The organism is Bacillus sp. 3103sda1 (assembly GCF_024159135.1).
Lineage (GTDB): Bacteria > Bacillota > Bacilli > Bacillales > Bacillaceae_G > Bacillus_A > Bacillus_A rhizoplanae.
The window spans coordinates 507,501-565,171 of sequence record NZ_JAMYWS010000001.1 but is presented as its reverse complement, the minus strand read 5'-3'; the positions used below and the strand labels follow the sequence as shown (position 1 = coordinate 565,171).

51 protein-coding genes, 16 tRNA genes and 2 rRNA genes (2 of these 69 cut by a window edge) are annotated in these 57,671 nt (G+C 36.9%); 12 read left to right on the top strand and 57 right to left on the bottom strand.

Annotation, left to right across the window (positions count from 1 at the left end; all coding sequences use genetic code 11):
* The 5 genes from NKR74_RS02880 to NKR74_RS02860 all read right to left on the bottom strand — a co-directional run.
* Positions 1-139, bottom strand: the 5' end (the start) of a protein-coding gene (locus tag NKR74_RS02880; RefSeq protein ID WP_098309102.1) for a 3-hydroxyanthranilate 3,4-dioxygenase. It extends 401 nt beyond the left edge of the window; 139 of the gene's 540 nt are visible here — the first part of the coding sequence; it begins with the start codon at positions 137-139; its stop codon lies off the left edge, out of view.
* A gap of 96 nt (positions 140-235) precedes the next feature.
* Positions 236-427, bottom strand: a complete 192-nt coding sequence (locus NKR74_RS02875; protein ID WP_098308999.1) for a tautomerase family protein — start codon at positions 425-427, stop codon at positions 236-238.
* Positions 428-476: 49 nt separating this feature from the next.
* On the bottom strand, positions 477-1,031 hold the full coding sequence (locus tag NKR74_RS02870; RefSeq protein WP_098308998.1) for an NADPH-dependent FMN reductase: 555 nt from the start codon (positions 1,029-1,031) through the stop codon (positions 477-479).
* A 136-nt stretch (positions 1,032-1,167) separates the two neighbouring features.
* Complete coding sequence (locus NKR74_RS02865) at positions 1,168-1,704, bottom strand: FAD synthetase (protein WP_253628565.1); 537 nt, start codon at positions 1,702-1,704, stop codon at positions 1,168-1,170.
* Positions 1,705-1,789: 85 nt separating this feature from the next.
* Positions 1,790-3,268 (bottom strand): 4-hydroxyphenylacetate 3-hydroxylase family protein, encoded by a 1,479-nt coding sequence (locus NKR74_RS02860; protein ID WP_098308996.1) that lies wholly within the window; start codon positions 3,266-3,268, stop codon positions 1,790-1,792.
* A gap of 609 nt (positions 3,269-3,877) precedes the next feature.
* On the opposite strand from NKR74_RS02860, the gene NKR74_RS02855 reads away from it, so the two are divergent.
* Both NKR74_RS02855 and NKR74_RS02850 read left to right on the top strand, forming a co-directional pair.
* Positions 3,878-4,507, top strand: a complete 630-nt coding sequence (locus NKR74_RS02855; RefSeq protein WP_253628564.1) for a Crp/Fnr family transcriptional regulator — start codon at positions 3,878-3,880, stop codon at positions 4,505-4,507.
* Between the two features lie 188 nt (positions 4,508-4,695).
* A complete protein-coding gene (locus NKR74_RS02850; RefSeq protein ID WP_098309101.1) occupies positions 4,696-5,361 on the top strand; it encodes a Crp/Fnr family transcriptional regulator in 666 nt (221 codons plus the stop codon).
* A 158-nt stretch (positions 5,362-5,519) separates the two neighbouring features.
* On the opposite strand, the gene NKR74_RS02845 is transcribed toward NKR74_RS02850, so the two are convergent.
* The 8 genes from NKR74_RS02845 to fdhF form a co-directional block, all read right to left on the bottom strand.
* Positions 5,520-5,585, bottom strand: coding sequence for an FbpB family small basic protein (locus tag NKR74_RS02845; RefSeq protein ID WP_253631069.1), 66 nt, complete (start codon positions 5,583-5,585; stop codon positions 5,520-5,522).
* A gap of 3 nt (positions 5,586-5,588) precedes the next feature.
* Complete coding sequence (locus NKR74_RS02840) at positions 5,589-6,179, bottom strand: nucleotidyltransferase family protein (protein WP_253628563.1); 591 nt, start codon at positions 6,177-6,179, stop codon at positions 5,589-5,591.
* A 1-nt stretch (position 6,180) separates the two neighbouring features.
* Entirely contained in the window at positions 6,181-7,137 is a 957-nt protein-coding gene (locus tag NKR74_RS02835; protein WP_253628562.1) for an XdhC family protein, read from the bottom strand.
* Entirely contained in the window at positions 7,137-7,604 is a 468-nt protein-coding gene (locus NKR74_RS02830; RefSeq protein WP_098308992.1) for a (2Fe-2S)-binding protein, read from the bottom strand. The genes NKR74_RS02835 and NKR74_RS02830 overlap by 1 nt, the downstream gene beginning before the upstream one ends.
* Positions 7,601-8,443, bottom strand: a complete 843-nt coding sequence (locus NKR74_RS02825; RefSeq protein ID WP_253628561.1) for an FAD binding domain-containing protein — start codon at positions 8,441-8,443, stop codon at positions 7,601-7,603. The genes NKR74_RS02830 and NKR74_RS02825 overlap by 4 nt, the downstream gene beginning before the upstream one ends.
* A complete protein-coding gene (locus tag NKR74_RS02820; protein WP_253628560.1) occupies positions 8,430-10,781 on the bottom strand; it encodes a xanthine dehydrogenase family protein molybdopterin-binding subunit in 2,352 nt (783 codons plus the stop codon). Before NKR74_RS02820 ends, NKR74_RS02825 begins: the two co-directional genes overlap by 14 nt.
* Positions 10,782-10,899: 118 nt before the next feature.
* Positions 10,900-11,385, bottom strand: a complete 486-nt coding sequence (locus NKR74_RS02815; protein WP_253628559.1) for a helical membrane plugin domain-containing protein — start codon at positions 11,383-11,385, stop codon at positions 10,900-10,902.
* A gap of 11 nt (positions 11,386-11,396) precedes the next feature.
* Positions 11,397-14,339: a formate dehydrogenase subunit alpha gene (fdhF, locus tag NKR74_RS02810; protein WP_253628558.1), complete on the bottom strand. Its 2,943-nt coding sequence runs from the start codon at positions 14,337-14,339 to the stop codon at positions 11,397-11,399.
* Positions 14,340-14,627: 288 nt separating this feature from the next.
* On the opposite strand from fdhF, the gene fdhD reads away from it, so the two are divergent.
* The 5 genes from fdhD (at position 14,628) to NKR74_RS02785 (ending at position 19,982) form a co-directional block, all read left to right on the top strand.
* Positions 14,628-15,428 carry a formate dehydrogenase accessory sulfurtransferase FdhD gene (fdhD, locus tag NKR74_RS02805; RefSeq protein ID WP_098308987.1) on the top strand — a complete coding sequence of 267 codons (801 nt, stop codon included), beginning with the start codon at positions 14,628-14,630 and terminating at the stop codon, positions 15,426-15,428.
* Positions 15,429-15,690: 262 nt separating this feature from the next.
* Positions 15,691-16,197 (top strand): GNAT family N-acetyltransferase, encoded by a 507-nt coding sequence (locus tag NKR74_RS02800; RefSeq protein WP_098308986.1) that lies wholly within the window; start codon positions 15,691-15,693, stop codon positions 16,195-16,197.
* Between the two features lie 706 nt (positions 16,198-16,903).
* Positions 16,904-17,575 (top strand): response regulator transcription factor, encoded by a 672-nt coding sequence (locus NKR74_RS02795; protein ID WP_230575111.1) that lies wholly within the window; start codon positions 16,904-16,906, stop codon positions 17,573-17,575.
* Positions 17,576-17,959: 384 nt separating this feature from the next.
* A complete protein-coding gene (locus NKR74_RS02790; protein ID WP_253628557.1) occupies positions 17,960-19,336 on the top strand; it encodes a HAMP domain-containing sensor histidine kinase in 1,377 nt (458 codons plus the stop codon).
* A gap of 130 nt (positions 19,337-19,466) precedes the next feature.
* A complete protein-coding gene (locus NKR74_RS02785) occupies positions 19,467-19,982 on the top strand; it encodes a GNAT family N-acetyltransferase (protein WP_098308983.1) in 516 nt (171 codons plus the stop codon).
* 82 nt (positions 19,983-20,064) lie between these two features.
* Here NKR74_RS02785 and pdxR read toward each other — a convergent pair whose 3' ends face one another.
* Complete coding sequence (gene pdxR / locus NKR74_RS02780; protein ID WP_253628556.1) at positions 20,065-21,462, bottom strand: MocR-like pyridoxine biosynthesis transcription factor PdxR; 1,398 nt, start codon at positions 21,460-21,462, stop codon at positions 20,065-20,067.
* Positions 21,463-21,580: 118 nt separating this feature from the next.
* On the opposite strand from pdxR, the gene NKR74_RS02775 reads away from it, so the two are divergent.
* Positions 21,581-22,519 carry a DMT family transporter gene (locus NKR74_RS02775; protein ID WP_253628555.1) on the top strand — a complete coding sequence of 313 codons (939 nt, stop codon included), beginning with the start codon at positions 21,581-21,583 and terminating at the stop codon, positions 22,517-22,519.
* 81 nt (positions 22,520-22,600) lie between these two features.
* Positions 22,601-23,134: a DUF4871 domain-containing protein gene (locus NKR74_RS02770; RefSeq protein ID WP_253628554.1), complete on the top strand. Its 534-nt coding sequence runs from the start codon at positions 22,601-22,603 to the stop codon at positions 23,132-23,134.
* A 332-nt stretch (positions 23,135-23,466) separates the two neighbouring features.
* Here NKR74_RS02770 and NKR74_RS02765 read toward each other — a convergent pair whose 3' ends face one another.
* From NKR74_RS02765 to NKR74_RS02700, 14 genes are all read right to left on the bottom strand, one after another.
* On the bottom strand, positions 23,467-24,297 hold the full coding sequence (locus NKR74_RS02765; RefSeq protein WP_253631068.1) for a transporter: 831 nt from the start codon (positions 24,295-24,297) through the stop codon (positions 23,467-23,469).
* Positions 24,298-24,332: 35 nt separating this feature from the next.
* Positions 24,333-24,770: a PepSY domain-containing protein gene (locus NKR74_RS02760; protein WP_253628553.1), complete on the bottom strand. Its 438-nt coding sequence runs from the start codon at positions 24,768-24,770 to the stop codon at positions 24,333-24,335.
* Positions 24,771-24,897: 127 nt separating this feature from the next.
* A complete protein-coding gene (locus tag NKR74_RS02755; RefSeq protein ID WP_098308978.1) occupies positions 24,898-26,193 on the bottom strand; it encodes a sensor histidine kinase in 1,296 nt (431 codons plus the stop codon).
* The gene (locus tag NKR74_RS02750; RefSeq protein ID WP_253628552.1) at positions 26,190-26,861 is read right to left on the bottom strand and encodes a response regulator transcription factor; all 672 of its coding nucleotides are present in this window, start codon (positions 26,859-26,861) and stop codon (positions 26,190-26,192) included. Before NKR74_RS02750 ends, NKR74_RS02755 begins: the two co-directional genes overlap by 4 nt.
* A gap of 291 nt (positions 26,862-27,152) precedes the next feature.
* Positions 27,153-28,322 carry an ABC transporter permease gene (locus NKR74_RS02745; RefSeq protein WP_253628551.1) on the bottom strand — a complete coding sequence of 390 codons (1,170 nt, stop codon included), beginning with the start codon at positions 28,320-28,322 and terminating at the stop codon, positions 27,153-27,155.
* Complete coding sequence (locus NKR74_RS02740; protein WP_301287640.1) at positions 28,273-29,007, bottom strand: ABC transporter ATP-binding protein; 735 nt, start codon at positions 29,005-29,007, stop codon at positions 28,273-28,275. The genes NKR74_RS02745 and NKR74_RS02740 overlap by 50 nt, the downstream gene beginning before the upstream one ends.
* 2 nt (positions 29,008-29,009) lie before the next feature.
* Entirely contained in the window at positions 29,010-29,969 is a 960-nt protein-coding gene (locus tag NKR74_RS02735) for an efflux RND transporter periplasmic adaptor subunit (protein ID WP_253628550.1), read from the bottom strand.
* Positions 29,970-30,138: 169 nt separating this feature from the next.
* Positions 30,139-30,843, bottom strand: coding sequence for a metallophosphoesterase family protein (locus tag NKR74_RS02730; protein ID WP_253628549.1), 705 nt, complete (start codon positions 30,841-30,843; stop codon positions 30,139-30,141).
* A 245-nt stretch (positions 30,844-31,088) separates the two neighbouring features.
* A complete protein-coding gene (locus tag NKR74_RS02725) occupies positions 31,089-31,382 on the bottom strand; it encodes a DUF2653 family protein (RefSeq protein WP_098308972.1) in 294 nt (97 codons plus the stop codon).
* A gap of 15 nt (positions 31,383-31,397) precedes the next feature.
* Positions 31,398-31,859, bottom strand: a complete 462-nt coding sequence (locus NKR74_RS02720) for a hypothetical protein (RefSeq protein WP_253628548.1) — start codon at positions 31,857-31,859, stop codon at positions 31,398-31,400.
* Positions 31,860-32,317: 458 nt separating this feature from the next.
* The gene (locus tag NKR74_RS02715; protein ID WP_253628547.1) at positions 32,318-33,043 is read right to left on the bottom strand and encodes an ankyrin repeat domain-containing protein; all 726 of its coding nucleotides are present in this window, start codon (positions 33,041-33,043) and stop codon (positions 32,318-32,320) included.
* 11 nt (positions 33,044-33,054) lie between these two features.
* Positions 33,055-33,999 carry an alpha/beta hydrolase family protein gene (locus tag NKR74_RS02710; protein ID WP_253628546.1) on the bottom strand — a complete coding sequence of 315 codons (945 nt, stop codon included), beginning with the start codon at positions 33,997-33,999 and terminating at the stop codon, positions 33,055-33,057.
* Between the two features lie 5 nt (positions 34,000-34,004).
* The gene (locus tag NKR74_RS02705) at positions 34,005-34,535 is read right to left on the bottom strand and encodes a helix-turn-helix domain-containing protein (protein ID WP_253628545.1); all 531 of its coding nucleotides are present in this window, start codon (positions 34,533-34,535) and stop codon (positions 34,005-34,007) included.
* A gap of 365 nt (positions 34,536-34,900) precedes the next feature.
* Positions 34,901-35,155: a hypothetical protein gene (locus NKR74_RS02700; protein WP_098308968.1), complete on the bottom strand. Its 255-nt coding sequence runs from the start codon at positions 35,153-35,155 to the stop codon at positions 34,901-34,903.
* Between the two features lie 400 nt (positions 35,156-35,555).
* Between NKR74_RS02700 and NKR74_RS02695 the strand changes: the two genes are divergently transcribed.
* Positions 35,556-36,863 (top strand): CitMHS family transporter, encoded by a 1,308-nt coding sequence (locus NKR74_RS02695; RefSeq protein WP_098308967.1) that lies wholly within the window; start codon positions 35,556-35,558, stop codon positions 36,861-36,863.
* Between the two features lie 194 nt (positions 36,864-37,057).
* On the opposite strand, the gene NKR74_RS02690 is transcribed toward NKR74_RS02695, so the two are convergent.
* The 4 genes from NKR74_RS02690 to NKR74_RS02675 form a co-directional block, all read right to left on the bottom strand.
* Positions 37,058-37,753 (bottom strand): response regulator, encoded by a 696-nt coding sequence (locus NKR74_RS02690; protein WP_253628544.1) that lies wholly within the window; start codon positions 37,751-37,753, stop codon positions 37,058-37,060.
* A gap of 1 nt (position 37,754) precedes the next feature.
* Entirely contained in the window at positions 37,755-39,356 is a 1,602-nt protein-coding gene (locus NKR74_RS02685; RefSeq protein WP_253628543.1) for an ATP-binding protein, read from the bottom strand.
* A gap of 252 nt (positions 39,357-39,608) precedes the next feature.
* Positions 39,609-41,135 carry a flotillin lipid rafts scaffold protein FloT gene (locus tag NKR74_RS02680; RefSeq protein WP_098308965.1) on the bottom strand — a complete coding sequence of 509 codons (1,527 nt, stop codon included), beginning with the start codon at positions 41,133-41,135 and terminating at the stop codon, positions 39,609-39,611.
* Between the two features lie 12 nt (positions 41,136-41,147).
* Positions 41,148-41,690, bottom strand: coding sequence for an NfeD family membrane protein (locus NKR74_RS02675; RefSeq protein WP_253631066.1), 543 nt, complete (start codon positions 41,688-41,690; stop codon positions 41,148-41,150).
* 692 nt (positions 41,691-42,382) lie between these two features.
* Here NKR74_RS02675 and opuD point away from each other — a divergent pair.
* A complete protein-coding gene (gene opuD / locus NKR74_RS02670) occupies positions 42,383-43,933 on the top strand; it encodes a glycine betaine transporter OpuD (RefSeq protein ID WP_253628542.1) in 1,551 nt (516 codons plus the stop codon).
* A 233-nt stretch (positions 43,934-44,166) separates the two neighbouring features.
* Positions 44,167-45,429 carry an S-adenosylmethionine decarboxylase related protein gene (locus NKR74_RS02665; RefSeq protein WP_253628541.1) on the top strand — a complete coding sequence of 421 codons (1,263 nt, stop codon included), beginning with the start codon at positions 44,167-44,169 and terminating at the stop codon, positions 45,427-45,429.
* 59 nt (positions 45,430-45,488) lie between these two features.
* Here NKR74_RS02665 and yhbH read toward each other — a convergent pair whose 3' ends face one another.
* The 25 genes from yhbH to NKR74_RS02535 all read right to left on the bottom strand — a co-directional run.
* Positions 45,489-46,664 (bottom strand): sporulation protein YhbH, encoded by a 1,176-nt coding sequence (yhbH, locus tag NKR74_RS02660; RefSeq protein WP_098308961.1) that lies wholly within the window; start codon positions 46,662-46,664, stop codon positions 45,489-45,491.
* Positions 46,665-47,031: 367 nt separating this feature from the next.
* A complete protein-coding gene (locus NKR74_RS02655) occupies positions 47,032-48,927 on the bottom strand; it encodes a PrkA family serine protein kinase (RefSeq protein WP_098308960.1) in 1,896 nt (631 codons plus the stop codon).
* 500 nt (positions 48,928-49,427) lie between these two features.
* A complete protein-coding gene (gene trmL / locus NKR74_RS02645) occupies positions 49,428-49,916 on the bottom strand; it encodes a tRNA (uridine(34)/cytosine(34)/5-carboxymethylaminomethyluridine(34)-2'-O)-methyltransferase TrmL (protein ID WP_098308958.1) in 489 nt (162 codons plus the stop codon).
* A gap of 55 nt (positions 49,917-49,971) precedes the next feature.
* On the bottom strand, positions 49,972-50,868 hold the full coding sequence (locus NKR74_RS02640; RefSeq protein ID WP_253628539.1) for an amidase domain-containing protein: 897 nt from the start codon (positions 50,866-50,868) through the stop codon (positions 49,972-49,974).
* A 49-nt stretch (positions 50,869-50,917) separates the two neighbouring features.
* Complete coding sequence (gene queG, locus NKR74_RS02635; RefSeq protein WP_098309097.1) at positions 50,918-52,057, bottom strand: tRNA epoxyqueuosine(34) reductase QueG; 1,140 nt, start codon at positions 52,055-52,057, stop codon at positions 50,918-50,920.
* A gap of 634 nt (positions 52,058-52,691) precedes the next feature.
* Positions 52,692-52,765: transfer RNA gene (locus tag NKR74_RS02630), tRNA-Gly, on the bottom strand.
* Between the two features lie 113 nt (positions 52,766-52,878).
* Positions 52,879-53,529, bottom strand: a complete 651-nt coding sequence (locus NKR74_RS02625) for a DsbA family protein (RefSeq protein WP_253628538.1) — start codon at positions 53,527-53,529, stop codon at positions 52,879-52,881.
* Between the two features lie 343 nt (positions 53,530-53,872).
* Positions 53,873-54,640 carry a transglycosylase domain-containing protein gene (locus NKR74_RS02620; protein ID WP_253628537.1) on the bottom strand — a complete coding sequence of 256 codons (768 nt, stop codon included), beginning with the start codon at positions 54,638-54,640 and terminating at the stop codon, positions 53,873-53,875.
* A 228-nt stretch (positions 54,641-54,868) separates the two neighbouring features.
* Positions 54,869-54,950, bottom strand: a tRNA-Leu gene (locus NKR74_RS02615).
* A gap of 6 nt (positions 54,951-54,956) precedes the next feature.
* Positions 54,957-55,030, bottom strand: a tRNA-Cys gene (locus NKR74_RS02610).
* A gap of 10 nt (positions 55,031-55,040) precedes the next feature.
* A tRNA-Gly gene (locus NKR74_RS02605) sits at positions 55,041-55,115 on the bottom strand.
* Positions 55,116-55,120: 5 nt separating this feature from the next.
* Positions 55,121-55,195 (bottom strand) — tRNA-Gln (locus NKR74_RS02600).
* A gap of 114 nt (positions 55,196-55,309) precedes the next feature.
* Positions 55,310-55,385: transfer RNA gene (locus NKR74_RS02595), tRNA-His, on the bottom strand.
* A gap of 10 nt (positions 55,386-55,395) precedes the next feature.
* Positions 55,396-55,469: transfer RNA gene (locus NKR74_RS02590), tRNA-Trp, on the bottom strand.
* Positions 55,470-55,483: 14 nt separating this feature from the next.
* Positions 55,484-55,567, bottom strand: a tRNA-Tyr gene (locus NKR74_RS02585).
* Between the two features lie 8 nt (positions 55,568-55,575).
* Positions 55,576-55,651: transfer RNA gene (locus tag NKR74_RS02580), tRNA-Thr, on the bottom strand.
* 13 nt (positions 55,652-55,664) lie between these two features.
* Positions 55,665-55,740, bottom strand: a tRNA-Phe gene (locus NKR74_RS02575).
* An 8-nt stretch (positions 55,741-55,748) separates the two neighbouring features.
* A tRNA-Asp gene (locus NKR74_RS02570) sits at positions 55,749-55,824 on the bottom strand.
* A 2-nt stretch (positions 55,825-55,826) separates the two neighbouring features.
* Positions 55,827-55,903 (bottom strand) — tRNA-Met (locus NKR74_RS02565).
* 20 nt (positions 55,904-55,923) lie between these two features.
* A tRNA-Val gene (locus NKR74_RS02560) sits at positions 55,924-55,999 on the bottom strand.
* A 4-nt stretch (positions 56,000-56,003) separates the two neighbouring features.
* Positions 56,004-56,078 (bottom strand) — tRNA-Glu (locus NKR74_RS02555).
* 9 nt (positions 56,079-56,087) lie between these two features.
* Positions 56,088-56,179, bottom strand: a tRNA-Ser gene (locus tag NKR74_RS02550).
* A gap of 3 nt (positions 56,180-56,182) precedes the next feature.
* A tRNA-Asn gene (locus NKR74_RS02545) sits at positions 56,183-56,257 on the bottom strand.
* 9 nt (positions 56,258-56,266) lie between these two features.
* Positions 56,267-56,382, bottom strand: a 5S ribosomal RNA gene (gene rrf, locus NKR74_RS02540).
* A 106-nt stretch (positions 56,383-56,488) separates the two neighbouring features.
* Positions 56,489-57,671 (bottom strand): 23S ribosomal RNA (locus NKR74_RS02535) (it continues 1,740 nt past the right edge of the window).

Here is a 57,671-nt window from a genome sequence, read left to right as displayed (position 1 = left end):
GTTTATTCGGGCCTCCAAGTACCATAAACATTAACTCTGAATCTTTCCAAATCACTTTATTATTTACTGGTGGTTTTAGCTGATCTTTATTTTCCTCGATAAACTTCCACAAATTAATCGGTTTGAATGCGCTCGTCATTTTCATCGTTTTATACACTCCTCATATCATTTAATATTGGCTGTATTTCTTGACACTTTATTTTGAAGCGAAAACAAAGATGAATGTTTTCTATTTTCAGCCTCTTCTTTTTTCCACCGTTGTTCCACCAATTGCCCAGTGTGTCGATGGAATATCGTAAATTAATACCCTAACCCTTTCAGGAGAAACCGCTAACGTTTCGGATACCGTTTGTGTTACATTCTCAATCAAACGTTCTTTTACTTCTTGATCTCGACCCTCGATAATTTTCAGTTCAACAATAGGCATTGGAATCCCCCGTTTACAAAATTAAAAACCAAATTACCATTCAGACGCATTACAACGGAGCTAATGCATTATTCTTTAATCCTTTTTGCATCAATACTACTTCTTTAGCCAAATCCGCAATTCTGCTTAATACTTCCTCATCCACTATTTCATTCTGCTTATTAAAATGATCGGTATGAGCGTAAACAGAGCCCGGTGCCACATAGGCACGGAAGTAACCAGCGATTGGTTTTAATTGATTTTCAATCACCAGGTAATGTTGATAAGTCCCCCCTGTAGCAATAAATCCCATCACTTTATGGCGAAGAGCTTGTGGATGGATCAAGTCAAATAGGTTTTTTAGAGCTCCTGTGAGAGATCCCTGAAAAATCGGAGTACCAATAATATAAAAATCAGCCGAAGAAACCATATCTATAACCTTTTTCGTATCCTCATTGTAAGTGGATGGATCTCGGCCATCACAAAACTGGACATTATAATCCTTCAAATCTAACAATTCCACTTCAATTTCAGGATGCAGACGCTTCGCTTCCTCTAATACTTTTTCCACGACAATACGCGGTTTCGCACCAATAATCGTTCCGGATATACCCAATAATTTCATCCTAATCTATCCTCCTAAAAACTCTTCATTACCCTACTCTATCGAATAAAACTCTTAATATATCGATTTATCCAGGTTAACCTCCAAATTTCCCCTTCATCATAACGACGATGGACAATATTAATTCTTTCAAACCCTAGCTTCCAAGCGGCCATCCTAATAAAGAATAAGATTGTTTGATGTCTCCTTTGGAAATCAATTGACGTATTCTAGTAGACGAAATCAGGATTCCATCTGAACAACAAACAGGTTGAGCAATTTGAACACAAAAATGCTGTGCCAGAAGATTTATATCCCCTCCCCTGTTTTTTCCAAAGCGGAAATCTTCTCCCACCATGATTTCTAAAGGATTCAGATTCATTAAATTTTTAATAAAATCAAGAGGGTGGCGACTAGCATATAATTCATCGAACCTTGCAATGATTACATGATCTATTCCCAACTGTTCCAATCGAACCAATTTTTTTGGAACTGGTGTCAAAATACGTGCACCTTGGAAACAATGTCGAGGAGGCGGATCAAAAGTATATACCACACTTGGTACCCCTAGAATCCTAGCTTTTTTCACCGCTTCTCTAATCACAGCTTGGTGTCCTTGATGAACTCCATCAAAAGCGCCAATTGCTATCACCGATCCCGGTAACCTTAAAATTTCATTTACATGCGTTTCCATATCCCCCGCCTCCTCTTGGGATTAAAAGCTGTTTCAAGTTGAATCGTGAACACAAATTTCATGTATTTACAGATAAACTCTATATCTATTTATTTGTTACTATTTCTTTCAACTTACTTACTTGTAATGCGTCATCAACCATATCAAATGTACGCTGACGTTTAATTGAATTGTAAAATATAGCTTTTTTCCGGATTGGGTCACCTGTATAATAACGTTCATATTGAAGTAATCGTTGACCGAAAGCTTCGCCGCACAAATCCCAAGCTAATTTGAATACGCTTACACGTTCTGTTGCAGATACGCCCGCTCTTCCAACATAATAACGATCCATATCTTCTCTCAATTCCGGACTTTCAAAATCAGCACCAGTTGGAGACAACAATAATCCGCCAGCTCCTATAGTTTGCATCAGTTCAATGGCACGCGGATACATCTTTGGCAATAAACCACGAATCGTTTCAAGAGGCTCCCAATTTGGCATAGCCTCACCCTTAGGATTAGTCTCATACTCATACTCTGCAACACGCAATAATGCCCTTATGGATTCCACAGCTTGGAGTAACTCCCCAAGGCTTTCTTGAACATGTAAAAATCCATCTACTCCAATTGAATCAGCTAACCTGCATGTTACTTCTGTAGCAAATTGAAGTTTTAAGAGCCCTCTCACTGCAGACTGATGCGCTGGCTGCTGTGCGATTCCTGTTTTTGGATAAAGAAGGTTTGCGGCTTCCACATTGTTATAAATAAATACTCGATCCCAAGGAACTAAAACATCCTTAAAGACTAACAGCGCATCCATTTCTTCAAAGCGTGATGCTAATGGATGATCGAACAACGGACGGGTTCCATCCTGCATCGGTTCACGGCAAATGATTCGAAGACCTGGCGTATCAATTGGCAGCGCAAATGATAGCGCATAACGTTCATCACCAGGTTTGTATCCTGGGAAGGTATAGATAATAACTTCGTCTGTGACAGGAGCAAGTGTAGCTAAAAATTTAGCACCTCTCACGACAAGTCCTTCAGACGTCTCTTCAACGACTCCTAAATGAGTGAACATATCCTGTTGCTCATGAGAAGATTTGCTTCGGTCATTTTGAGGATTGATAATGGCATGTGTTAAAAACAAATCATTATCGCGAACATGGCGATAATATTTGCGTATATTTTCAGCCCATTGCTTATTGTATCCTTCAAAAAAGTCAGAATTACTATACATTGAGGTAATTACTATGTTTAAAAAGTCCGGAGATCTTCCCATTAAACCAAAAGTAGCCTTTGCATAAGCTTCAAATGCCGCCCTGCGTTTCGTTAAATCTTCATAGTTTTTTGGAACCAAAAACGCATTGTTCACTCTTTCTCCAGTTTCTTCACAGATGTGGGTAATCTTATCTTGATATTCCGGATTATGTTGCATATCATATAGCTTTGCGATTTCTAGCACCGTCTGTTTTAATACTGGCTCATCAAACACGTTTTCAACTTTTTTTCCTGCGAGCCATACCTCTGGTTTTCGAGACTTTACAGCATTAATATATTGATCACCTGTACGGATTCCCATAACAATCCTCCTAGTTTTATAATTTTATAGTTTTTTATCTTTTCATCTCTTTGATTTCAAATAATATTCTCTTTAAACAAGATTAACTTAAATCATCGCTCGATAATTCCACTGAAGACTCAGTAAATTATCGATAAGCTGCTTTTAATGTCCTTTCATTTGCCACTTCCTTCAAAATTTTTTACAGATCTCAATTGATATTGCTTACCTAAGGCATATTATAGTGATGAATCATTTGGACAACTGTAATCTAGTTAACATTTTATTGATTTTTCAGATAATAATCTGTGTTATATTGATTTTAAATACATTTAAATTTAAACTAGTGTAAAGTATTTAACATTTTTAATTTTTTTCGGCGCAGGTATGATAGAAATGATTTAAAGAGTCTTATCCTATAAAAGGTAATCAAATCCCTTAAAAAGAAAGCGCTACCAATTATATGTGCAGTAGATTCCCCATCAAAGAATATTCATTGAAAACCAATTTAATATAGCTAAATATTATGGTACCAATTACTTTTATTTCCTTATAAAGCGGGGGCAGTTCTGATAGATCCAGAATAAATATTCTTAATTTTCAAAAATAAATATTCTAGGAGTGAATACTATGATTATGTTCTTTAATAATCACATTATTTGGAATGAGTATTTAAAATTTGGAACTAGGCAATTTTTCAAGGAAAAAACAGTGGTATATGAACAGGGTACAATCGGAGATGGCTTTTACTATGTTCATAAGGGCTTAGTTAAAGTGATTACCTCTACAACAAAGGAAAGTGACCGTATGTTAAATATCGTAGTCCCTGGCCAATTATTAGGTGTCCAAACAATGGATCGACAGGTTCACTTTACAACGGCTATAACAGCAAAAGACTCCATACTCTATTATTTTTCTTATGAAAGGTTCCAGGAACTCATAAACTTACATCCAACGTTATTAAACCTTTTTGCAAAAACGGTAATCCAAAAAATGCGCATTCTTACTGAGCAAATTCATTTAAACACGCATTCTGCAGAGAAACAAATTGCCTCAATCCTTCTAAATATTTGTTATGAATTTAAAAATTACGAAGTTCTTCTAACACAACAAGATCTCGTGAAGTGTACAGGCTTAACACGAATAACTGTATACAAAATATTAAAACAATGGCAGAAAGAAAATATAATAGACATTCAAAAGCGAAAATTTATAATTACAAATCCAGATTTGTTAAGAAACTATGTTATCAATTCATAGACACTTGTGCTTAACGCATATAGTACAAACTTTTTCCTCTAACATTCATTTAGTGTATATTCCTTAATTATCCACTTCGGTAGAGATAACAAGAGGGGAATTATTTGAAATATAAAATTTCTGTTGTATTACCTAAAGTAAGCATAGCCTTAAGAAAAAACACATTATTTATCAGAAAAGGGGTTCGAATGTTAAATCTTCGCTACGCATGGAGTCCATTTTTAAAATATGGAAAATTTATGGAGATGAAAGAAAATACAGTTATTTACCACCAAGGAAGCGGCGGAAAAGGATTTTATTACTTAAGCAGAGGAGAAATAAAAATTACAATTCTATCCGATAAAGGAGAAGAGCGTACCGTTAACTATGTTCCAGAAGGTATGCTGTTTGGGGAGAATGGAATTAATAAAGAATCCTATTTAACTACTGCAATCACAACATCCCCTTCAGTTTTGTATCATTTCTCTGATGAAGCATTAACAAAAATATGTAAAAAACACCCCAATGCAACAACCATATTTACAAATTCCTTAATTTATAAATTCAGATTATTGGCAGAAATTATTGCTTTTCTTGATAGCCCTGTTGAGCAACAAATGGCACACTATTTACTAAAGCTTGTTAACGAAAATGGTAAGTTTACCATTAATCAAACATCATTTGCCCGTTACATTGGCACATCTCGTATTACCGTAAATAAAATTATCCAAAAATGGAATAAGGATGGAATAATTAAACTTTCTGATCGAACAATCCATATTATTGATACAAATAAAATGAAAGAAATTCAAGGCTCTGGTATGAGAAATTTGCCAAACTTGGATATGCTAATATTATCATCCTCTCAAGAATGAATGTAGTGGGGAACATCTAAGAAATATATGTGGAAGAAAAATAAGTGCCAAGAAGAATGACTTCCAATAATTAGATTTTATGCCAACTAGTGCATGAATAAAAAACTAGCCATTACTAGGCTAGTTTTTTTGTTATATAACGTTGTTCGATTCGTTGCTCAATTTTTTTCTAAGGCTTTTTTATCATTGAGTATTTTTTGCTTATTTTCTTGTACCAAATACATTCATCACTTTATTATTTTCGTATAATCACTCCAACTATTCACATCATAAAAAAAGGCCGCTTCTTCATATGATATCGTTATGCCCTTTACAAATGACTCTTGAAAAATAGTACGAGCTCCTTGGTCACCTTTTAACGTTTGCAAGAAAGGCAATGTTTTCTTTGCAAACAAAACAGGCGGTCTTGCAATTCCACGATACTTTGCTGCTACATAATAGGCCGTTTCATTTTGTTTATAACAATCTATTAATTCATTAATTAGCTCTGTTTTAATAAAGGGTTGATCAGCAAGTAAGACAACAATTCCATCCGCTTTCATATGCATTGCTTTCTTAACACCGCAGCGAAGTGAATATGATTGTCCTTGACTAGAGTGGGAACAAGAAAGAATGTGCACGTTCTCATATCGTAATGATTGTGAAACCCAATTCGCATCATTTGTGACAATAATAATATCGGAGAGATTTGAGGATAAAGCAGTTTTGAGGGCTGCATTACCTAGTGGTTCATTATGTAAAGGAAGAGAAAGTTTATGTATTCCCGGTCCCATTCGTCTACTATTTCCAGCCGCCAAGTATACACCAATGATCTTCATCTCACTTCCCCCGCAACTGCCCGATGATTTCAGCCATGATACTAATGGAAATTTCACTTGGACCTTGTGCACCAATTGAAATTCCAACAGGAAAATGGAGTTGATGAGGGATTGGTTTACCTTCTAATAAGCGCTCTGTACGATGACGTGGTCCTAAAACACCTATATAACGAACATTTTTTTCTAATAAGAGAGATAGTAATTGTCGATCTTTTTCAAAGTGATGCGTCATAATTACAAGAAAATCACTTGGATGTAATGAAAGTTTTTGTATCATTTCTACTGGAAAGCCAACCACACATGCATCAGCATTTGGAAAGTGATTGGTATTACATAAGGCCTCCCGCCAATCGCAAACTGTTACAAAGAAGCTCGTTTCCTTCGCAAAACGAACGAGTGGCTTTGCATCTTCTCCTGCGCCAAAAATAAAAAGGCGGGGCTTTGGTATAAAATGTTGACTATAATGTGTATCTTGTAAACCATTTTTCAAGTAAGTCGTCGATGGAATAGGTCCTTCCCAATTACCACGCGTATTACCATTATTATATATAAGTAAAGTTTGCTCTAAGGAAAGGTTTTTCACCATCCAAGCGGAGGAACCATTTGCAAGGCGAATATATAAATCTTGTAAAATCGCTTTATAGTTATCATCTATATGTTCTACTAATACATGAATGATACCATTACATCCTACTCCCCAAGACAAATCATCTTCTGCTTTCGTATTAAATGTATGAATAGTCCAAGTGTTATGCTCCATAACATCTGCAGCATAGTAGGAAAGTTCTTCTTCTATGCAACCTGCACTTAGCATTCCTACTTTTGTACCATCTTCTCGGAAAAGCATCATCGTTCCTTCTTTTCTATATGCCGATCCTTCAACATGAATAATCGTCGCTAATGCACAGCGTTTCTCACAACATAATAACGCTTCTAATACATCATATGTGGAAGCCATTATGAATCCCCTCGCTGCTTTTGTAAGACAGACTTTACAGCTTCTTCAATTTCTTGATAACTCGTGCATCGGCAAATATTAGAACTTAACCATTCTTCAATGGTTCGATCATCTGCATCAGGCCTTTGTGTAACAAGTCCATGGCAATTCATAATAAATCCTGGTGTACAGTACCCGCATTGGAAAGCCCATTTCTCTTCAAAGGCTTGTTGGATAGGTGCTCCTTGTAATCCTTCAATCGTTGTAATTTGCTTTCCAACAGCTTCAACGGCTAACATAATACAAGACTTAATGGGTGTCCCATCAACAAGAACTGTGCAAGCTCCACAATCACCATTTTCACAGCCAGGCTTCGCTCCTGTTAAATCAAGTTCATGACGTAATACATATAGTAACGTATCAGCCATTCTGGCAACTGCTTCTCGCCTTTCTCCATTTACATGCAAAATAAGCTGGACATTCCTCATGATTCTTCCACTCCTTCAAGCTTAATCAGCATATCATGAAGTACATACTGAAATACAAATGTACGATAAGCACGTGAGCCTCTTATATCATCTAACACAGGAGCAGGAATATAAGTTAAAGCGCGTTCAATCCTTTTCTCTAATGAAATATGCTTATTATTTAAAGCAGCTTCCATAATAAGTGAACGAAACGGAAAAGCACATAAGCCGCTGCATGCCATCCGAATTTCGTCTCCATATTTTATCGCTGCAACCGTCACAAGTGGATAATCAATTTTTTCTAGTTGACGTTTTTTCACACTATAATACGGCGCTGTCACATACCGCCGATCTGTAATGATTTGTACAAGAAACTCGCCCTTTTGTAATTGTAATTTTTCCACAAAGGCTTGGTGAGCAGGTACATATTTCATACCCTCTGTTCCTGCAATGACAAATGTACTATCAGCTAGTAAAAAAGGCAGAACCGCCTCCTTATATCTAATCCTTCCCGCGACATTTCCACCAATCGTAATTTTATTTCTTGCTGTGCGATCTGCAGCTCGGCCAGCAGTTTCACCAAGGAGCGGAAAAACCTGCGCTTCTTGAACATTCGTTATCGTCAATGTTGCACCAAGGAAAAGTTTGTCATCCTTCCATTCACAAACATTACATTCCGGAATATCTTTTATATCAATAACAGCTTTTGTTCGAATCCGCTGCGAACGCCCCAGCGTAATAATTTCTGTGCCGCCTCCATAGTAGAGCGGCTTCTTTCCCTCTTTATCTAGCTGCTGAAATAACCGAATAGCTTCTTGAATAGAATCCGGACGATAATACTCAAAATCAAATGGTATCATACAATCCCTTCTCCTTTTTTTGCTTTTCTTTCCAAATTAATTCCGGAATAAGCGGTAAATTTCGCAGTGAAATATCGGCCGCAATTGATAGACTATTCGCTAAAGCTGCCGGCATGCCAATAATTCCATGTTCCCCAAGTCCTCTAGAACCAAATGCAGCTTGCTCATGCGGTACCTCTACAAAATCCACTATATACTTCGGCTGTTGTCCGTAATGGATTACTTTATAAGAACGAAACTGATGATTCAAGTTCCTTTCTTTTGCATCATAGTGAAAGGTTTCTCGCGTTGCAAAACTTAGCCCCATACTCATGGCTCCCATAATTTGCGTCTCTGCTCCCTTTCTATTTAAAACTGTTCCCGCATCTGCAACTGTTACAGCATTCAATAGTCGATATGTATAGTCTTTAGGATTAAACTCCACTTCTACTGCTTGCGCTCCTACTCCCCATTCAGGTCCTTGTCTGCCTTTCCCTGTCTCATAATCAATGTCTGTAAGTCCCTCAAGTACGTAACTCCCTTTCCCTACTACTTCTGTTCCTTTTACATTTCCATTCGAATCTACATACCCAAACACAATTTTAGAAAAAGGTACATATATATTTGGATTCGTTTTAACATATACTTGTTTTCCTGCAATCTCTAATTCTTCCACTGGGTATCCAAGTAAATTTGAAGCCGTTTGTCGCAACTGTCTCATTGCATCTTCTGCAGCCATTACAACCGCATTTCCGACAAGGAGTGTCGTTCGACTTGCTGCTGTTTTCCAATGTTTTGGAGAAACTTGTGTATTGACTTCCATCATAATATGCACATCATCAACATTCATGTTCATTTTCTCTGCAACCATTTGTGTGAGCACCGTTTTTGTTTCTTGCCCAATTTCAACAGCACCGCAATTGATATTTACACTACCATCACCGTTAAAGGTTAACACAGCACCTGCTCCGGCATCACTTGGTGTAGTCGAATTTTTCCAGAAGCAGCTAATCCCTTTTGTACGTACCATGCCATTAGATAGAACAACTTTATTTCCCTCTTCCCAATTTATAAGCGATTTTAATTTTTGTAAACACGCTGTTACATCTCCCGTATTACTTGATGTGACAGGTATTTGTGTCGGTGTTGTATCTCCTGGTCTAATCGCATTTTTCAGGCGAAACTTAAGCGGACACATCCCTAACTTCTGAGCAAGTATATCAATCGTTCGTTCCATTACAAACGTATACTCCGAATGTCCAAAACCTCTAAACGACGTTGCATATGTATGATTTGTATACATAGCAAGAGAATCACACCAAACATTCTCGATAGCATATGGGCCTGTGCAGTCCAGTCCAGCTGCCTGGCTCATTTTTACTGCCCGATCAGCATAAGCACCGCCGTCAAATAAATACAAAATTTCGGCTCCTTGCAGCTTTCCATCTTTTGTGCATCCAAGCTTTACTTTTGCTTGTAAACCGATATGAACAGGAGACGTTATAAAATCTTCTTCCCTACTATTTCGAAGAGTAACTCGTCTTCCCCCTACTGCTTTTGAAGCAAGATATGCTAAATATTCAAGTTGTACCGCTGTTTTTCCGCCATATGCGCCTCCGACTAACGGTACATATACAATGACTTTCCCTTCATCAATTTGAAACGCTTTACTTAACAGCCTCTTGATTTCAAAAGGAGCCTGTGAGGTAGAATGAACAATAACGTCTCCATTAGGCTTAATTTCTACCCTAGCACACCGTGTTTCCATCGCTGCATGATCAGATTGCCGAAAAGAAAATGTTTCCTCGACAATCGCATCACTGTTAGCAAATCCTTTTTGAATATCCCCTTTACGAATTTTCGTCCGATTTGCAATATTTGTATTTGGTTTTGGGTATACTCTATCTTCTAATTTGTATTGTTCCACATGTTCATGGACTAATATGTTTGATTCGTTATAGGCTTGCAAGGGCGAACGAATAGCTGGAAGCTCTTCATATATCACACGGATTCGTGTCGTTGCCTCTCTTGCAATCGCTTCATTATCCGCTACAACAAGCGCAACAGGTTCACCAAAATACCGCACTTTCTCAAAGGCCAACGGAGGACAATCAACGATACTTGAACCAACAAGAATAGGATAATCTGCTCCTGTCATCACAGCATGTACGCCCTGTACTTTCTTCGCTTCACGAATATCTATACTCTTAATGTAAGCATGTGCATATGTACTAGTAAGAAGTTTCGCATATAGCGTACCAACCTCTATTTCATCATTAATATACTTCGCTCTTCCCGTTACCTTATCAGCACTCTCTTTTCGCTTAACACTTTTCCCAATGATACGATACCGTTCCATTCCGAGCCTCCTTTGTTGTACTCTTCTACCATCCTATTTATACTGACAACAATTTAGTACAGATCTCTTTATACAAAAAATAAGCTACTAGTATTTAGCTAGCAGCCTATTTTTCACATCATTTCTTCTTTTCTAGTCCTTGACCAAATGCTTTCAAAAAGTTAAATCCAAATGTAATTGCTCGATTTATATCTGGATCTCGTAATACTTTAAAGAAATCCATCACACTTGTTTTCTGGCCTTTTTTTAATTCATCTGTTGCATATTGTAAACCTGTAACTAAACTAGATGTTACTTGCTTGGTCACTTCTGGGTCTACTGAAGATAACGCTTCTCCTGCACCCATTATATTATTTAATGCATTTTTCACTGGTTCACGGTTTAGTTGTTCAATTGCAATTTTCGAAACATCTTCTTTCGCTTCCAGCAAGCTCACTGCAGCATCTAACAATCCCGCTTTTTGAAGCTGCGCTAACAATTGAATTGTTTCTTCAATTGCCTCTTGATTCTCTTCTACTTGTTGTAATAACTCTTTAGATAGTTGTTGCTTTGTTTGTTCCTCTGTTAAAACCGTTTTTTGAATCATCGTAATTTCTTTTGCCACAGTGCTCCCCCCTAGTTTTCATCCACAAGTGATACATATTGTTTTCGTTGCCATTTCTTCTCTATTTCTACACCATTTTGTGGATGACGTTTTTTATTTCGCGGGTTGGAAGCTGGAAGCGGACGATTTCCTGTTTCACGCAGCACACGCATTTTCACACGCGTTTGTTTATACGCCGGTGTACATGTATAAAGATCTGTCGCCGTTCCTGTTAAAATATTAATTGCTTCTTCATTTACTGTTGCATGCATCGGTAAATATAATTCGTTTCCAGTTACACGATCTGTGATAAGTGCTGGAACTTTTATTTTTCCAAACGGTGATGCAAGTTCTACGAGACTACCATCTTTCACATTTCGCTCCATCGCTAGCTCTGGAGAAATCTCAACAAATACCTCTGACATTTTCGATAAAATACCTGCCGATTTTTTTGTCATATTCCCCTCATGGAAATGTTCGAGCATTCGGCCATTATTTAATAATAAATCATATTCTTCCGGCGCCTCGACTGGCGGTATCCATTCATTAAGTGATAGACGTGCCTTTTTATCAGGAAAATTAAATCCATCTACATATAATAATGGTGTATCACTTCCATCATGGCTACCCCAGCACAAGCTATTCCATCCTTCTAAACGGTCATATGTTGCCTGTGAATATAACGGAGCAAGCGATGCAATTTCATCCATAATTTCGCTTGGATGTTCATAATTCCAATTTGCCCCTAGCGTACGAGCTACCTTTTGAAGAATCCACCAATCTGGTTTCGAATCACCAAGCGGCGGCATTACTTCGTATAAACGTTGAATGCGGCGTTCTGTATTCGTAAATGTTCCTTCTTTTTCTAAACTTGGTGCTGCCGGTAAAATAACATCTGCAAAACGAGCTGTTTTTGTTAAGAACATATCTTGTACAATAAGAAAATCAAGATTCTCTAAAATGTGCTGCACATGATTCGCGTTAGAATCAACTAATGCCATTTCTTCTCCCATGACATACATACCACGTAATTCCCCTGCTTCTGCAGCAATCAGCATCGCAATATTATTTAACCCTGGCTCTTTCGGAATAGAAACGCCGTATGCTCTTTCAAATTTCGCGCGCAGTGCATCATCGGATATCGCTTGATAACCAGGCAACCAGTTTGGTAATGTTGCCATATCACAAGCACCTTGTACGTTATTATGTCCACGCAGTGGGTATGCTCCTGCACCAGGACGACGGTAGTTACCTGTTACAAGCAGCAAGTTTGAGATAGCAGCAGATGTTGTACTTCCACCTGTATTTTGGGTAACACCCATGCCCCAAAGTACACACGTTCCATCTGCATCACGAATCATTTTTGCCATTTCTTTTAATGTATCTTTAGAAATCCCCGTTATACTTTCTGTATAATCAAGCGTATACTTCTCTAACATCGTTTTATACTCATCAAAGTTCTTTACGTTTTCGGTCAAAAATGCTTTATCATGCCAATCTTGATCGATCATATATTTCGTTACACCTGCAAGCCAAACATAATCTGTACCTTGACGCGGGTGAACAAATAAATCGGCACGCTCTGCCATTTCATGTTTACGTAAATCAGCCACGATCAATTTTTGATCATGTAGTTTATGTGCACGTTTCACACGCGTTGCAAGAACTGGATGACCTTCTGTTGGGTTTGCCCCAACAATAATAACAAGTCCAGCCTCTGCGATATCTTTAATTGTCCCTGCGTCACCGCCCATGCCTACAGTTTTAAATAGACCATCTGTTGCTGGTGATTGACAGTAACGGGAACAGTTATCCACGTTATTTGTTCCATATACTTGGCGCGCAAGCTTTTGCATTAAATAGTTCTCTTCATTTGTTACTTTAGAAGAAGAAATAAAACCAAAAGCATCGCTGCCGTATTGATTTTTAATATGACTCATATTTGCTGCAACAACTTCCATCGCTTCTTCCCAGGTTGCTTCAACAAACATGTCTCCTTGACGGATAAGCGGCTTTGTAATACGCTCTTCACTATTTACAAAATCCCAGCCAAACTTTCCTTTTACACACGTTGAAATCCCGTTTACTGGTGCATCTGATACAGGCTGTACTTTTAAAATTTGACGATCTTTCGTCCATACTTCAAATGAACATCCTACACCGCAAAACGTACAAACGGTTTTCGTTTTATTTATTTTCGTTTTACGCATTGCCGCCTCAACTTCCGAAACAGCTAAAATACTGCTATAACCCGGTTCTACATCCTTAACAAAATCAATCATTGGATTTAATACATCTTGTTTTAGCCCTGTCATAAAGCCAGCTTCTCCAAGCATAGACTTTTCCATTAAGGCATTACATGGACAAACAGTTACACATTGACCACAACTTACACAAGACGAATCATTAATCGATACACCATTATCCCAAATTACACGCGGACGATCTAAATTCCAATCAATTGATAATGTTTCGTTTACTTGTAAGTTTTGACATACTTCTACACATTGCCCGCATGCAATACATTGATTTGGATCGTAACGATAAAACGGATGAGACATATCCACTTCTGAAGCGCTAACTTTTGGTTCATATGGATATTTCTGTTCTTCAATTCCCATCATATGCACTGTATTATGCACCTTACAATTTCCGTTATTATTATCACAAACAGTACAGTACAATAAATGATTTTCCAGTAACCGATCCATCGCTTCTGTTTGGGCCTCAACCGCCCGCTTTGATTTTCTTTCAATATGCATACCGTCTTCAAGGTTTGTTGAGCAAGCACGCATTAATTTCCCATTTACTTCAACAATACACGTATCACATGTCTGAATCGGATCTACTTCTGGCACGTGACAAATTTGCGGGTGTTCAAGTTCTCTTTCGTTTAATAACTGAAGTATCGTTTTCTTACCAGATGAAATATACTCTGTACCATCAACAGTTACACGAATTGTGTGTTCTGACATCTTTCCCCTCTCCTTACAACCAACCGTACAACACGTTTTAACCACATTTTGAATGCGTTTTCAAAATAATGTTGCTATACGCTCTTTTTCAAAACAGAAAACAGTTCTTAGAGTTAGATTCTTGATGTATAAAATAAGCTTACAATTGATGTATATTACTACTATTCTATTATATCGTAGAACACAAATAATCACCAAGGAATGTAATAAAAATGCAAAACGAATGCTTTTCTTTTTCTATTGTTTTATGATAAAAATGGGAGAATAATCGATAAAGGGGAATTTTATATGGAGTCTGTTCAAGATACATATCCAATGATTCAGTACCGAAATGGTACATTTCATCAAAAAGATGACGAAATTGTAACAGAATATCCACTTACAATTAAACTAAATGGTGAAGAATATGTAACGATTGTCTGTACACCTGATCATATTGAAGATATGGTTGTTGGCTTCTTAATATCAGAAGGTATTATTCCTTCCTATAAACATATTGAACAATTATGGATCCAAAAAGAAAAAGGATTTGCTCATGTAACAACATCGCAGACAAATCCACTATATCAAACTTGCTATAACAAACGGTATGTTACATCTTGCTGCGGAAAAAGCAGACAAGGCTTTGTATTTGTCAATGATGCTGCAAAAGCAAAAACGATGCACGATATTCATATTACCCTCAAGCCCGAAGATTGCTTTCGTTTAATGAAAGATCTACAGCAATCCTCTACTACTTTTAAAGAAACAGGCGGTGTACATAACACTGCATTATGTGATGCAACACAGATTATTATTTCACGAATGGATATTGGACGCCATAACGCTTTAGATAAAATTTACGGTTATTGCTTACGTAATAACATTTCAATACATGGAAAAGTAATTGCCTTTAGCGGCCGCATATCATCTGAAATTTTACTCAAGGTGGCAAAAATCGGCTGTGAAATTGTCCTATCAAAATCAGCCCCAACAAAATTAGCTCTAGAACTTGCCCATGATTTAGGTATTACTGTCGTTGGCTTTATTCGTGGTGATTCTTGCAATATTTACACACATCCAGAACGAATTGAAGGATTTATAAAGTGAAACTTCCTTTTGGAGCGCTCTTCTCCAAAAGGTTAGTTGAACCAATCGGGTTCTTACAGACGGTTTGTCATTACTTCGTAGCTAAGCATCTTACCGACTGTTAGAGCGGGGTAAAGTGAAACTTCCAATAAAAAGCTAAAAAGGCCTCTCACATGAGAAACCTTTTTAGTTATAAAAATGTAACATATATAACTGTTGAATAGTTAATAAAGTTAATATATAATTTCATTACATAAAACCATTACATTAGGAGGTTGCTTGTATGAACATTCGTGTCTTAACAAAAGAAGATGCAAGTATATATTTACAGCTTGGCGTAGAAGGGTTAACTCAGAATCCAGAAGCATTTAGTTCCTCTTATGAAGATGTTATGAAACAAGAAAATCCTGTTGCTGCGATGGCAAAACGATTAGATAATCCTGAAAAATTTACAATAGGCGCTTTTAAAGACGATGAATTAATTGGCATTGCCACACTTGAAATTAAACCTTTTATTAAACAAGAGCATAAAGCAAAAATTGGCTCTGTGTATGTTTCTCCGAAGGCACGTGGTCTTGGTGCTGGAAGAGCATTAATTGAAACAATCATTGAAAATGCACCAAGATTAGATATAGAACAAATCATGCTTGATGTTGTTGTCGGAAACGAACCGGCAAAGAAACTATACGAATCACTTGGTTTCCAAACATACGGCGTACAAGAACGTGGTTTAAAATATAACGGACAATATTGGGATGAAGAGCATATGGTTTTATTTTTAAATGCTTAGTCTTCTTTTACACATAAAAGACCGCTAAAAAAAGCCCCGCACACATTGTGCGAGGCTTCTTATTTTTATCCCGCTCTAACAGGCGGGTGTTTAATACGAAATCATCTATAAGAGCCCAATTGGCTCAGTTCATTATCAGTAAGGAAACCCTTCATTGATAAAAATTTTACTTTATAATAATCAAAAAAACTTCCTAGCATAAACAACGATAGTCATCATCATTAATGCAATGCACACTATAGTTGCATTGTGTTCCTACTTTTCAAGGAATTGTTCTTTTTATTCACTATTTAAATCCTTTTTATTAACAAAAAAAAGGTGAGATAGAAATTTTCCTTATCCGATGCGAGGTGAATACGAAAAATGTTCTCTATCTCACTTACACAATAGAATGGAATTTGTCATTTTGAAAAACAAAATGACATGACGTTATGTCGCAACATAGGGTATTTTTGTGCTGCTACATTCTCATTATAAAAGAAAGATTTGCAAAAGTAGTGCATTTTTTATGGCAATTGTCCTTTTCTTCATAATATGAACAATGTTTTTTGTAAAAGTTCATGTAAAATATATAAGGGAAACTTCTAGCAGTGAGGATTTGGCTTCGCCTATCTTCTTCACTTTTCTCTAAATCTTAAGGTAGGGTCTTACTGCCCGCGAATAGCGGGATAAACATAAATACTGGAAACTTGAGGTGTACATCATTATGGCAAAACTATTATTAGTAGATGATGAAGAACGCATGCTGCGCTTATTAGATTTATTTTTAAGTCCGCGCGGGCATTTCTGCATAAAGGCAACTTCAGGACAAGAAGCACTTGAACTCGTTCAACAAAAAGAGTTTGATCTTATCTTATTAGACGTGATGATGCCAAAAATGGACGGCTGGGAGACTTGCTTTCAAATTCGGCAAATAAGTAGCGTACCCATAATTATGCTAACAGCACGTAATCAAAATTATGACATGGTAAAAGGTCTCACCTTAGGCGCTGACGACTATATTACAAAACCGTTTGATGAGCAAGTATTAATTGCTCGTATTGAAGCTGTATTGCGTCGTACGAAGAAAGAAGGATTCATAAGCTTTAACGGAATTGACTGGGATAAAACGCGACATACGGTGACTGTCTACGATGAAAAACTCTCTCTTACGCCAATTGAATTTTCATTACTTGGACTCTTTTTACAAAATATAAACCGTGCTTATAGCCGTGATGAACTTATCGAAAAAATATGGGGATTTCAAACAGATATTGAATATCGTACCGTTGATTCTCACATTCGTAATATACGCGAAAAGCTTCGAAAAGCAGGATTCCCTATCGAAGATTACCTGGAAACCGTTTATAAAATCGGCTACAAATGGAAAGGTAACTAATCGTAAAGATAAAGTGAAACTTCCTTTTGGAGCGCTCTTCTCCAAAAGGTTAGTTGAACCAATCGGGTTCTTACAGACGGTTTGTTATTACTTCGTAGCTAAGCATCTTACCAACTGTTAGAGCGGGATAAAGTGAAACTTCCATCAGTGGGGGTTTTCTTCATCCCCCACCTAGCTTCTTCGATTTTCTCTCAATCTTGAGGTGGGGGTCTTACTGCCCGCGAATAGCGGGATAAAATGAAACTTCCACTAGTGAAGAACCTTTATTGGAACCACTCAGGCATATGCCGGCAGTTTTTCTTCTACTGAATTTCATTATTTCTTCAGAAATTTATGGCGGGAGTCTTACTGCCTGTTAGTACAGGAAAAAGGTTGTGAATCACAATGAATAAACTTTCTATAAAACTTGGTACATACTTTTTATTATTATCTCTTTGCATTGAATCGGTATTATTTGTATCCTTTCATACAACACTGGCGCAAATGCGTGTAAATGAAGAAACTACGTCCTTATTGGCAAAAGGAAATTGGTATCGTGACATTATTGAAAAACGCTATAGCGAACGAGCCGTTGAACATGTCGCGGCGATGGAATCTAACGCCCCTTCTCATACGAAACTCGTCATAACAAATGCAGAAGGTAATATTTTATCTTCTTCCGATCCCATTACAGAAGGCATGCACAAACAACTTGAACAAAAGATTGAGTATATTCCTAGAGACGGAATGATAACAGAAGATCGCTGGAAAGAATCAAAATATATTTCAACAGTCAGTCCTATTACAAAATATGGGGTAGTGGTTGGCTATGTTCATATGTTTTTAGAAACTACTTCTATAAAAGAAATGATTTTCCGCCTAACAAAACAGTTCGTTTCCGTTGGTGCTTTGACAGTAGCTCTCACAACAATTTTAGTATTTTTATTTTCAAGAGTTATTACAAATCCACTTATCAAAATGAAGCGAGCAACCGAAAAAATGATGAAGCAAAATGAACCGATTACATTAGGTATTAAGAGTAAGGATGAATTAGGAAGTTTAGCAAAAACAATTGAACAGCTTTCTAGTGAGCTAACCTATATGAAAAAGGAACGAAATGAGTTTCTCGCAAGTGTTGCACATGAATTATTAACCCCGCTCACATATGTAAAAGGATATACAAAAGTTGCAAAAAGAACGTCTTTATCTAAAGAAGAACGGGAAGAATATTTACAAATTATTGAAGAAGAAACAGAAAATATTACCGAACTCGTACAAGATTTATTTGAACTTGCACAACTTGAACAACACCAATTTGCTATAAAAAAGCAACCTGTTTCACTGCTACCATTTGTAGAGCGTATGGTTGAAAAAATAAAGCCATCTCTTCAAAAAAAGAAAATAGGCATCTCTTTATATTGCCCAGAAGATTTATATGTCTGCATAGACGAACGCCGCATGGAGCAAGTCATGCTGAATTTGTTACATAATGCACACCAACATTCTCACGAAGATTCTCAAATTACAGTACGAGTATTAAAAAAGGCGCATACTTTTCTTGTACAAGTGCAAGATGAAGGAGAGGGAATTCCAAGTGAAGACTTACCACATATTTTTGAACGCTTCTACCGGGTCGATAAATCCCGAACGCGAGCAACTGGTGGAAAAGGTATTGGCTTAGCTGTTGCAAAAGAGATCATAGAATTACATGGTGGTTCTATACATGTAACAAGTGAAGTTGGAATTGGAACTATATTTACGATAGAATTACCAATTCAATAGACATTTTTATTATTTTAGTAAATAATTTTCAACTAATAACATTAACCATAAATACTATATTTTTGAAATTATTATTACTTTAATATAAGATGTATATGTACAACTACCAAAGATTTAGAAGGTGATATGATTGGAAATTCGTGTATTGACAAAAAAGGATGCAGAAATTTATTTAGCACTTCGCGTTGAAGGATTAAAGCAAAATCCAGAAGCGTTCAGTTCCTCTTATGAAGATATCATTAACAAGGAAGACCCTGTTGAATATAAAGCAGAAATATTATCTCAAAATGAAAATTACACACTTGGTGCTTTTAAAGATGGTGAATTAATCGGTGTTGCAACTCTGGAAACGAAATCATTTTTAAAGCAAGAGCACAAAGCAAAAATCGGTGCTGTTTATGTCTCTCCAAAAGCGCGTGGCCTTGGTGCTGGTAAAGCACTTATGCAGGCAGCAATTGAAAAAGCAAAAGAATTAGAAGTAGAACAACTTATGCTTGATGTTGTCGTTGGCAATGAAGGCGCGAAAAAACTCTATGAATCATTAGGCTTTAAAACATTTGGCGTACAAGAACGTTCGTTAAAATATAACGATCAATATTGGGACGAAGAACACATGGTATTGTTTTTACATGAAGAAAACGAATAAAGAAAAGGGACTTGTTTAAAGGTCCCTTTTCTTTATAACCTATGTTAATGAAGTAAAATTGCTTGCTCCTTGTAATATCCCTTCAATCAAACCATGCTTTTGCCAGCAATTGAACCGCTTTATCAATTTCTTCCTCAGATAAAATTGCAAAACCAAGCAAAACGGTTTTATTATCAACCTTCACATCATCATAGTACATGGAAACAGGATGTACCTTTATACTATATGCTGCCGCTCGTTCAATAAGCTCTCGTTCTGCCATACCATTATTTGTGCGCAATGATATATGCAGCCCTGAATCTTGTCCAATTATTTCAACATATTTCGGAAAATATGTTGAAATTGCTGAAACCAGTGTATCTCTCTTCTTTCGATACACAACTCTCATTTTATGAATATGCTTTTCCCAATGTCCACCCTCGAGAAAACGTTTCACAATTTCTTGATCAATTCGCGATACAGTCTGCGTATAAAAGAAATAGTCTTGTTGATATACTTCAATTAGCGCTTTTGGGAGCACCATATAACTGATACGTAACGATGGAAGTAGTGCTTTCGAAAAAGTACTCATATAAATAACCTTCCCATTTGTATCTAATCCTTGGAGAGCTGGAATGGGTTTACCAGAATAACGAAATTCACTATCGTAATCATCTTCTACAATATAACGTCCTTCCTCTTTTTCTGCCCAATGTAAAAGCTGCATCCGCTTTGAAATTGGCATAATCATCCCGCATGGAAATTGATGGGATGGTGTAACAAACACAACATCTGCATCGCTTTCTTCTAAACATGAAAGCATGATTCCATCTTCATCAAGAGGAAGCTGTTCTACATGCTCTATCCCTTTTTCATACGTAACCATTCTTCGATGGTATCCTGGATTTTCTACCGCAAATGTACTTTCCTTTAACAATTGAAATAGCATTCTTATTAAATATTGGGTTCCTGCTCCAATAATAATTTGACTTGGTGAACAATGGACACCGCGCGATTCGTACATATATTTTGCAATTTCTTTTCGCAATCCAAATTCACCTTGCGGATGCCCAAGTAGTAGTACTTCTTCATTCTCAATCTGCAGCACTTCATTTGCCAATTTGCGATATAGAGCAAATGGAAATGACTGAGCATCAACACCTGTATGCGTAAAGTCAAATACGTAGTCTCGTTCATAATAAGGTATTTCTTTTACATGTTGCATCTTTTGTTTTACATGCAATACAGTTTGTTCCATTTCACATACGAAATATCCTTTACGTGGAATCGCCTCTATGTAACCTTCTGCAACAAGCTGACCATAAGCGGCCTCAATTGTATTTTGGCTAATTTGCAAATATTGAGCTAATTTTCGCTTCGATGGTAATTTTGTATAAGGCGGGACATTTCCAGATTTCATTTCCTCTTTCATGTAATTATATAGTTGTACATATAGTGGTTCTTTACTATGAATATCAAGTTTCGGTGTTAATTCTAACATACAAACTGACCCCTTTATTTTATAGAAAACTGACACTTTTTATGGTATCAGAAGTTATATATAATCATACCTATCATTTCTGTTTTAAGAAATCAAGTCATACAAAGGAGGATACATCATGAAATCACCTCGCCATATCGGTCTAATGATGATTATTAGCGGAGCAACATTATGGGGGTTATCTGGTCCTATGATTCAGTGGCTATTTAACCATACTGAACTATCATCTAGTGACTTTTTAGTCATTCGTCTACTATTAGCAGGCATGTTTATTTTATGCTCCCTACTATTTACAAAACAAAATATATTTGGAATTTGGAAGTATCCACATCATTGGATTCAACTACTAATTTTTGCGGTTGTTGGCATGCTTGGTGCTCAGTACGCATTTATTGAAACAGTGCATATAAGTAATGCTGTAACTGCAACACTATTTCAATTTCTTGGTCCAGTTCTTATTACTATTTATGTTACAATGCAACATAAAAAACTTCCTTCCTTTATGCAGGTCATAGCAATTTCTGCTGCACTGACAGGCACGTATTTCCTTATTACCAATGGTTCAATTGAAAATATTGTTCTTTCTAAACAAGCAATACTATTTGGTATTTTAACAGCAGTCGGCTTTGCTTTTTACACACTCCATCCCGCTTCTCTCATTAAACAATGGGGGACATCAGTAATTGTTGGTTGGGGGATGTTACTTGGAGGAATTTCTTTATTTCTATATAATCAAGAATTTCATTTCCGTTATGTAGCAAATACATTAACTATAAACACATTTTCTATGCTTATTCTCGTGATTATAAGCGGGACACTTTCTTTCCTGCTCTATATTGGTAGTCTAAAATATTTATCTGCAACAGAAACAAGTATTTTATCAAGTATTGAACCACTCGTAGCAGCTATTGTTTCAATTATCTGGTTAAATGAATCATTTGGAGCCTATCAACTATTAGGTGGTATTTTCATTGTTGTCGCAGTTGTCTTTTTAACAATGCCAGAAAAATCTAGCAACAGAACACATGTAAGAAAAGAGGAAACGCTATCCGCGTAGCCTCTCTTTTTCTTTTACAGGAATTGTTCTTTCTTTTGTCCAATACAATTAAAATACAAATATGAATAGGAGCGTGGCCAAATGAAAAAACTTGGAACCGTGCTACTTCTCTCCTGTCTCATCACTGGCTGTACGACTACGGTAAAGAAATCTACTTCCCCAAAAATAATTGAAACAATACAACCACAAAATAACATTCCCTCTTTCTTTCACCTTAGCATTCTTAAAGATGTCAATTGGGAAGAAAGTCCATCATTTCAGCACGATAAAATATCTGTAAAAGGTATACAAGACAAGGTTGCAATTGTAGATGCTACTTGGATTGCTAATCAACCAAATAAATATATGTGGTTCTTTTTCAACTCAAATATACCCCCTGGAAAACTAACCGTCATTGCAATAAAACAAGGCTCAACGAAACCAGTTCCTGTCTTTTTTCAAGATGAGATAACAGGCAATGTTTGGACAGCACCGCAAGAGATTACAAAAGATATCACAAGTATTCCCTCTAGTATGTTACTCCCTTCTTCTGGCTTATGGCTATTAAATGTATACATTGGAGAAAAGTTGTATGGACAGATTGTTGTACATGTAGAAGAAGGTGATAAACCATAGTATTTTCCTTACAACACTGTAATCCTTATGTCATCTAATTCAATAGTTCCGAAATGAGCTTTTCACTATACTAAAAGTAAGAAATGGAACCAAAAACAAGGAGAGATAAGAGATGAAAAAAATAATGGAAGTTGTAGTAGCGGTAGGCCTAGTTTTAGTGAATGGTAAAAATATTGCATTGGAGGTCAACAAATAATGAATATCCCACATACATTCACATAAAAAGAGATAAGGTTTCATTGTTTTGATCCCTTATCTCCCCCTTATTATGAAAGAACAGCATACTATATTAAACTCCTTTTTCTGTCCATTTCTTTTCCCTTTTCAAAACATCAACCACTTGTTAAATAATAATAAAATGCCTCTGCATCTGTTTGTATCCAAGGTGAAAAATGAAGTTCCTGTACTCGATCTGGTTGTTGTTTTTCAATTTCCTCTGTAAGCTGCTGTGTATCCTTATCCGTCACATCTATCCCAAGTTCTTTTGCCACTTGCAAAGCCTTTTGTTCATTAATTTCTTGTAGCACTTGATAAATATCTTTTCCATACAGATCAATATGAAGGTTTTTCGCTTCTGTTTGAATTTTCGTTTCATATATTTCTTTCGCTAACGCTTCCATACTTTTTCCCTTTTCTGAAATACTAAGTTGCTTTGCTTCGTTTTTTATTTTTGTGCCATAAAGCTCTTCAGCTATCGCACCAATCTCTTTATCTTTTGTGGAAACCCCTAATTTTTCTGCTTCACTTTTTATTTTGATTTTATTAATTTCCGCTATTAAATCTACAATTGCTTTTCCCTCTACTGGTATTCCAAGTTTTTCTGCTTCTATTTTGACCTTCGCTTCATATATTTCTTCAGAAAGTGTTCCAACATCTTTTCCTTCTGTAGAAATTCCCAGCTGATTTGCTTCTTTCTCTACTTCCGTTTCATGAATTTCCTTCTCAAGTGTAAGTAGCTCTTTTCCTTGTGTTGCAATTCCTAAATTCTGCGCTTTATCTTCTGTATATGCAGCATGTATAGTCTCACCATTGACTTGTGCACTACTAGGTTGAGACGATTGTATTCCTTTATCTATCTCCTTATTTGTACAAGCTGAAGCTCCACCCATTACACTGAGACTTAATACTCCAACAACTAGTAGACCAAACGTCTTTTTTCTAATCACCTTTCACTTCCTCCCTTCATCATAACTGTTCCTTAAGCCGTTATGTCTTTTTGACGCTTTACTCTCCATTTCGCTCGCAACATGACAAAAGATATACATAATCCAGTCCCTGTTAAAATAAGCATAGCAATCGCACCGATTAATCCAATTACTCCTGTATGCAGTTCCTTAACTAATTTTGATAGAGAATTGAGTCCCCCATTATTTCTATCTTGAAAAAATTGTCCATTTGTCGCTGCACCTCTTTGATTAAAATCGGAATTCCCAGCTTGTATGTCTTGTCCATTTTGTACATTTCCTGTATCATCATTTCTGCCAAAGCTTCGTTCTCGAAAATTAGCAGCCCCTTCTATTCTTTCACCGGGACCTTTTCCACTAAAATACATATATATCCCTGTTGCAGATTGAATAAAAATAAATACCGAAGCAATTAATCCAATCCAAAAATGAAGTTTTCTCATTCTTTTCATTTTCCACTCTCCTTTTTCATCATTTATCATTTGTAATTCGTCATTAGGTCTATATTTATTATGAAAAAGGTTCCTTAACTTTCCCTTAAAAAAGACGACCTTGTATAAAACAAGATCGTCTTTTTAATTACCTATTTTTCTTTCTTAGAAATATTTCGTACTTTTGATTCTTTGGAAATACAATTTCAAAACAAGTACCTTCTCCAATTTTGCTATGCACTTTTATTTTTCCGGAATGCTTTTCAACAATCCAGCTTGCAATAGAAAGACCTAATCCTGCTCCATTTGATGCTGATCTTGACTTATCACCTTGATAAAAACGGTCAAAAATTTTCGGGATATCTTCTTCAATGATGCCAATCCCATCATCTTTTACTTGGATGACAATCCCATTTGTTGTTTCAAAGCAAGATACTTTAATATTTCCACCTGCATTTGTATACTTCATCGCATTATCTAATAAAATTACAATTAATTGATGAATACGCTCTTTATCTCCCATAAATAAAATAGAAGGAACGGCATCCAACGTAATTGTTTTTTCTTCATACAAAGCAATTTCCGAATAAGGATTTACAATTTCGCTTAGCAATTTATCTAATGCAAAAGCTTTCTTGTCCATTTCAATTTGATCTGAATCAGAACGTGCTAATGTTAGTAAGTTTGCAACTAGTTTGGATAAGCGTCGGCATTCCTTTGATATAGTTGAAATATCCATCGCCTTATCTTCTATTGTTGCGGTAGGCGATTGAAACAATACATCTGTTTTAGATTGAATCACTGCTAAAGGGGTTCGTAATTCATGTGAAGCATCTGAAACAAACTGCTGCTGTTTATGCCAAGCATTCTTAATTGGTACAAGCGCCCTACCAGCTAAAAAAAAGCCAATCCCTACCGCACATATACTTCCTATACTGCACCCAATTACAAGAATAAGTAGCAGTGTATGCAGCATTTCCTTTTCAGGGTTTATGTCCCGCAATACTTGAAACGTGACTTTCCCTAAATCTGTATCTCCCTGAACTGCAATCATCCGAAAGTTTACGCCTTCCACTTCTATATCCTGCCGTTCTCCAAATGTTTTAGGAAATAAATTAGATTGATTTCTCTCAAAAAAGTTTGGATCTATAAATCGTGGTTCCATATCTACCAGTTGATTCTTTGCATCCCATTTTAAAACGATAATCCGCGAATCGCCAATATGCACATCTTTGCTAAAACCAAACTGACCTGGAATAGACTTGTCTTCTTTTTGTTGTTTCTTAATGAATCTGTCAATTGAATCATCTATTCCTTCATATAGTCGTTTATGTGTGTAAGAATAAATAACATTTCCTAACATACCAATTAATATAATAAATACCAATGAATTCAAAATCGTAAGTTGAATGCGCGTCTTTTGAAACATGCTATGTTGTCTCATTGTTCTTTTAAGATATATCCAATACCACGTATAGTTTGAATATCTTTATGATAGCCAAATGGATCGAGCTTCTTTCGCAAATGATGCACATATACCTCTACAATGGCTACTGTTGTATCAGAATTAAATCCCCATACTCTATCAAAAATTTGTTCACGCATTAAAATCTTCCCACTATTTTGAATCAGATATTCTAATAGTTCATATTGCTTTAACGTTAATTTTATAGGTACCTCATCCACTTGAATGTCTTTCTCTTTTCCAAACAGCTCAATACCACGGTACCGAATTGTTTGATTAGTCGTTAAGCTTCCACTCCTTCTTAATAAAGCGCGAATTCTCGCTTGAAGTTCTGGCGCCTGAAACGGTTTCACTAAATAATCATCTCCGCCAAAGTCCAACCCTTTTACCCGATCTTCTAAAGAGTCTTTTGCAGTAAGGAATAAAACAGGCGTTTGAATGTTTTCATTTCGAATCCGCTGAATTACTTCAAATCCATCCATCTCTGGAAGCATCACATCTAGAAGAATTGCATCATAAATATTTTGCAATGCTAGAAATAATCCTTCCTCACCATTTTTTGCCGTATCTACTTCAAATTCATTTCGTAAAATTTGTGTAATTGACTCCAATAATAGAGGATGATCTTCTACAACTAATAAACGCATCTCACTTCTTCACCTCTTATTTTTTCTTCCGTTATTCACGAACAATAAGACTTTCACCTCATAATTCTAAAAAACAAAGAAGATAGGTGGACGATAACTGTCCGTAAAATTCTGATTGATGATGCTTTCCATCAGTAGGAATGAAAAAATCGCTGATGGAAATTTCATTTTATCCCACATTAATGGGTAAGACCTCCACTGATCGAAGTTTCACTTTATACTAGCAAAAGAAAGCGGCCGCAATATGCGATCGCTTCAATTTCTAGGCAAAACTACTGCCAATAACATGTTCTATTCATAGCGAAGTGCTTGAATAGGGTGCAACTTCGATGCTTTATTGGCTGGAAATACCCCAAATCCAACTCCTACTAATAAGGAGAACAAAAATGCAAGCAATGTAACAGGGAGAGAATAAGCAATTGTCATGCCTGCTGCCATGGAAATAACCTTTGCAACCAATAGCCCTATTCCCATTCCGATTAATCCTCCAAGTGAACTTAGTACTACTGCTTCAATCAGAAATTGTAGTAAAATATCTCTTCTTTTCGCCCCAATTGCTTTACGAATGCCAATTTCTTTCGTTCGTTCTGAAACAGATACAAGCATAATATTCATAATTCCGATTCCGCCGACTAATAAGGAAATACAAGCAATTCCTCCAAGCATCATCGTCATTGTACCTGTTACTGAACTCATCGTATCTACTAAATCTTTTTGATTAAATACGCTGTAGTTATCTTGCTTATTCGGGAACATTACAGCTAATTTATTTTGAATTTGTGCCATGACAGTATTTAGTTTTTCCTCACTGCTCACTTGTACATACACTGTCTGTATACTTGTGTTCTTTACAATTCGCTGTGCTGTACTCAACGGCATAATAATAACATCATCACCGCTTTGCCCCATAGAACCACCTTTTGAGGCAAGTACACCTACTATTTTAAAAGAGCTACCATTTACTTGTACATCTTTTCCAACTGGATTTTCAAATCCAAATAAATTTTGTGCTGTATTCGCACCAAGTACAATGACTTTTTGTCTATATTCTACATCCATATCTGATAAGAAACGACCTTCGTTTATTTTCATATCGCGAACTTGCTGATAAGAACTATTTGTGCCAGTAAGTGATACTTGTGTTGAAACCGTCCCATTCTTTACAGTAACTCGTCCCGAAACAACGGGAGACATTTCCTTTATCCCATCAATCTTTTGAAACTTTGCAATATCTTGTTCAGTAAATTTTATCGCGTCAGATCCCATCATATTTATCGTTAACAAATTCGTACCTAAACTATTAATTTGATTTGTTACAGCTTGACTTGAGCCTTGACCAATTGAGACGAGTACAATAACAGACGAAACACCAATAATAATGCCTAGCATCGTTAAAAATGCTCGTAGTTTATTACCTTTGATACTGCGCATTGCCATTTTGATGGATTGTATTAGCCCCAATGTACTCACCTCTACTTTCAAACAATTGTCCATCTTGTATACGAACAATTCGGTTTGCTTGTTTTGCTACTTCTAAGTCGTGCGTAATTAAAATAATTGTATGTCCCTGCACATGCAGCTCTTTCATTACCCCAATAATTTCTTCACTTGTTTTGCTATCTAATGCTCCTGTCGGCTCATCGGCTAATAAGATTGGTGGGCTTCCAACTAAAGCGCGTGCAATTGCAACGCGCTGCTGCTGTCCACCTGACAATTGGCTAGGTAAATGATGAGCTCTCTGTTGCAAACCAACTTTTTCTAAACAACTATACGCGGTATTCGTTCTTTCTTTTGTACTTATTCCCCGATATAAAAGCGGAAGTTCAACGTTCTCAATTGCTGTTAATTTCGTTAGCAAATTAAAGTTTTGAAAGATAAAACCAATTTTTTCGTTTCGAATCGTGGCTAGTTGATTATCATTCAGTTTATCTACTACTTCTCCATCCAATAGATACTGTCCATTATCTGGACGATCTAAACAACCAACCATATTCATAAACGTAGATTTTCCTGATCCAGAAGGACCAATAATAGAGAGAAAATCACCTTCATAGATTGTAAGAGAAACACCATCGAGTGCACGTACAATCTCTCCGCCCATCTCATATGATTTGGTCATATTCTGAATCTCAATAATCGGTTTCATTCTCACCCTCTCCCTTCAGCTTTATTTCTATTCATCCCTCTGCCACCAAAGCCTCCTCCCATGCCTCCGCCTGGTGTCATCATAAAGCCTCTTTGTTTATTATTGTAATTATTTGTTCCATTTCCTTGTGCAGCCATAGGCAATTGAATATTTTCTCCTTCTTGCAATCCTTCCGTAATTTCTACGGAATCTTCATTATGAATACCCGTTTTAACAACTTTTCGCTGCATATTTGCCTTTCCATTAGAAGAAGATGCTGAAGATTGAACAAAAACAAATTTTTGATCTCCTTTTGTATGAACTGCTTCTACCGGAACATATAGAACATTGTCTTTACTATCAGTCAAAATACTAGCTTCTGTTGTCATTCCAATTTTCACATCTTTTGGATCATCAATATGAATCGTTACATTAAAGGAAGATACACCATTAGAAACTGTTCCTTCCTTCGCTACATCTGTTACCTTTCCTGTATAGGTTGTATCTGGGAATGAATTCACTTTTAATGTTACACTTTGTCCAACCTGCACTTTTGGAATGTCTAATTCATCAACTTGAATAACTGTTTCTAAATCACTGTAGTTTGTAATATGAGCAACAGCCTTCCCACTCGTTACACGATCTCCAGCTTGCACTGATATAGATGTAATCGTTCCATCAGCTGGTGCTACAATTGAATCACTTCCATCTGTAAATGTAATTAACTCCTGACCTTGTTTCACTACATCGTTTGCTGAAACTAATACTGACTCAACTACTTTATTTGAGCCTGCTGTAATATCTTCATTTGTCATAGATTGGGTAGAACCAGAACCTGTTACTTTCACATCTAGTTTCCCTTTTTGAACTGCCACACTTACTGCTTGATTCGTCACTGGTTGCGATTTATCCCTAAATACATACCAAGCCCCTGCACCGAGTACAATGATAAGAACTCCTAAAATACTAATCCACTTTTTCAAAGTCCTTTCTCCTTTCCTATGCTTCATTATTCATTAAGTAAGACTTATTATCGAATCTATTCCTTAAAATTCCCTTAACAAAAATAAAAAGAGATAAGGGTTCATCATTGTTTTGATCCCTTATCTCCTCTTTTCCCCTACATTAACTCGTTTGTATAGGGAATCTTTCTTATTTTATAGAATATACTTTTTGACTTGGCAATTCTAAACAGTTCAGCTGGCCGCCGTATACAGCCCCTCCATCAATACCAATGATACGATTTTCACCAAAATACACGCCAAAATTCTCGTTATCCCCGTGAAGGACTTTTGTTTCTGTATGCCCAAATACAACCACTTTCTCGCCAGTATATCCATTATGAAACTCATCTCTAATCCACATTAATGTATACGCATCCGTTTCAGAAACAGGTGTCATTGGTTGTACACCCGCGTGAGCAAAAATATAATCATCTGTTTCAATATAGTGGTCTAGCTCTTTTATAAACTCTATATGTTGTTCTAGCACCTCAGACTGTAACTGCGGTCTTATGAATTCCTCTTCACTTACAGCAATATCACTTTCAGAAAAGCCATAGCTATGTAACGTTTGATCTCCTCCGTTTCTCTTTACCCAATGATTCCAGAATTTTTCTTCCTCTGTCGTTAAGGCTTTTATCATCATATCTTCATGATTACCTTTTAAGACGAACGCGCCAACTTCTTTTAATTGCATTACTTTTTCAATTACCTCTTTAGCATTAGGACCACGGTCTACATAATCTCCTAACAAAATTAATTGATCATTTTTTGGATTGTACTCTACTTTTTCTAATAACTTTTCAAACTTCCCTAATTCACCATGAATATCACTTATCACAAGCATCCTTCTCATATCTATTCCCTTCCTTCTAGTTGTAAAAGTTAATTCATATTATAGAGAGGCTCTGTTAATATCTCAATTTTCAAACTAAAAATATTATTAAAACAAAAGACTAGCGTCTATTTAGACACTAGTCTTTAAAACATACTTCATATACTATAATCAGGTTGATTTCACATTTATATTATTTTATTCCGTAAAAAAGCATTTTTCATCCCCCTTCCTAAAGTAACTTAACTTTAGGAAGGGTTTCTTATCTACGCTACTTCGACATCCGCTGCAAACCCTGTTTGCTCATGAAATTGTAAGTCAATACGTAAACTTTCTGGAATAAAGTTGTGATATTCCCTTAGATAAAATGCAATTGCATCAATTAACTCCTGCTCACCAAGCTCTACAGTTCGATACGGTAAACGAGCACTGGCGCCAAACCCTCTATTCGGATGAAACTGCAAATCAACATCAATTTGCTCCGGACGATACGCATGTATAGCGGCCGAGTGTACACAAACCGCATCAACTATATCTTGTTCAATAAAGTAAATCTTCATCGTCGTCCCTCCTTCTTAACGTCTTGTGAAAATACGACGTATAATCCAAATAATTCCTAAAATAATGAGGATATCTATTAATAAACCACTAGAAAAGAAGCTTCCGCCTACTCCACCAACTCCATGATTTCCAAATGGATGTAGCATACTACCTAGTAAAGCTCCTGCCCCAAATGATGCTGCATGACCCCAAAAGCTAGATTTCTTAGGAGCTGGCTGTGACTGTGGTGTACGATCTACAGAAGCTGGTTTCTTCGATTGCACATTTGATGACGAAGATTTATAGCCAGAATGATATGTCCCATCTGAAGAACGAGAGCTGTCAGAAGTCGATCCTTTCGTGCTGAATCCTCCGCTACTAGAATGAGATGAAACTGACGATTTACTACCACTATAGGTTTTTGCTTGTGCAAATGTTGGTACGGCAAACAAAGTGAAAGCTAACATTAGTGTGAAAATTTTCTTACTCATATTCATCTGAATCCCTCTTTTAATAAAAAATGAAATGTAGCACTAGTATAATTAACTTTTCTATTTCTTGCACGTATTTTGTACAAGAGATAGCTACAGTTAAAAGTCCTTGCTAACACTATGTTTTTTAAGATAAAACAACCAAAATCAGAACAGTTCTTCTGCATTTTTTGCTATGATTGTAATAAAGTGAAACTTCCATTAGTGGGGGTTTTTTCATCCCCCACCTATATCTTCCTCGATTCACTCTAAACCTTGAGGTAATGGGTCTTACTGCCCATTAATGTGGGATAAAAAAATCTTACAAGCTGCACAACTATCTTATAAATCATAAAACCAAAATAACTACACACAAAAAGAATGGATACAAAAGAATGGTAAGTGGTATTTGGATACAAACCAAAAAATAATGCTTTTAATAATGAAAAAACACCTCACACAATGAAACGTGTAAGGTGTTTCCATCAATAAGCCCCCGCTTTTTCTAGTATAGACTGGATTTTTGTAAATCCTCTTTCTTTAGCATGCTGAAGCGGAGTAACCCCTTCTTTATCGGGAATGTTTACATCAGCATTGTGTTCTATTAACATCTGTACAATTTGCTGATATTCTTTACCTCCACTTCCTAAAAGAACGGCTTCCATTAATGCAGTCCAGCCAAGATTGTTAATATGATTGACATCGATATCTGTATAAGCGAGAAGTTCCTTTACAACTTCAACATGGCCGCGCTCTGCTGCTGGAATTAATGCTGTATCGCCAAATTGATTCATTATCTTTGGATCCGCACCTGCTTCAATTGTTAACTTTAAAATTTCTAAAGTCCCCTCTGCCGCAGCATATAAAAACGGATTATCTTTGTGATTATCTTGAATATTTACATCTGCTCCGGCTGCTAATAATGTTTTCACAGTATCAATATGGTTATAATACGTTGCTGCCATAACCGGTGTTTCCCCTTGTGTACCTCTTACATTCAAATTTGCTCCGCTTTTTATCAATTTTACAACTGTTTCTGTATCTCCGAGCTGTGCTGAAAGTAATAACTGCTTATCCATCCAGTTCTCTTTCTTTGTATCTACATCTTCCTTTTTCACTATCATAAACTCTGTTTGATTCTGTTTTCCACAAGCTGTCATTACCACCAATAGTCCAAGTAACACGAGAAATGAAACGTTTTTTCTTCGCACAGTCCCATCTCCTATGGAAGATTGTATTTTGCTAACCAATCCTTCATAACATACAATAACTCTTCTTGAATATTCTTATCCACAAGCCCCTTATATTCCTTCATTAGGCCTAGCATTGTATGATTTTTCTCGACTTCTCGTAAAATATGATTCATGTTCGGGATGACATGCCACTCTGCCTCACCAGCTACATATTCAGCAATATCCTTTGCCTGTTCTGGCGGCACTTGTATATCTCGATCTCCAGTAATCGCCAAAACGGGACATGTTACTTTCTCTAAATACTCTACGACATTATATTGAAATTGTTCACGTATCCACTTTGCATTTACCTTTGCCCCTTTTATTCGCATAACAGGCTTTGATGATTGTTGTATTTTTCCCATCACCGCTTCATTCTGTTTCTTAATACGTTGTGGAAGTTTTAAAAAGCGATATAACCATCCTCGAAATCCAGGTGTTACTTCCAATTCTTTCACTACCGTTTCCACTTGTCTTGGAAGTAATGTTTTCGAAGGCTCAGCTCCGCCGCTAAGTAAAATTAAGTTAGCAACTGATTCTCTTACATAAATAGCTGGCGCGAGTAAAGCTCCTTCACTATGACCTACAATTACGATTCGCTTTGGATCAATTTGCGGATGCTCCTTTAAAAAACGTACGCAAGCAACCCCATCATCAATTAAGTCTGCAACACCTGTTTTGTAATAATCGCCTTCACTTTTGTGCGTACCGCGCTTATCGTAACGTAGCGTTGCAAATCCTAATGAAGTGAAATAATCTGCTAAACCTTTATATAAATGTAGTTTTAAACCGCGAACATTTCCATCCCGATCTCCTTTTCCAGTTCCGCCAATAAGTAAAATAGCTGGGTATGTTTGTGCTTCGTATACTGGAATTGTTAACGTCCCTTGAAGTGAAACTGCACTTTCAATTGTAACGAACAATTCTTTTCCCATCTTTTTTATTCTCCCTTCCCATTTTTTTCAGGAATTACAATTGTTGAAATTGTTCTTCGCTTTCGCTCTGGAGATGGCTTGCGCTCCATTGCTTTTAAAAACAATCCACTCATTTCCTGTGCAAATTCTTGAAACTCCTCATCACTCATATAAAAACTTGCTTGACGATACCCCACTCCATCTTTCTCAAAATCAATCTGATCTTGCTGCAAGTAATCCTTAAAATTTGCTGTAAGCTGTGTAACAAACATCATGAAATATTGCATATGTTCTTCTTTCGTTACATCTTGCAAATCCTTTTGTGAAATGCTGGCCATACTGATATTTAACACATATAATTTTTCAACCGTTCCTCGTATTTGTGTTTCCTGAGCAACTTGTAAAATATGTGCTGTTGTTAATTTTTCTAAATGGCGATATAACGTCGCTTGTGGAATATGAGGTAATTTTTTAGCAAGCTGCTTTGCTGTTAACCGTTCTCCTCCAATAAACTCTTGAATAAGTTGAAAGCGAATTGGATGAAATAATATATCCATCTTTTTTTCTTCCATATATAAAAACCTACTTCCTTTTCTATATCTTATGATTATATTATCAATTATGATAACAAAAATAAATAAAAAATAAAGTGAAGCTTCCATCAGTGGGGGTCTTCTTCATCCCCACTGATGGAAAGCTCTCACCAATCGGGAGCATGCCAACAGTTATTCCCCACCTATCTTCTTCGTTTCTCAATCTTCAGGTGGGAATAGCAGGATAATCTTTCATTCATATTAAAAATATTAATAGATAGCAATGAATAGAACCCTTCGGTATATCATTTTTCATTACAAAAAACGAGTACATGTATTACTTACACACATACTCGTTTTTGTTTTTTTATATTTTAATAAAATGAAATTTATTCGCATCCCGTTATTAAAAAATCATCTTCTACTTTACACAATACCGTATTCGTATCTACTTCCTGTCCAACTACTACATCTACAGATACTATATTTCCACTAATCCCAACCGCTGCTTCTTCTAATACACCTTTATTATTTCTAATAATAAGTAACTTTTCCCATTCATATATATGAGACGTTTCATTGATTAACACTTCTTCTACTACTCCATTACATGGACTATAGACACTTTCAATAACTGCTTTCATACAAGCTCTACTCCTTACTTTCCTATTCAAAATCTCATTTTCCTCACCCATTCTATCACTGTTATTCTAGATCTTTTATATTTTAAAAGATTTGAATTGTATTACATTTTTTAGTTAGCTATACCAATATAGTAAAGTAAAACTTCCATCAGCGGGGTTGCTTCATCCCCATCTTAAACTGGGCTATGTCCTGCGCGTTTTGAAGATGGGAGTTTCTTGCCCATTTTCTGATAAACCTGTGAACAAAATGAACTATATAAAAATTATGCTTTTAATAGATTTATTTCTCTAATTATTTACCAGGTATCCTTTATCACGTATCATGACCGTAATAACGCCATTATCTGAAAATTAAATCATTTATTGAAAGCGTAATCAATTTATTAAGGAGGGGTTTTTCATGTTAGCGATATTAGGATTTGCAATGGTATTTGTGTTCATGTTTTTAATTATGACAAGGCGAATGTCCGCACTAGTGGCCTTAATGCTTATTCCTACTCTATTTGCTATAATAAGCGGTTTTTATGCTAATGTAGGGCCGATGATGTTAGCGGGGATTAAAAATTTAGCACCCACTGGTATTATGTTAATGTTTGCTATTTTATACTTTGGTATTATGATTGATAGCGGTTTATTCGATCCCGCTATTTCGAGAATATTAAAAATTGTAAAAGGAGATCCATTAAAAATTGTTGTTGGAACAGCCATTTTGACACTACTTGTTTCTTTAGATGGTGATGGTACAACAACATATATGATTACTGTATCTGCTATGTATCCGCTATATAAACGCCTTAATATGAATCCGCTCATTTTGGCCGGAATTGTCATGCTAGGCGCTGGTGTAACAAATATTATTCCATGGGGTGGTCCTACTGCTAGAGCAATGAGCGCACTTGGCCTTGACGCTTCTCAATTATTTACACCGCTTATTCCAGCGTTAATCGGCGGGGCACTATGGGTGATTTTTGTCGCTTACATGCTTGGAAAAAAGGAACAGAAACGATTAGGAATCGTCGATATTCAATTTTCCAAAGCAGAGAAATCAGCTTTTACAGAGCAAGCAGCAACTGTAGAAGTATATGATTATAAACGTCCAAAATTATTATGGATTAATTTCTTATTAACTGTGGTTCTTATGACATGTTTAATTATGGAAATTTTACCTCTTCCTGTTTTATTCATGCTTGCCTTTGCAATTGCTGTCATGATTAACTATCCGAACCTTGAACAACAAAAAGAACGGATTGCTTCTCATGCTGGAAATGTATTAGCAGTTGTTTCCTTAGTATTCGCAGCTGGTATTTTCACGGGTATTTTATCAGGAACAAAAATGGTCGATGCGATGGCACATAGTTTAGTTGCTCTTATTCCAGATTCCCTTGGCCCGCATCTGCCAATCATTACAGCAATTACAAGTATGCCATTCACGTTTTTTATGTCTAATGATGCTTACTATTTCGGTGTGCTACCTATTCTTACGAAAGCTGCAGCAAGCTACGGAGTTAGTGCTGCTGAAATGGGAAGAGCTTCCTTATTAGGACAACCTGTTCATATGCTTAGTCCACTCGTTGCATCTACATATTTATTAGTAGGAATGGCGAAAGTTGATTTTGGAGATCATCAACGATTCACATTAAAATGGGCCGTTGGAACGACACTCTTTATGTTGTTCATTGCTATTCTTACAGGGGTAATTTCTTTATAAAAAGGCCTACATCACAATAATTTGTAACATGTGTAATCACATTTTAGGCTAATAAGATAGAAATAAGATTCGCTTATTCTATACAAGAAACTCCTTTCCCATAAGGAGTTTTTTTCCACCTACTCTGGGTTACTCCTCACACAAAAAAAGAGCAGCTCCTTTGTATACGAACTGCTCTTCTCCTTTATTCTAAATTATAAAGAAATAGGAAAATATCTTCTTTCTGGTCGTCCCACATTTCCATAAATCAGTTCAGCATAAATTTTCTTCTGCGAAATTAAATACTCTAAATATCGCCTTGCTGTCGAACGGCTGACTCCTGATTCTTTACTAAGCATTTCCGCAGTTATTCCGTTATACTCCATTGTTAGTACACACTGTAAAATTTTTTTTAGAGTCAGAGGATCAATCCCCTTAGGCGAATGTTCTATATGAGTACTCTCCCCCTGAATTCTCCTGTTCCATAAACTTTCAATCTGTTCTGGTGATAATTTTTGAGATTGCTTTAATTTCTCCACTTTATTTCGATAGTTTTCTAGACTTTCCTTGAACCTTTCAAACATAAGCGGTTTTACAATATAATCAAATACACCACCACGGAGTGCACGCTGAACAACCTCAACTTCAGATGCTGCAGTAATCATAATAACATCTGTATCTGGCACATTATGACGAATGAACGTTACTAAATCTGTTCCCTTCATATCAGGTAAATAAACATCAAGTAATACAAGCTGCGGCTTTACAAGTTCGATCCATTCCTTTGCTTGCTCTCCTGTTATTGCTGTACCCACTACAGTAAACCCTTCTACTTTATCAGTAAAACGGCGGTGAATTTCAGCAATGCGAACATCGTCCTCCACAATTAACACCTCAATAGTTTGAGACATGCTATTCCCCTCTTTCCTTTGGTAACGCCACAATAAATAAAGCTCCCCCTAAGTCCCCTTTTTCAATCGTAATGTTACCATGCAATTCATCTACTAATTCTTTCACTTTAGCCAATCCATACCCACGCTTTTCTCCTTCTTTCGTAGAAAAACCTTTATGAAAGATATGTGCAACAATCTTATCATCAATTCCAGGTCCAGAATCTTCTACTTCAATAATAATTTCATCTCCAATATCTGTTACAAATAAGTTTACTATTTTCTTATTCTCTTCTTTTCTCTCTACTGATTCGAAAGCATTCGTAATTAAATTGCCGAGAATTGATACAACATGGTTACTATCTATATGAGCTGGCAATTGTTTCAAACAACTCTCTCGATCTATTATTAAATCAATTTTTAATTCTCTAGCACGATTATAAAAACCAACTACAATTCCTCCTAACCACGGATTTTGTAATTTTGTCATAATAAATTGCACAAAATCCTGCTGAAGAGCTGTTTCTTTATGAATAAGCTCTATCGCTTCCTCATAAGATTCTAGTTGAATTAATCCTGATAATGTATATAAAAAATTCTTATATTCATGTGTCTGAGCACGAAGTGCTTCTGTATATGTTTTTACTTGTGAGAGTTCTTCGGTTAACTGATCAATCTCTGATTTTAGCCGGAAACTAGAAACGACTCCGATTACTTCATTTTCTACTTTGACAGGCAATCGATTTACAATCACTACTTTCCCGTTTAAATCCATTTGTCGATCCAATTGTTCCTCTCCAGTCCGAAGTACTTCTAATATGGAAGAATTGGGCACAATCTGCAAAATAGGCTTCCCAATAACAGACTCCTCTTTCCTTAGAGAAAGGATATCGCAGGCTGCCTGATTTACTAAACTAATACACCCTCGTTTATCAATAACTATAATCCCTTCACGTACAGATTGAATTACAGCGCTATGCTCCTCATACAAAGAAGAAATCTCTTCCGGCTCTAATCCAAACATTAATTTTTTAATACCCCGTGCCAAATAGACAGAACCAACAATACCTACTACAAGTCCACATACAGCTACCCACAAGATTGGAACACTATGTTTTTCTATTACTTCATGTATATCCTCCGCAAGAAATCCCACGGACACAACTCCTATAACCTTATTCGTTTCATCACGAATTGGAACTTTTCCACGTACAGAAAGCCCTAAAGTTCCAGTCGCCTTTGATACGTAAGACCTTCCCTCTTTTAGCACACCTTCGTTATCTCCACCAACCATTTTTTCACCAATTCTATCCGGCACAGGATGCGCGTACCGAATCCCTTCCTTATTACCGACTACAATAAATTCTGCACCCGTTTCAGCTCGAATTTGTTCTGCAATCGGCTGAATCACTTCAGATGGATGATTTGTGTGAAATGCCTTATGAATTTCTGGTATAGAAGCCACTGTCTTAGCTACCTGTAAAGCTTTCTTCCCAATTTGATCTTCCATGCTATCAGATAATATGTAATAAAATAAAATACTCATTTGAACGATAACGAACAAAACAAGAATACCTATAAATAATGCAACTCTTGGCTGCAATTTTAGTTTTTTCAGTTTCAAAGCAAGATCCCCTAACTGATATCACACTTGAGTTTTAAGAATATACAGAAATTTAATTTCACATTATATGAAACACATTCCTCTTATATATTGTACTAGGAGATCTATTTCCTATACAAGCTATGAATCTATAACCAACCTTATGGCAAAGTAATCCCTATGTCACTTGATTCAATCATATCTAGTCTTTTTTATAGATATACTGAAAATAAGAAAACTCTAGAATTTTTTCTAGAGTTTTCTTATTTTTAACTAATTATTATCTTTGTTTTCTTCAACTACTTGCACAACCATTTTTTCCTTCGTTGTCTGCTGCACTGCACCTTTCCCAGCAAAACTTTCCAGCAATTCTTTCAAATCAATCCCTGAAGAAGCTTTTAATGTTTCTTGCATCGTTGCCATTAAATCTGTTGCATAGCCTGCCACTTTACCAGCACCACTGTTTTTTCCACCGCCGCCTGTATCCACAACTGTAATTTTGTCGATATTACTAAGCGGGCTTGCAATTTCTTTCGCATAACTTGGTAACATTTTCAGTACCATATCCATAATCGCTGCTTGACCGTATAGTTCAAATGCTTCAGCAATTTTTTGTTTTGCTTCTGCTTCAGCAAGACCTTTCAGTTTAATGACATCTGCTTCCGCTGTACCTTGTGCTTTTTGTACTTCTGCTTTTGCTAAACCTTCAACACGCACTTCTTCTGCGCGTGCTCTTGCTTCAGCCTCAATCTTATACTGCTCAGCATCTGCTCTTTTTATTTGTTTCACTTTTTCTGCTTCAGCTGCCTGCTCAACTGCATAACGATCAGCGTCTGCTTTTTTCTTCACTTCTGCGTCGTATTGCTTTTCACGACGAGCAATTTCTTTTTCTTCTAATTCGATTTGTTTTTCACGCTCAATAATTTTTACACGCATTTGCTCTTCTGTTACACCTTGTTGTGCTTTCGCCTGCTGTAATTCATATGAAAGGTCTGCATCGGCACGTGCTTGTTCTTGCTCTCTTTTATATGCTTGCACCTTTAATTCTTTATGTTTCTCTGCTTCAGCAATTTGTGCATCTCGTTGATACTCTGCTTCTTTTGCTTCTTTTTCAGCACGCGCTTTTTCAATCCGTGCCTCTTTTTCTCGTTCTGCGTTTGCAATTGTTGCATCACGTTTTACTGTCGCAATTTGCGGCTGTCCAAGTGCATCTAAATATCCATTTTTATCACTAATTTCCTTAATAGTAAATGATACAATGCGAAGTCCCATCTTCTTCAAATCAGTGGAAGCCACTTCATGTACTTTTTGTGCAAATTGTTCTCTATTACTATAAGCATCTTCAACTGTCATAGAAGATAAAATGGCGCGTAAATGCCCTTCTAACACTTCCTTTGCTTCTATTTTTAATTCTTCTGTTTCTTTTCCTAAATATTGCTCTGCTGCTGTTGATACCTCCTCAATTGTAGAACCCACCTTAATAATAGAAACACCATTTACTGTTACAGGGACGCCTTGCTTCGTATATGTATCGCGTGTTCCCACTTCTAACTTATAGTTTAATAAACTGAGAGGTTCTGCTTGCTGCATAATTGGTACAACAAATGTACCACCACCGCGAATAATCTTGATTTTCTTACCATCATCTGTTGTAACAACATTTTTCCCACTGCCTAGTCCGCTTCCCGTTACAATCAATGCTTCATCTGGACCGACAGTACGATATTTTGTAATAAAGACTAAAATAAGGATAGCTAATATTGCTAATAAAACACCGCCAATAATTAATGGAACCATAATAAATCCTCCTTATCATTTTGGTTTTTTTAAAGAAACCGCTAAATTTTGTACAAGTAGAATACCGTCTTGCACTGCTTCAACAATGACATAAGATCCTTGTAAAATATCTTTCTTCCCTATCGTTTTAGCTGGCATTGCATTACTGCCAAATTGAGAAACTAGCAAAACTTCACCTAGTCCTTCTTTCGGAATTGTTATAATCACTTCTCCCTTACACCCAATAAACTCTTCCATACGGTGCATTGTATTTTGCTCTGCCTTAGAAATTGGTGCTAAAATAAGCATTTTCATTGTAATAACACCAACAAGTGCAAGAAAAAAAGAAATAACAAAAATAGAAATACTTCCCCAAGAAAGCATATATTCAAAGATATATCCAAAACCACAAAACATAGCAAGAAAGCTAAATAATATTGTTACAGGTGAAGTCGGTCCGCCTACTATGTGAAATAATGATTCAAACACATCACTAAAAAATAAATATATAACAGTAATGAATGTCGTTATAATAAACCCGTATAAGTAAATTATTTCAAGTTCATGGCTAAACAACAGCGCTTCCCCCTCCTTTCATCAATGCGTCCATCTTCTTATATGTATGCATCTCCCCTTTCAAATTTTATCTTTTTGAAATTTTCAGTTATTTATTCCGTAGCAAAAGGGGTCTGCATCACAGACCCCTTAAAAAGACACAAGAGGAGCCTGTAGTGACAGGCTCCTCCTCAAAAATAACCGGTATGTTGTATATCCATATAATATATTATTTTACATAAAAAGTAAAGATGTACATGCGTTAGAATTTTTTTGAAATTAACTTTACTTGATACTGACGATGAACGAAAAACTATAAAAAACCAAATAATGTTAATAATTGCTGTTGTAATATAAAAACTTATGATTCCTACAAAATCAAAGATAGTAGCTTTTGATCCATTTTTATTCATCTAAAAATTATGGTATGATAAAAGGTAAATGATGTAAAATCACATAAATTATGGTTTATTGATATTAATCGTAGAATGCTTTATTTACATAAAATGATTGATAATACTTGTTGGAAATATAACACACTTAAGTGGCAAAAAATGATGAACAAACAATATATAAAACTCTATTTGTAAACGTTTCAGTTTATATTACATTTTCTACTATCTATCATCGACTTCTAAGGTCGTGTTTTGACACGTCTCTTAAAAATTGTTATGTTTAATATAATTATTAACTTTATTAAATAAAGGTGGGATTGGATGCTCAAAAAAGAAAACAGTGTATTTTATATCTCTATTTTGCTGACAACCTTGTTTATTATATGGGGTGTACTTCCAGCAAAATGGATACAAGGCTATGATTTACAAAGTGTTACCTCGTCGTTAAACTCTTTTATCCTCAGTAATTTTGGATGGTTTTATTCTCTATTAATGACCGCAATGGTTCTTTTAGCCGCTTACTTAGCATTTTCGAAATACGGTTCCATTCGTCTTGGTAAAGATGATGAAAAACCAAAATATAGTTACCTTTCATGGATCGCAATGTTATTTGGAGCTGGTATGGGAATCGGCCTCGTCTTTTATGGCATTTCCGAACCAATATCACATTTAAATGCTCCTCTTACAAGTGAACCTGGCAGCCAACAAAGTGCTGAACTCGCAATGCAATATTCATTCTTCCATTGGGGATTATTCCCTTGGTCATTATATGCAATCGTCGCTTTAGTTCTTGCATACTTTACCTTTCGCAAACAAAAAGGTAGTACAATTAGCGCTGCAGTTACTCCTTTATTTAATCGATCGAAAACATCACCTATCGGAAAAACGGTTGATATTTTAGCTGTTTTAGCCACAGTATTCGGAATCGTTCCATCCGTAGGAATTGGTGCACAGCAAATTGCTAGTGGATTACATTACTTATTCCCTTCTATTAGCAATACAGTTGGCACACAGCTCGTACTAATTTTAATCTTTACAGTCCTCTATTTAACGAGTGCACAAACAGGATTAGATCGTGGGATTAAATATTTGAGTAACTTGAACATTTCCCTTGCAGGAATTTTACTCGTTTCCTTTTTAATTTTCGGGCCAACTGTTTTTATTATAAAATATTTCATATCAACATTAGGATCTTATATAGGGTCATTGCCAAGTATGAGCTTGAACTTAGGTGCTTTTAGCGATCACGATTCTGCATGGATTGAAAAATGGACACTCTTCTATTGGGGATGGTGGATTTCTTGGTCGCCATTCGTCGGTACATTTATTGCACGAATTTCACGTGGACGCACAATTCGTGAATTTATTTTCGGCGTTGTATTAGTCCCAACATTAATCTGCACATTTTGGTTTACAGTATTCGGTGGAACAGCCATTCACATGGATATGTTCCAATCATTGGGAATCGCGGACGAAATTACAAAAAACGGTATAGAAACCGGTCTTTTTGCTGTCATTTCTCATTTACCGTTTTCATCATTTCTAACAATTGTTGCGTTAATTTTAATCGCTACATTCTTTGTTACATCTGCAGACTCCGCAACGTTTGTTGTAGCCATGCAAACAAGTAATGGAAATTTATCTCCTAGCAATCGCTTAAAATTCATTTGGGGACTTACCATTTCAGCAATTGCAGCAATCTTATTACAAGCAGGTGGTTTAGATGCTCTGCAAATTGCGGCAATCCTCGCAGCATTTCCATTTTCAATTGTTATTATATTAATGGTGACATCGCTATTTAAAGAATTACGAAAAGAAGCTTTTACAATACAACGAACACCAAAATCGCAAAGTGTGCAAAAAACTGGATAATCATACTTTTCACTATTCCATCCGCAGTCTTCCAAATAGACTGCGGTTTTTTCCATATTCATAGATTAGGTGAAACTTCTATCAGTGGACCTATCTTCTTCGCTTCTCTCTCAATCTTGAAATGGTGGGCTTACTGCCATACGGGATAAACAATGAATTTTTATGCATGTATGGACAAACAAATAATCCTTTCTCATATGAAGAGCATATCTTAATCACATAGGAGGGAAAACATGAAAAAAGAACAACTCATTCTTACTATACTTGGAAGCAGCGGCGGCGCTGCTCGTGCATTTTTATCTTTATTAAATCATGCCGTGAAAGATAGTCATAATCCTTTATACTCTCAATTGCAAAACTGTTCGATTCATTTAATTGACATAAAGCAAAAACCGCAATCCTATTTTAAAGAAATGTATCCTGCATTATACGAGAGTTTTACATTTCATATGTTCGATCTAAGCGATAACGCATTATTTCGAAACCATCTACAAAAAACTGGGACAACCCTGGTTGTTGATGCTTCCTTAGCAGATGCAGTAGAAATGTTGACATGCTGTAATGAATTTGGAGTACATTATATTAATACAGCATTGCAATCACCAGCAATTGATGCGAATGAACATATAAAGCGATTCAGTTTACTAGAAAGACAAAATTTCTTTGAAGAACATAAACCTACCTTCACAAAAATGACAGGCATTATTTGTTCCGGTATGAATCCCGGTGTCGTCCAATGGATGGCAATTAAATTAATGAAGCAAAATCCTACGGAAATCCCCCTCGCTTGTTTCATCGTCGAACACGATACAACTTTCTATCATGATCCAACTCTTATTAAAGAAAAAACAGTATACTCGACATGGTCTCCAGCAGGTTTTTTAGAAGAAGGCATTTTAAACTATCCTCTTTTTATGAAACATCAAACTCCCATTCTCTTATGTAACACCGCTTATGAACAAGAATTTAAAGTAACGTTAGGAGATAAACAGTTTTTCGGTTGTTTAATGGGACATGAAGAAGTAATTAATCTCGGAAAATTATATGACATGGAGGTAGGTTTTTTATATCGTATCAATGATTATATGACACAATTAATTCATGACAATCAACATAATATTGATGAACTATGGAGCTGGGATCATCACGTATTAAATCCAGAAAACGGACAACTCATCGGTGAAGATTTAATCGGTGTCTTACTTGTGTATAAAGACAAAGAGGTATATATGTACAACACTACTGCTACCCAGCATGTGTACACACAATACGGAACAAATGCAACTTATTTTCAAGTGGCTTGCGGCGTTTACGGGGCACTTGCTAGCCTCTTACTCGACAATTTACCGCTTGGTTGTTATTTTGTAGATGAACTTCTTTTAAATACAAATTCGAAGTATGGTGATTATCTTTCATATTATATGAAAGATTTTGTAATAGGAGAAAATGGTACGACAGATGGTTTATTATTTGATCGCATAAAAAAGATTGAGTAGTTTTTCCTACTCAATCTTTTTGGTTTCACTAGAAAACAAAAACCCCTTCACTTAGGGGTTCAAGCCATCTTTTCCTTCGATTCTTCTCGGAAAAAGCTCCTCATCGCATGAAACACGTCAGCTTTTTGTTTTAAAATATAATAGCGAAACTTCTCATCTTTCACATTTTTATATGCTGACATGAGTGTACTATGACGATTATACTGATTCACTTCTCCATACCCAAACATATTAGATACTTTCATCAATTCTTGCACAAGTTTTACACAGCGGGCATTATCAGATGTTAAATTATCTCCATCCGAGAAGTGGAACGGGTATATGTTATAGCGTTCCGGAGAATATTTTGTTTCAATCAGTTCTAATGCTTTTCTGTATGCCGATGAACAAATTGTTCCACCGCTTTCACCTTTTGAGAAAAATTCTTCTTCTGTAACAACTTTTGCTTCTGTATGGTGTGCGATAAATTCAATATCTACTGTTTCATATTTCGTACGTAAAAAACGGGCCATCCAGAAGAAAAAGCTACGAGCCATATATTTTTCCCAAAGCCCCATCGAACCGCTCGTATCCATCATTGCTAACACAACAGCTTTTGATTCTGGCTTCAAGACTTCGTTCCACGTACGGAATTTTAAATCTTCCCGCTTAATTGGATGAAAAGCTGGATTGCCATTCATTGCATTTCGTTTATAAGCAGATATCATTGTCCGTTTTTTATCGATGTTTCCCCAAAGTCCTGTTTTACGAATGTCGTTAAATTCAATGTGTTCAATACGATTTTCATCCAGTTCTTTACGCTGTAAATTAGGAAGCTCTAATTCTTTAAAAAATGCTTGCTCAAGCTCTAAAATCGATACTTCCGCCTCGTAATAATCTTCTCCTGCAGAGTCTCCTGCTCCTTGCCCTTTTCCTGGTCCTTTTTGCTTTTGACCGCTCGATCCATCTCTCGCTACAACATCCCCGACTTTACTATCACCAGTTCCTTGACCAACGTGCTTATTTTTATCATAGTTATAACGAATTTTATATTCATCTAGTGAACGAATTGGTATTTTTACAACATCCCTACCATTGGACATGATAATACTTTCTTCTGTAACAAGGTCTGGTAAATTATTTTTTATTGCCTCTTGTACTTTTTCTTGATGACGTTGTTGATCATCATGTCCTTTACGATGGAGGGACCAATTTTCCTGTGAAACCGTATAATTATATTGATTTTCTTCTGCCATTCCTTTCCCTCCTTACATAATTTTTTATACTTTCACTTAAACACAGATTAAAACACGAAAATCCGACTAAGAGAAATTTACTTTTACATGAATAAAAAACTGATACACTTTCGCAATTAAGAAAGAAACACAATGCATTGTTGCACACTTTACAGCTGCACAACATATTGTATTGTGTTGACTTTTTTCTGTATGAATGGTTGGTTACTCTATCATATGCTCATTGTGAAAATAATTGACAAATAAATTCATAAGATTGCATTTTAATTTACTCATAGTGGACAAGCACCTCTTATAGTCGAAAATAAAATATAAAAAAGCTGTCCCTTTCCAAGAGACAGCTTTTCTTTTTCTACAACTATGATCATTATCGATTTAACAAACTACCTACATAACGTAATAATTCATTTGCAGATGTGGAATTATAGCCATGTTCATCAATTAATCGTGCTACAACATTATTAATTTTCTTCAGCTGATTTTCATCCGGCGTTTTCGTTGAAGTCGTAATCTTCACAACATCCTTCAAATCGGCAAATAGTTTCTTCTGGATTGCTTCACGAAGACGCTCATGTGAATTATAATCAAATCGCTTCCCTTTGCGAGCATATGCAGAGATACGAATTAAAATCTCTTCACGGAACGCTTTCTTCGCATTTTCTGAAATGCCAATTTGTTCTTCAATAGAGCGCATAAGTTTTTCATCCGCACTCATTTCTTCTCCAGTTAATGGATCGCGTAGTTTTGATTTATTGCAGTATGCTTCTACGTTATCTAAATAATTATCCATAAGTGTCTTCGCGGATTCTTCATATGAATATACAAATGCTTTTTGTACTTCTTTCTTCGCAATTTCATCATACTCTTTACGTGCTAATGAAATGAAATTCATATAGCGCTCACGATCTTCATTGCTAATAGATGGATGTTGATCTAATCCATCCTTTAAAGAACGTAATACATCTAAAGCATTAATTGATGCTATTTCTTTACGAATAATTGTAGAAGAAATACGATTGATAACATAACGCGGATCAATTCCACTCATACCTTCATCTTGATATTCGCGCTGCAGTTCCTCTACATCAATAGAATTGTACCCTTCTACCATTTCACCATCATATAAACGCATTTTCTTAATTAAATCGATGTCTGGCCGCTTCGGATCTTTTAAGCGTGTTAAGATTGTAAACATTGCTGCAACGCGAAGTGTATGCGGTGCAATATGAACATCAGAAACATCACTTTCATGAATCATTTTCTCATAAATATGCTCTTCCTCACTTACCCGTAAGTTATATGGAATTGGCATTACAATAATCCGCGAATGAAGTGCTTCATTTTTCTTATTAGAAATAAAAGAGCGATATTCTGTTTCGTTCGTATGTGCAACAATTAATTCATCTGCGGAAATCAGTGCAAATCGGCCTGCTTTAAAATTCCCTTCTTGCGTTAACGATAATAAATGCCATAGAAACTTTTCGTCACATTTTAACATCTCTTGAAATTCCATCATCCCACGGTTCGCTTTATTTAATTCTCCATCAAAGCGGTAAGCGCGTGGATCTGATTCTGAACCAAATTCAGCAATAGTAGAAAAATCAATACTACCTGTTAAATCCGCAATATCTTGTGATTTTGGATCAGATGGACTAAATGTTCCAATCCCTGTTCTGCGATCTTCTGAGAAGAAAATACGCTCCACAATTACATCTTCAATTCTGCCTCCATACTCTTTTTCTAGGCGCATTAAGTTTAATGGTGACAAATTCCCTTCAATTCGCACGCCATACTCTGCATAAAAATCATCACGTAAATGATGCGGAATAAGATGAAGCGGATCTTCGTGCATTGGGCATCCTTTTATTGCAAAAACCGAACCGCGATCTGTATGTGAATATGCCTCTAATCCACGCTTTAACATCGTAACCAATGTAGATTTCCCACCACTAACTGGTCCCATTAATAATAAAATCCGTTTTCTTACATCTAAACGTTTTGCAGATGGATGAAAATATTCTTCTACAAGACGCTCTAATGCTTCTTCTAATCCAAATAATTGATTACTAAAGAAATTATATTTTCTCAGGCCGTCTACTTCTTCAATTCCAGCATCCTTAATCATATTATAAATACGAGAATGTGCTGTTTGTGCCACCCATGGTCTTTCTTTAAGAAGTTCTAAATAATCAGCAAATGTCCCTTCCCACTTTAAACGTTCTTCTGTTTCCCGGTGCTGTTCAATTTTCTTTAAAATATCCATTATAGCTCCTCCCCCATCTCCTTGTTCAAGCGGATTATTATAAAAGTATGCGAGGATGTCCTTAAACATTCGTACGAATCCAAATGAAATCGCACACAAACTTTATAAATTTTATTACCAAAATTGAAAGAAAATTCGATATAATACAAGTAATAGGGAATGAATATGAATGGGGGGTTAAATTCTCATGAAACTTTTATTAATTTTAGGTGTTATGCTCACATTTCTCACTGCTATTTTCACATCAGGATACAATGATAAACCAGGAACAAAATAAAAAAAGTGATGAGCTTGATGCTCATCACTTTTTATCTGTCATAAAATAATAACCTTGGGCTAAGATCGCATTTTTTTCTTTCAAAAATTGAATTTGTTCTTCCTCCTCTACTCCTTCGGCAATGATATTCAACCCTAATGAAATTTATCGTTTTTTCAAACAGATGCAAGCTTTATTAAAAAATATTAGTTTTCTTCAAAAAAAAACCGTCATATGACGGTTTTTAATAAACAATTTCTACATCTAATCCTGGATAATTTTGCTGGCGCAATGCCTCATAAATTAAAATTGCTGCAGTATTAGATAAGTTTAAAGAACGGACTTTATCAGTCATTGGAATGCGTAAGCAATGATCAAAATTATGTTCAATCACATTTGCTGGAAGACCATTTGTTTCTCTTCCAAATACGAAATAGTAATCTTGCTCCACATTGCTATAATCAAATGTTGTGTGTGCTTTCTCTCCATACTTTGTTAAGTAGAAAAACTCACCATTTTCATTTTTCTCATAAAATTCCTCAATAGAGTCATAATACGTAATTTTTACGTGCTCCCAATAATCTAATCCAGCACGCTTTAACGCTTTATCGTCAGTAGAAAATCCAAGCGGTCTAATTAAGTGTAATTCTGCACCTGTTGCTGCACAACTACGCGCAATATTACCTGTATTCGCTGGAATTTCTGGTTGATATAAAACAACATGTATTCCCACAATGTTCACCTCAATCTTTTTCTACTACGTATTATACCACTTGGATAAAAAATCTCTAGTCATTATCAAGAATATGAAAAAACTTATATTTCATTTGCGGTGTATACTTACTTGAATCTTCATAATCCCAATAACGTCTGCGACTATTGGCAGAATGTGCATTTACAAGAGGCATACCATTCGCATCTTTTGCCACGACAATTGTCGTATGATTCCATCTGCCATCATTTTCAAAATCATATACAATGATATCTCCAAGCATTAGATCCTGTGGCTTCTCAACTTGCTTTGCTCGAAGTCCTAGAGAATCACTTGATAAGTACCAATGAAAAGAATGAGCTACCGCCCAGCTCCAGCTCCATTGGCGATTTTGCTGCCACCATCCACTGCGAATATTCGGATATCCACTCATTGGTGTTTCACCAGCATGCAGACATTGAGAAATAAAATTTGTACAATTATCTTGGAAATTCTGATAAGCTGGATTCCGATCATCCCACCACCGCTCTGCATATTTCACTGCCTCTAAGCGATTATAACTGTATGGAATATATTGTCCTTTTCCCTTTGTTCCTTCACGTTCTAACGTTCCAACTTTCTGTTCATCTATCGGCGTTCCAATTGCTATATCTTGCTTGATACATCCATCTTCTAATCGTAAACGCCTCTCCATTTGTTCTTCCTCTACATAAAATAAATGATGATGACGAATAAAATACTGAAAATGAATTTGATAATCTACTTCATCATAGTTCACACCTTTTAACTGTCTAAGAAAAGATACGTTAGCATTGCTTTTTACAATCTCCGCATTACGCCTTGTAAAGAGCTTCTTTTTACGGTGTAACATGTCTACAATATCATCTGGAATTTCTGCTTCATTCATACGTTTATTTGTTATATAATCCAATTGCCCTTGCAGACACTGTTGAAGATGCTGTTTTATAGACATAGAGTCTCCCCTCCCCTTATTACAATATGAGGGACCGAGGGATAATCTGCTATTTTTTCTCAGCTAACAGTTCAAGACCGCGATTCATCTCATAAAGAACTTCTTCATCTTTTTCTCGCTCTTTCGCTTTTTCAATCGCCTCTTGCACACCTTCTCCGCCAATTTTACCTAGTGCCCATGCTGCTGTGCCGCGAATAACAGGACGAGGATCTTCTTTCATTACAGCAATTAAATCCGGAATGGCCGTTTCATCTTTAAAATGAGCCAATGCTAAGATTGCATTTCGCTGCAACGGCTTTTTCCCGCGCCACGATCCAGACATAATCCCATACTTTTCTTTAAACTCACGATTGCTAATGGTCAGAAGAGGCTTTAATAGCGGTTTTACAAGTTCAGGATCAGGTTCCATTTCTGGATGATTATGAAAATCGATCCCTTTATTTTTTGGACAAACAGTTTGACACGTATCGCATCCGTAAATGCGATTTCCAATCTTATCTCGATATTCTTCCGGAAGAAATCCTTTCGTTTGCGTTAAAAACGCAATACATTTTTGAGAATTTAATTGTCCTCCTTGGACAAGCGCTCCTGTCGGACAAACATCAATACACTTCGTACAGCTCCCGCATTGATCTTCAATTGGAGTATCTGGTGGAAAAGGAATATTTGTAATCATCTCGCCCAAATAAACGTACGAACCAAATTCCGGTGTAATAATAGAACAATTCTTTCCGCTCCACCCAATGCCTGCTCGCTCTGAAACAGCACGGTCGCTTAATTCCCCTGTATCTACCATCGATTTAACTTCTATATTTGGTAAGCGATCGATTAAATATGCCTCCAGTTTCTCTAAACGATCACGCAAAACAAGATGATAATCTTGTCCCCAAGAAGCACGGCAAAAAATACCTCGTCGCTCACCGCGTTTGCTTAGCGGTGCATTTTTTAGTTTTGAAGGATAAGCCAATGCAATAGCAATAATTGATTTTGCACCCGGTAATAATAATTGCGGATTCGTTCTTTTCTCTATATCCGATTCTTCAAATCCAGATTGATATCCCAATTGTTGCTGCTGCATAAGTCGTTGCTTTAACTCTTCAAATGGCGAAGCACTTGTAAAGCCTATTTTATCAATTCCAATTGTTTTACTATAAGCTATCACATCTTGCTTTAATTGTTCGAAGTTCACACTTACTCTGCTACTGAAAATGTGTACAAACATACCCATTTAGAGTTTTCCAGCTTCTACAAACCCAATCTCGTCACTTTGGTTTGTATCGTTCCCCATAGGCCTAATTTTTTGCCCAGCCATCGGTATATATATGTTGGTTGATTAAATTCATACAACATATTCTGCTTATTGAGGTTCCGCCTCTTTTCAGTAACAGTTTTACCACCTTTCTTTTTATAAAGTGAAACTTCCATCAGTGGGGTTTTTTGATCCCCCACTGATGGAAAGCCCACCCAATGGGGCTTTTACGGGCAGTTATCCCCCACCTATCTTCCTCGCTGCTCTCTCAATCTTGAGGTGGGGTCTTACTGCCCACGAATAGCGGGATACAATCCATATAGAGGTTGTTGTTCACACTTTAATGTCCTCATTAATTATGTTTCATTTATATTTACAAACGATTCACTATTTCTTAATATATTCACTGATAAACATTTCACTTTATTATAACAACATATATCATAGGAAATTCCACATTACTATTTTCACGCATATTCATGCATTCCAAACATAAAAAAACGCAATACCTCGTTTATCTGAGAAACGAAACACTGCGTTGATCACAATTATTATAGAAATTTGGAATGATATCTGGAGCGGGTGAAGAGAATCGAACTCTCGACCAGAGCTTGGAAGGCTCTTGTTTTACCACTAAACTACACCCGCAAATATAAAGAAAATATTAATTTTTTGTTAACTTATGTTAAGAAGTATAGCATGGAATATAAGGTGTTGCAAGAATTTTATCGAAAAAAGTCGAAAAAGTGATGAATCACTCATCACTTTTTCGACTCTTTATCAATTGCAGCTTTAATACTATCGTAGTCCGGATTAACAAGCTTACCATTTACGTATATGGATGGTGCACCTTGTACTTTTAATTTCTCAGCAAGGTCAAGATCCTTCTGTACTTTATCTTTTATTTCCTTACTATTTAAATCCTTTTTAAACTTCGTTATATCAATACTAGGAAGCTTTTGCTTTACTATATCTACTAATAAATCCTCTGTAATCCACTCTTCTTGTTCATTCTGTTGCTTTTGATATATTTCATCATAAAATGTCCAAAAAGCTTTTGGATCTTGCTTATAAATCGCTTCCCCAGCAGCTGCTCCTAAATCAGAATCTTTCCCAATGAATGGAAAATTAATAAAATGCAGCTGAATTTTCCCTTTGTTAATATAATCTTCTTTTAAACGTGGTAATACCGTTGCATCCCATGTACGACAAGCTGGACATTTAAAATCTCCAAACTCAACAACATGAATTGGAGCATCTTTCTCTCCTAACGATTGTTGTGTACCATATGAAAATGTATCTTTTCCTTTTTCCGTCTTATTACTCACAATGCTATATGCAATCGTCCCAATTACAATAAGTACCGCAACAGTAAAAATAACACCGAGAATTATAATATTTTTTGATTTCATACACATTCCTCTTTAATGTTTTTATTCTTTGTATGATGCTTATATACATTACTCATGATATCAATTCTCATATAAACAGTCCATTGAAGTTGCTCATAAAATAAGCAAAATTAAACAAATGTGACAATATTGTGTCTCACTTTTCTTAAATTCATTCACGTAAAGTGAAACTTCCATCAGTGGGGGTTTTCTTTATCCCTCACTGATGGTTAGTTGAACCAATCGGGTTCTTACGGGCAGTTATCTCCCACCTATCTTCTTTGTTTTCTCAGAATCTTGAGGTGGGGGTCTTACTGCCCGTTAGTGCGGGATAAAAAAGAGTACGTTCATTTTGAACTTACTCTTAACTAACCGCCTTTACATGCTGTACTGGTTGATTTTTAGGAATATCCTGACGAATGACAAGCTTTTCATTTGTAGCTTGTACATATTCTGCATGAGTAATATACCCTTCTTGCTCCATAAGCTTTAGCACAATATTACGTCTTTCTACAGCTTTATCATAATGTTGTATTGGTGAATAATAAGTTGGAGCTTTCACAACAGCTGCAAGCATAGCACTTTCACTCAATGTTAATTGCTCTACCTCTTTACCGAAATAAAGTTTGGCTGCTTCCTCAACTCCCCATGCTCCTTCTCCATAATAAATATTGCTTAAGTACAATTTTAAAATCTCATCTTTCGTAAATGTTCGTTCTATTTTTTTTGTATAGAAAACTTCATCCCATTTACGAGAAAATGTTCGTTCATTTGTTAAAAAAACATTTTTTGCAAGTTGCTGAGTTATTGTACTACCACCTTGTACAACATGACCAGCCTTTATATTTTCTACTGTCGCTCTGACAATTGCAATATAGTCTAATCCATTATGATGATAGAAGCGCTTATCTTCAGTTGCAATAAATGCATTACCTAATTGTTCTGGCACCTCAAAATGAACAGGTACTTTCAATTTACTTATATCTTTGTTTTCAATCATTTTATTTCCAGCAAATAATAATGCACAGCCTAGTAATAATAATAATATAAGAGCTCTATAAAAAATTTTTGTTATCGGAGTTAAAGTAATATGATGATCAAAAGCAGTACGATGTACTGTTCGTTCTTTCACAACAGACACCCCCCGTTCCTTCCAGTATTCATTGTTCTTAATTTAAGAATACCTTGCTTTTTAAAAATATCCAATCGATTTCTCTTACAACTTCCTTACAAAGTTGTAATTTAAATGAAAGAAAAAAACGTTTTCTACTGCGGTAGAAAACGCTTGATATAATCAAATTATCCACGCCTATTATACGTCTAGAAACACAAAAAAAACGAGTTATCCTCGTCTAAACAGTACCGATGGTCGGGGTCGAACCGACACTCCTTACGGAACACGATTTTGAGTCGTGCGCGTCTGCCAATTCCGCCACATCGGCATAATATGGAGGCGGCAACCGGATTCGAACCGGTGGTAAAGGTTTTGCAGACCTCTGCCTTACCACTTGGCTATGCCGCCATATTAAATTTGGAGCGGAAGACGGGATTCGAACCCGCGACCCCAACCTTGGCAAGGTTGTATTCTACCACTGAACTACTTCCGCAAAAATGGCTGGGCTAGCTGGATTCGAACCAGCGCATGACGGAGTCAAAGTCCGTTGCCTTACCGCTTGGCTATAGCCCATCGAATTATTAATACATTATATGATTTATTATCATTTTTATTACTTTAAATATCCAAACTCGACATTTAGTATATTATCATAACTAATTTAATTTGTAAAGTACTATTTAAAAATGGGGCGACTGATGGGAATCGAACCCACGAGTGTCGGAGCCACAATCCGATGCGTTAACCACTTCGCCACAGCCGCCATGCTGTGTTGGCAGGGGCAGTAGGAATCGAACCCACGCCGGAGGTTTTGGAGACCTCTGTTCTACCGTTAAACTATGCCCCTATATAAAATGTAAATGGTGGAGGGGGGCAGATTCGAACTGCCGAACCCGAAGGAGCGGATTTACAGTCCGCCGCGTTTAGCCACTTCGCTACCCCTCCGACTTACATGGTGCCGGCTAGAGGACTTGAACCCCCAACCTACTGATTACAAGTCAGTTGCTCTACCAATTGAGCTAAGCCGGCATTATATCTAAAATGGTGGCTCGGGACGGAATCGAACCGCCGACACGAGGATTTTCAGTCCTCTGCTCTACCGACTGAGCTACCGAGCCTTCATAAATGGCGGTCCCGACCGGGGTCGAACCGGCGATCTCCTGCGTGACAGGCAGGCATGTTAACCACTACACCACGGGACCATTGGTTGCGGGGACAGGATTTGAACCTGCGACCTTCGGGTTATGAGCCCGACGAGCTACCAGACTGCTCCACCCCGCGACGATATTTATAAATTTATATGGTGGAGGATGACGGGATCGAACCGCCGACCCCCTGCTTGTAAGGCAGGTGCTCTCCCAGCTGAGCTAATCCTCCAAAGTGGTGACCCGTACGGGATTCGAACCCGTGTTACCGCCGTGAAAGGGCGGTGTCTTAACCACTTGACCAACGGGCCAAAATATTATGGCGGAGAGCAAGGGATTCGAACCCTTGATACGCTTATGACGTATACACGATTTCCAATCGTGCTCCTTCGGCCATCTCGGACAGCTCTCCAATTGGCTCCGCAGGTAGGACTCGAACCTACGACCGATCGGTTAACAGCCGATAGCTCTACCACTGAGCTACTGCGGAATACTGTAAGCCTGGCAACGTCCTACTCTCACAGGGACAAAGTCCCAACTACCATCGGCGCTAGAGAGCTTAACTTCCGTGTTCGGTATGGGAACGGGTGTGACCTCTCTGCCATCATTACCAGACTGTATTTAATTGAGACAATCATCATTATACTTGATTCAAAAGTAAAGTCAACAAGTTTTTATATTCTCTCAAAACTAGATAACATCAATGTAGTATACATATTATATGGTTAAGTCCTCGATCTATTAGTATTCGTCAGCTCCACATGTCACCATGCTTCCACCTCGAACCTATCAACCTGATCATCTTTCAGGGATCTTACTAGCTTAACGCTATGGGAAATCTCATCTTGAGGGGGGCTTCATGCTTAGATGCTTTCAGCACTTATCCCTTCCGCACATAGCTACCCAGCTATGCCCTTGGCAGAACAACTGGTACACCAGCGGTGCGTCCATCCCGGTCCTCTCGTACTAAGGACAGCTCCTCTCAAATTTCCTACGCCCACGACGGATAGGGACCGAACTGTCTCACGACGTTCTGAACCCAGCTCGCGTACCGCTTTAATGGGCGAACAGCCCAACCCTTGGGACCGACTACAGCCCCAGGATGCGATGAGCCGACATCGAGGTGCCAAACCTCCCCGTCGATGTGGACTCTTGGGGGAGATAAGCCTGTTATCCCCGGGGTAGCTTTTATCCGTTGAGCGATGGCCCTTCCATGCGGAACCACCGGATCACTAAGCCCGACTTTCGTCCCTGCTCGACTTGTAGGTCTCGCAGTCAAGCTCCCTTATGCCTTTGCACTCTACGAATGATTTCCAACCATTCTGAGGGAACCTTTGGGCGCCTCCGTTACTTTTTAGGAGGCGACCGCCCCAGTCAAACTGCCCACCTGACACTGTCTCCCGGGTCGATAAGACCCGTAGGTTAGAATTTCAATACAGCCAGGGCGGTATCCCACCAGCGCCTCCACCGAAGCTAGCGCTCCGGCTTCAAAGGCTCCCGCCTATCCTGTACAAGCTGTACCAAAATTCAATATCAGGCTACAGTAAAGCTCCACGGGGTCTTTCCGTCCTGTCGCGGGTAACCTGCATCTTCACAGGTACTATAATTTCACCGAGTCTCTGGTTGAGACAGTGCCCAAATCGTTACACCTTTCGTGCGGGTCGGAACTTACCCGACAAGGAATTTCGCTACCTTAGGACCGTTATAGTTACGGCCGCCGTTTACTGGGGCTTCAGTTCAGAGCTTCGCTTGCGCTAACCCCTCTCCTTAACCTTCCAGCACCGGGCAGGTGTCAGCCCCTATACTTCGCCTTACGGCTTCGCAGAGACCTGTGTTTTTGCTAAACAGTCGCTTGGGCCTATTCACTGCGGCTTTCCGTTAAGAAAGCACCCCTTCTCCCGAAG

Bases quoted from the DNA above. Each gene is read 5' to 3' on its own strand.
- NKR74_RS02875 (WP_098308999.1), bottom strand. From the start codon at position 427: ATGCCTATTGTTGAACTGAAAATTATCGAGGGTCGAGATCAAGAAGTA.
- NKR74_RS02870 (WP_098308998.1), bottom strand. From the start codon at position 1,031: ATGAAATTATTGGGTATATCCGGAACGATTATTGGTGCGAAACCGCGT.
- NKR74_RS02865 (WP_253628565.1), bottom strand. From the start codon at position 1,704: ATGGAAACGCATGTAAATGAAATTTTAAGGTTACCGGGATCGGTGATA.
- NKR74_RS02860 (WP_098308996.1), bottom strand. From the start codon at position 3,268: ATGGGAATCCGTACAGGTGATCAATATATTAATGCTGTAAAGTCTCGA.
- NKR74_RS02855 (WP_253628564.1), top strand. From the start codon at position 3,878: ATGATTATGTTCTTTAATAATCACATTATTTGGAATGAGTATTTAAAA.
- NKR74_RS02850 (WP_098309101.1), top strand. From the start codon at position 4,696: ATGTTAAATCTTCGCTACGCATGGAGTCCATTTTTAAAATATGGAAAA.
- NKR74_RS02840 (WP_253628563.1), bottom strand. From the start codon at position 6,179: ATGAAGATCATTGGTGTATACTTGGCGGCTGGAAATAGTAGACGAATG.
- NKR74_RS02835 (WP_253628562.1), bottom strand. From the start codon at position 7,137: ATGGCTTCCACATATGATGTATTAGAAGCGTTATTATGTTGTGAGAAA.
- NKR74_RS02830 (WP_098308992.1), bottom strand. From the start codon at position 7,604: ATGAGGAATGTCCAGCTTATTTTGCATGTAAATGGAGAAAGGCGAGAA.
- NKR74_RS02825 (WP_253628561.1), bottom strand. From the start codon at position 8,443: ATGATACCATTTGATTTTGAGTATTATCGTCCGGATTCTATTCAAGAA.
- NKR74_RS02820 (WP_253628560.1), bottom strand. From the start codon at position 10,781: ATGGAACGGTATCGTATCATTGGGAAAAGTGTTAAGCGAAAAGAGAGT.
- fdhF (WP_253628558.1), bottom strand. From the start codon at position 14,339: ATGTCAGAACACACAATTCGTGTAACTGTTGATGGTACAGAGTATATT.
- fdhD (WP_098308987.1), top strand. From the start codon at position 14,628: ATGGAGTCTGTTCAAGATACATATCCAATGATTCAGTACCGAAATGGT.
- NKR74_RS02800 (WP_098308986.1), top strand. From the start codon at position 15,691: ATGAACATTCGTGTCTTAACAAAAGAAGATGCAAGTATATATTTACAG.
- NKR74_RS02795 (WP_230575111.1), top strand. From the start codon at position 16,904: ATGGCAAAACTATTATTAGTAGATGATGAAGAACGCATGCTGCGCTTA.
- NKR74_RS02790 (WP_253628557.1), top strand. From the start codon at position 17,960: ATGAATAAACTTTCTATAAAACTTGGTACATACTTTTTATTATTATCT.
- pdxR (WP_253628556.1), bottom strand. From the start codon at position 21,462: ATGTTAGAATTAACACCGAAACTTGATATTCATAGTAAAGAACCACTA.
- NKR74_RS02775 (WP_253628555.1), top strand. From the start codon at position 21,581: ATGAAATCACCTCGCCATATCGGTCTAATGATGATTATTAGCGGAGCA.
- NKR74_RS02770 (WP_253628554.1), top strand. From the start codon at position 22,601: ATGAAAAAACTTGGAACCGTGCTACTTCTCTCCTGTCTCATCACTGGC.
- NKR74_RS02760 (WP_253628553.1), bottom strand. From the start codon at position 24,770: ATGAAAAGAATGAGAAAACTTCATTTTTGGATTGGATTAATTGCTTCG.
- NKR74_RS02755 (WP_098308978.1), bottom strand. From the start codon at position 26,193: ATGAGACAACATAGCATGTTTCAAAAGACGCGCATTCAACTTACGATT.
- NKR74_RS02750 (WP_253628552.1), bottom strand. From the start codon at position 26,861: ATGCGTTTATTAGTTGTAGAAGATCATCCTCTATTATTGGAGTCAATT.
- NKR74_RS02740 (WP_301287640.1), bottom strand. From the start codon at position 29,007: ATGAAACCGATTATTGAGATTCAGAATATGACCAAATCATATGAGATG.
- NKR74_RS02730 (WP_253628549.1), bottom strand. From the start codon at position 30,843: ATGAGAAGGATGCTTGTGATAAGTGATATTCATGGTGAATTAGGGAAG.
- NKR74_RS02725 (WP_098308972.1), bottom strand. From the start codon at position 31,382: ATGAAGATTTACTTTATTGAACAAGATATAGTTGATGCGGTTTGTGTA.
- NKR74_RS02720 (WP_253628548.1), bottom strand. From the start codon at position 31,859: ATGAATATGAGTAAGAAAATTTTCACACTAATGTTAGCTTTCACTTTG.
- NKR74_RS02710 (WP_253628546.1), bottom strand. From the start codon at position 33,999: ATGGGAAAAGAATTGTTCGTTACAATTGAAAGTGCAGTTTCACTTCAA.
- NKR74_RS02705 (WP_253628545.1), bottom strand. From the start codon at position 34,535: ATGGATATATTATTTCATCCAATTCGCTTTCAACTTATTCAAGAGTTT.
- NKR74_RS02700 (WP_098308968.1), bottom strand. From the start codon at position 35,155: ATGAAAGCAGTTATTGAAAGTGTCTATAGTCCATGTAATGGAGTAGTA.
- NKR74_RS02695 (WP_098308967.1), top strand. From the start codon at position 35,556: ATGTTAGCGATATTAGGATTTGCAATGGTATTTGTGTTCATGTTTTTA.
- NKR74_RS02690 (WP_253628544.1), bottom strand. From the start codon at position 37,753: ATGTCTCAAACTATTGAGGTGTTAATTGTGGAGGACGATGTTCGCATT.
- opuD (WP_253628542.1), top strand. From the start codon at position 42,383: ATGCTCAAAAAAGAAAACAGTGTATTTTATATCTCTATTTTGCTGACA.
- NKR74_RS02665 (WP_253628541.1), top strand. From the start codon at position 44,167: ATGAAAAAAGAACAACTCATTCTTACTATACTTGGAAGCAGCGGCGGC.
- yhbH (WP_098308961.1), bottom strand. From the start codon at position 46,664: ATGGCAGAAGAAAATCAATATAATTATACGGTTTCACAGGAAAATTGG.
- NKR74_RS02655 (WP_098308960.1), bottom strand. From the start codon at position 48,927: ATGGATATTTTAAAGAAAATTGAACAGCACCGGGAAACAGAAGAACGT.
- NKR74_RS02640 (WP_253628539.1), bottom strand. From the start codon at position 50,868: ATGTCTATAAAACAGCATCTTCAACAGTGTCTGCAAGGGCAATTGGAT.
- NKR74_RS02625 (WP_253628538.1), bottom strand. From the start codon at position 53,529: ATGAAATCAAAAAATATTATAATTCTCGGTGTTATTTTTACTGTTGCG.